Below are 57671 nucleotides of genomic sequence, written 5' to 3'. Positions count from 1 at the left end.
AATCGGCAGGCAGATCCAGAAGCTCAGGCCGTAGTAGTGCGACAGCAGCGCGTAGCTGTAGGCGCCGACGGCGTAGAAGCCGACGTAACCGAGGTCGAGTAGACCGGCCAGACCGACGACGATGTTCAGGCCGAGGCCGAGCATCACGTAGATCAGGATCAGCGTCGCGATGTCCACCGCGCCACGCGAGCCGAAGAACGGCCACACCAGCGCCACCAGAATCAGCGCAATGATGAAATAGCGCTGGGTGGTCGGCAGGGTCAGGAAGTTGCTGGCCTTGGCCGGAATCAGCGGCAAGCCCGGCGAGGATCGCCAGGCCTTGCTGATCTGCTGATTGAACAGCACGCGCAGGAACATCAGTACCGAGCAGATGGCGATGGTCGCCAGCACGGCCGGGCTGGTGTTGTGCACTTCCAGGTTGATGCCGACGATGGTCAGTTTCAAACCGAGTACCGGGTAGGCCACGGCCCACACCAGCAAAGCGCTGAACAGCGCCTGTTTAAGATTCCTAGTCATACTTTCTCAACCTCCGGACGGCCCAGAATGCCGGTCGGACGGAACAACAGCACCAGAACCAACAAGCCGAAAGCCACGACGTCCTTGTACTGGTCGCCGAAGATATCGGCACCAAAGGCTTCCGCCACCCCAAGCACCAGCCCGCCGAGCATGGCGCCGGGGATGCTGCCTATACCGCCCAGTACCGCTGCGGTGAAGGCTTTGAGGCCGACGAGGAAACCGGCGTTCGGGTTGATTACGCCGTACTGCATGCTCAGCAGCACAGCCGCAACGGCCGCCAGCGCGGCACCGATGACGAAGGTCAGGGCAATGATGTTGTTGGTGTTGATGCCGAGCAGGTTGGCCATCTTGATGTCTTCGGCGCAGGCGCGGCAGGCGCGACCCAGGCGAGAGCGGGAGATGAACAGGGTCAGGCCGAGCATGGCGATCAGGGTCACCACGAACACCACGATCTGCATGTAGGAAATCAGCACTTCTTGTGCGCCACCTGGGCCGAAGGCAATGTTGCCCGGAATCAGGTTGGGGATAGCTTTGTCCTTGGAGTCTTGCGCCAGCAGAACGGTGTTCTGCAGGAAGATCGACATACCGATCGCGGAAATCAGCGGGATCAGACGGTTGCTGCCGCGCAACGGGCGGTAGGCAATGCGTTCGATGCTGTAACCGTAGGAACTGGTGACGACGATGCTGGCGATAAACGCTGCGGTCATCAACAGCGGGACACTGTCGAGTCCCATCATGGTCAGCCCGGCGATGGCGATGAACGCCACGTAGGAACCGATCATGTACACCTCGCCGTGGGCGAAGTTGATCATTCCAATGATGCCGTAAACCATCGTGTAGCCGATGGCGATCAGGGCATACATGCTGCCAACGTTCAGGCCGTTAACCAGCTGTTGGAAGAAGTGATAGATGTCAGGCATTACAGCGCTCCTAAAAACCTGATACGCATTTCACTGGTGGAGTCATTTTCCCGCCCGGCCCCGTGGATCTTTATCCACTTCGAATCCGGGTTTTGCCAGCGAACCGCTGATGACGGTTTTGAGATTTTCAGGTGGGGAGACTGGCGGATCACGCCAGCGCGGCCCAATACATTCGTAAAACAAAGCCCACGGCACGCCGTGGGCTTTATTGGCAGTCAGTCAGGCAGCGCCTTACTGAGGCGACACTTCGGTTTTCGGCTTGCCGTTGTGCCACTCGTAGACCACGAATTTGAAGTCTTTCAAGTCGCCCTTGGCGTCGAAACTCAGGTCGCCAGTAGGCGTCTTGAAGGTGCCGGCGTGAATGGCTTCAGCCACTTTCGCCGCGTCTTCGGACTTGGCTGCCTTGATGCCTTCGGCAATCACTTCAACCGCCGAGTAGGAAGGGAACACGAACGGGCCGCTCGGGTCTTCTTTCTTCGCCTTGAAAGCATCGGCCAGGGCAATGTTGGCTGGATCCTGGTCGAAGGATTTCGGCAGGGTCACCAGCAGGCCTTCGGCCGCGTCTTTGGCGATCTGGGTGATCGAGTCGTTACCCACGCCTTCCGGACCCATGAACTTGGCTTTCAGGCCTTTTTCCTGGGCTTGACGCAGGATCAGACCCAGCTCCGGGTGGTAGCCGCCGTAGTAAACGAAGTCGACGTTGGCTTGTTTGAGTTTGGCGATGATCGCCGAGAAGTCTTTGTCGCCGGCGTTGACGCCTTCGAACACGGCAACCTTGGTGCCTTTCTTCTCGAGGGTCGATTTCACGGCGGTGGCGATGCCTTCACCGTACTGCTGTTTGTCGTGCAGCACGCCAACGATTTTCGGTTTGACGTGATCTGCAATGTAGTTACCGGCGGCAGGGCCCTGGGCGCTGTCGAGACCGATGGTGCGGAAGATCATTTTGTAACCACGGGCGGTGATGTCCGGGCTGGTAGCAGCCGGGGTGATCATGATCACGCCTTCGTCTTCGTAGATGTCCGAAGCCGGTTGAGTGGAGCTGGAGCACAGGTGACCAACCACGAACTTGACGCCGTCGTTGACGACCTTGTTCGCGACCGCTACCGCTTGTTTCGGATCGCAGGCATCGTCGTATTCAACGGCTTCGAGCTTCTTGCCGTCGACGCCGCCCTTGGCGTTGATTTGCTCGATGGCCATTTTCGCGCCACTGAACTGCATGTCGCCGTACTGGGCTACAGGACCGGTTTTAGGACCGGCGATACCGATTTTGATGGTGTCAGCTGCGAACGAATGGCTGGCAACCCCGGCCAGAACCATAGCGGCAAACAGTTTGGAAATCTGCTTAGTAGCCTTAGTCATAGTGCTCCACTCTTACTGTTGTAATTTTTTTGAGTTCTGGCGCCGTAGCAGCAGAACCGGGTCAGATATCTTTGCGATACCCTCCGGAAATGCCCCCGGCAACTGTACCGGTACAGTGTAGAGCGCCGGTTGTCAGCCTGGGAAGCGGGCGCCGAGGGGCAAAACTTCGGGGTGTCGCATTTTTGAATGAAAAAGACAGAATTGCGGCGGGGCGTTCGTGGGCATATATCCCAATCAGCAGCATTCCCTGGCGTTCCTGCTCTTTTCGTTCGGTGCAGCCATTTGCAACCGGGTTTTGCTGACGGACCACCGACGTTATTATTCGCGTCGATTTCTTTTCCGGACAGCACCCATGAATCAAGAACCTAGCACCCTCTATGCCAAGCTGCTTGGTGAAACCGCATCTATTACCTGGAAAGAGTTGGAGCCGTTCTTCGCCAAGGGTGCCCTATTGTGGGTCGACCCTGCGCTGGATTTGATCGCCGCTGCCGAGGCCGTGGCGTCGGATGATGGCGAGAAAGTGGCTGCCTGGCTGGCCGAAGACAAGGTCGCCAAGCTCTCTGAAACGCGGGCGCTGGATCTTTTCGAGCGTGATCCGTCGTTGTGGGCGGTGGTGGTTTCGCCGTGGATTATGATCCAGGAAAGGGCAGGTACTTCTGCTGCTGCACCTTGATGGTGCGACCGGTCATCAGCGAAAAGTGTGTAGCGGAGTAGCGTGATGGCACGTTGCCGTAGAGAAACGCCACAGGCGCGGGCGGGCTCACGGTGACGTAAACGTAACGGGAACAGTTTAGTAAGCAGCCTAACGGCTGCTTAATTGTTTCTGGATCTTGGAAAGGCCGAAATCTTCAGGGAATCGGCTGACCCCTTCGCGAGCAAGCTCGCTCCCACAGGGGAACGCATTCCAAATGTGGGAGCGAGCTTGCTCGCGAAGGGGGCGACTCGGTCGTGGATCAGACCGTGAATGATTTGCCGGTATGGTTATTGAGGGAAATAACCTTGGTCTTGCCAATCCGGTGACGGTAAATCTCGCGCAGGTACTTGATCGACTTCTTCACGCAATCACGCGACAAACGAATGTCGTTGATCGAGACAAACTTCTCTTTGTCGTTGATCAACTCGCGGTACTTCTTCTCGTACATCGGTTTTATCGCGTACCAGTTAGTGTCGAGGATCTTCGCCGGGTTCTCGAATTCGTTGAGCAGGTCGTCGATGCGGTCTTCGTCGAACTCTTCGTTGATGATGAAATCGAGGATCGAGTTGTCCAGGGTCTCGTCGAAACGGTACGGGTTCTTCGCGAAGCAGCGCTTGATGAACGCCACGATCAAGGTCAGGAAGTCATCCGACAGGCACGGGCTCTTCGCGATCAACGTGGTCAGCGAGAGGTTGGCCGAGGCGCCGATCACCAGCGCGTAACGCTTGAGCGTGGTGTTGGGGAACAGGCTGTTGAGGTGAGTCTTCAACCGGTTCAGGTCCATGTACGACAGCTTGTAGTCTTTCGGCAACGAGACAATCGAGACCACCGACGAGCAGTTCTTGAAGAAGTGCAGGTCGTGCAGCGCGGCAGCGTCGTAGCCGGAATTCTTGTACTGCTCCAGCGAAGCGCGATAACGCTTGGACTCGATCGGCAACAGACTGATGCCTTCAATCGCCTGGGTCACTTTGTTGAAGTGCGGCAGGTCGATCGAGCGGAAGAACAGGTCGTCAATGTTCAGGCGCTGCGGCTCTTTGTCGAACACCTTGAACTTGTCGCTGCTCGGCGGCGGGGTTTCCGGCACCACCGATTCGGCGTAGGCAATTGCCACCGGGCCAGCCAGACTCATGAACAGGTCGTTGGCGTCGAGGCGAATGGTTTCGCCGATGTCGATGCCGGCGCGGCGGAAGTAGTTCTGGTCGTAGTCCGTGGTGACGGCCTGCGCTGTCAGAATGTTGAAGATCTGCTGCGAGATGTACTGGTTGGCGTGCTTCTCCATCGCATTGACATCAATGTTCTGGATGTTGCCGTCATCGCTTTCTTCGGCGTAACGCATGATGTCGTTGGAGATCAGCATCATCGCGTTCCAAGGGCGGATACGGCCCATGACGCTGGCTTCGCTGCTGTCTTCATTGGCGAAGTTGTAGGAGAAATCCCATTCTTCCGAAAGGTATTTGCACAGCAGGCGACCGGCGTTGATGTGCAGCGCCTCGGACATTTCGCTGCGGTGATCGGAAATATTCGGTAGCACGCAGATGCCGCTGGTGAAGATCGGTTCGAACACGAACGAATGCCCGCTCTTGCCGTCATGCTCATCCATCGGCTTGGTGTCGAACGTCTTGTTCATGTACGAGTGCTGCTGCGCCAGGCCGAATTCCGAGGCCATGCCGGAACCGGTACCGCCGCCGGCACTGAAGATCGAGAAATACAGGCGCGACTGGTTGGCCTTGATGCCGCAGCTGTCGATCAGGTACGAATGGATCATTTTCCAGTCAGGGCTGGAGAAACGCTGGGTGTCCTTGTTGAGGATGATCTTCGCCAGATACTGGCCGAGGATCGGCGCGTTACCGGCGCCACCGGCGTGGACTTCGGACAAGTCCATGATCTTCATTTTGCTGTAGTCGCGCAGGAAGCCGCTTTTCTCGCCCTTGCGCGAGAAACGGATGCGCCCGGCGATGTCCTTGTCGAGGTCGCCGAGCATCACCAGCGGTTCGACCAGGAACACCGGTTTGGTCGATTTGTTCGGGCCGATGCGCAGGTTGTTCTTGATCCACTGGGCCGGGCTGTAGCCCTTGTCGGCCAGTCGGCGATCTGCCGCGCGGTCTTCGTTGTTGAATTCGTTGAGGTAGAACTTGCGCGCGTTGTACACCAGCTCCGCGACATCGAGCGCGATGTTGGAGCCGCAGCGACCGAGGCCGATCAGACACACCGACGGGAATTCCTGATCGTTGTGCTGTTCGTTATCGCCTTCCAGGTGCGGCGGGCGCGGGAACACCAGATCACGCAAACCGTCGAGATTGTCGAGGATGCGGTCGGTATTGGTTTCGGTGAAGTACAGGTATTGCTGAGTCGACAGCGGGCGCGACGGCAGCAATGGCTTCGACGGTGACGGGCTGTTGGCGGCGGGGCTCAAAGTCAGATCGGATACCGCAGTGGCGGGATTGTTTTTAGAAGTCATTGTGCGCCATATACCTGGACTGGGTTGGCTCGCGGGCTTTTGCCTGCGAACCTCACGGAATAAGATCTCGCGTCTTTGTGCGCGAATTGAGCCCGAGCATCAGGTTTTTGGCCTGACTGTCGCTGGGGGGAATCCTTTCCTGATCGTTGATGAATCGGCCATTATTCGGCGATCTTTAATCGAAAAGAGGCAAAATGATGTCAACGCTACCTTCGTTGGGGTTCGCCGGAATCGGTCTGATGGGCCTGCCCATGTGCCGGCGTTTGTTGGCGGCGGGTTATCCGCTGACCGTGTGGAACCGCAACCCGGTCAAGTGCGCGCCATTGGTCGAGGCCGGCGCGCGACAGGTAGCGAGCCCCGCTGAACTGTGCGAACACGCCGACGTGGTGATGCTGTGTCTGGCCGACACGGCGGTGGTTCGCCAGGTGGTTTTTGGTGCTGAAGGTATCGCCGAAGGCGCGAAAAACGGCCAGTTGCTGGTGGACTTTTCCAGCCTTGAGCCGACCGCCACGCGCGAGATGGCCACAGAACTGGCGGAGAAAACCGGCATGGCCTGGCTGGATTCACCGGTGTCCGGCGGCGTGGTCGGTGCCGAGGTGGGCAGTCTGGCAATCATGGTCGGTGGTAACGCTGCGGATCTTGAGCGGGTGCGCTCGGTGTTGCTCAATCTCGGTCAGCGCGTCACGCACATGGGCGGAATTGGCGCAGGGCAGGTGACCAAGGCCTGCAATCAGATGATCGTCGCCTGCAATGCTTTGGTCATCGCTGAAGTGGTGGCACTTGCCGAACAGGCTGGAGTCGACGCGAGCCTGATCGCTGAAGCGCTGGCCGGCGGTTTTGCCGATTCGAAACCGCTGCAGATCCTCGCCCCGCAAATGGCTGACAGCCGTTTCGAACCGATCAAATGGCACGTGCGCACATTGCTCAAGGATCTCGACACCGCCGTCAAATTCTCCCGCGAACAGGGTTCGGCGACGCCGATCAGCGGATTGGCCGCACAACTGATGCGCCTGCATGGGGCGCAAGGCTATTTGGCGCAGGATCCAGCGACACTGGTGCAAATGTACCGCGCGCCAGAATCAGCGGATTGACCGTGTGTGAATGCTTGCGCTGATTGATTTCTTCCAGCACCGGGCGCAACTCGTCCAGCGGCACGGGGCGACTGAGCAGGTAACCCTGGATGAAATCGCAGCCCGAGCGTTCAAGGAATTCGTACTGCTCCAGACTTTCGACGCCTTCGGTCACCACCTGCAAGTGCAGAGTGTGGGCCATGACGATGATCGCCTGGACGATCTCCATGTCGGCGGTCGCCGTGGGAATGTCGAGGATAAACGAGCGGTCGATTTTCAGGGTGTTGAGCGGCAGGCGTTTGAGGTAGGCCAGCGAGGAATAACCGGTGCCGAAATCGTCGATCGACAGTGAGACGCCAAGCGCGCGGATCTGTCTCAGCAATACCAGGGTGTTGGCAATGTTGCCCATCAACGCGTTTTCGGTGACTTCCAGTTCCAGCCGTCCCGGCGCCACCCCGGCGGTGCGTAATGCGCTTTCGATTTCCGTGGCCAGTTCTTCCCGGGCGAGGTTGAGTGGTGAGCAGTTCCAGGCAATTTTCAGTTCTTCGCAACCATGCCGCGAGAGTTCGCCCAGATCCTTGCAGGCCCGGCGCAGCACCCAATTATCCAGCTCGGCAATCAGACCGTTATTTTCAGCGATGGAGATAAAGCGATCCGGGGTCAGCAACCCGTGCAGTGGATGCTGCCAGCGGATCAGTGCTTCAAGCTTGGTGACGCGGCCGGTTTTCAGTTCGAAGATTGGTTGGTAATACAGCGTCAGGCCGTTTTCTTCGCGCAAGGCGTGGCGCAATTCTTCTTCCAGTTGCAGCTCGAAGCTGGCGCGGGTCTTGAGGTTGGAACTGAAAAAATGCAGGCCGTTGCGCCCTGCGCCTTTGGATTGATACAGCGCCAGATCCGCGTGTTTGAGCAATTCTTCGCAGGTGCTGCCATCCTCCGGAAACAGACTGATGCCGATGCTGGTGGTCATCACCATGCGGCGTCCGGCCAGTTCGATCGGCTCCTTCATCTTGAGCATGATGCGCTGGGCCATGTTGCGGGCTTCTTCGCGGTCACGCAGATTGATGAGGATGCAGAACTCGTCGCCGCCGAAACGCGCGACCACGTCTTCATGGCTGCGCACCGAGCCTTTGATGTGCTGGGCGATGACTTTGAGCAGTTCGTCACCGGCGTCATGGCCGAGGCTGTCGTTGATCCGCTTGAAGTGGTCGATGTCGAGAAACATCACCGCGAGCATGCCGCCTTCGCTGGTTTTCTGGCTGAGTTTCTCGGCGAAGATCTGGTTGAAACCGCGCCGGTTGATCAGGTTGGTCAGTGCGTCGTAGTTGGCCGCTTGTTGCAGCGACATGCGCGCCTGATCGAGCTGGCTGAGCAGGGCGTTGACGCGGCGCAGGTCCTCTTCTTTGTTCTGCAGTTTCTTGTCGGCCAGCGCCGCACTGATCGCACTGCCAAGGATCAGCAGGATGATCAGCGCCACGGTCAGGCCCAGTTGCAGATGCCCGTTATCGCCGCCGCTCGCTATCAGGCCTCCCTCGGGAAGAACCAGATCCAGCGCAGCCATGCCGGTGAAATGCATGCTGATGATGCCGGCGCCGAGAATCAGCGCAGCGCCGTACTTGAGCAAATGATGCGCCACGCCGCTGCCTTCGCTCAGATAGCGGGCCACCCACAGCGCGGCGAAACTGGCGCCGATGGCGATCGCCACAGACAGCGCGAACAGTCCTGGCTGATAGTAGGCGGTGGCGCTCGACTTCATCGCCGCCATGCCAACGTAATGCATGCCGGCGATGCCCAGGCCGATGACAAACGCGGTTTTCAAGCAATGCAACGCACTCGGCTGCGCTTCGCTCAAAGTTTGCATGGCCAGCCAAGAGGCGAGCAGGGCGATCAGCAACGAGAAAAGGGTGATGCCAAGGTCGTACTGAATGTCGATCGGTGTCTGGAAAGCCAGCATGCCGATAAAATGCATGGCCCAGATGCCGCCAGCCAGGCAGGTCGCACCGATCCAGCGCCAGCTCCGCCGCGATCCCGGATCTTCGGCATTTACAACGCGCTCAGCCATATCCAGGGTGGCGAAACTGGCTGCGCAGGCGACCAGATACGCAACCATCACCAGGAGAGGGTTGTGACTGCAATCGAGGATGACCTGCCCGCTCTCCGGCAGCTCGGCAACAAACTGCAAACCAAGCCACTCCATAGCATGCCCCGTCTCTGAAGTCGTCCCGAGTGCGCGTTGAACGCAGTTGAATGTCAGGAGTATAGAGGCCGATTTCGGCGTGCAAGCGGTAGTGGCACATTGGCGCTAATGATTTTGGCATTAGCGTCATAGCGATTGGCGCTAAAAGCTTAAGCGATCTGTTCGAAAGGGATTTGCGCCCAATCGGGTTGCAGGGGCGGCAAGCCGAAACGCGCGCGGGCCTTATCGCAATCGACATTCTGCTCGCCGTTTTCCCATGACGACTCGAATTCGCGGCAGGGGCTGGAGCGCAGTTCATAAATCGAGCACTTCACCTCGCTGCCGACTTCACCGACCAACGCCGTGCAACGCGGCGATTTGCAGTCGGTGCCGTTCATCGCCACCCGGCTGGGGCTGATCTGTGTGACCAGTTCATCAGGCACCGTGCCGCCGGAAGATGCGCACTCACCCCAAAAGAAAGACACGCGAAAATGGGAACAGCAGGCACCGCAATTCAGACACGGACTGACTTCAGACATGGGCGAGGGTATCAAAGGGATTGATCGGGAGATCCGGACGGATCCGGCGGCCATTCTAGGCTTTGCCGCAGACTTGGGAAGGGGGGCAGGAAACTATTTTTTTGTGGCAAGGTTTTGCTGCAAAAGCCCCGGTTTTCGGGGGATTTCAGGCTTATCAAGGGCTTACGTTTCGTTACAGTGCCATGGGTCGATATCAGGCAGACGAATGATCACAGACAGCCTTTGCGCGGCTGACTAGATTGCAGGTTCCGGGCTCGGATGCGGTGGCAGTGAAGCCCTATAACAATAAAGAGACGGACCCATGCAGAACTCGACCCAAGCGGCGAATGCCTGGCGCATTCTGTTCCTGCTGTTCCTCGCCAACCTGTTCAACTTTTTCGACCGCACCATTCCGGCGATCATCATCGAGCCGATCCGAATGGAATGGCACCTCAGTGACTTTCAACTGGGCATCGTCGGAACCGCATTCACCATTGTTTACGCGATTGCCGGTCTGCCGCTGGGGCGGATGGCCGATACCGGTTCGCGCAGCAAGCTGATGGGCTGGGGCCTGGCAACGTGGAGTGCGCTGACGGCAGTCAACGGCTTGGTCGGCAGTTTCTGGAGCTTCCTGATCGTGCGCATGGGCATCGGCATCGGTGAAGCCAGTTATGCGCCGGCGGCCAACTCGCTGATCGGTGATTTGTTTCCTGCCCATCGTCGGGCGCGGGCGATGGGCATTTTCATGCTCGGTTTGCCGTTAGGGCTGTTGCTGGCATTCTTCACCATCGGGGCGATGGTCAAGGCATTCGACAGCTGGCGTGCGCCGTTCTTTATTGCCGCAGTACCAGGGCTGATCCTGGCGATTTTCATGTTCTTCATCAAAGAGCCGAAGCGCGGGGCGGCGGAAACCGTGCAGGTTTCGCAAGAAAAGGTCGACAAGCCGATCCGGCGGATTCTCGCAGTGCCGACCTTTCTCTGGCTGGTGATGGCCGGGTTGTGCTTCAACTTTGCCACGTATGCCTGTAACTCGTTTCTGGTGCCGATGCTGCAACGCTATTTCCTCATGCCGTTGCAGGAAGCGGCGGTGGCCACCGGAGTTATCGTTGGCGTGACCGGGCTGGTCGGCTTGACCCTGGGCGGCTGGATTGCCGACAAGATTCACCAGCGTGTGGCCAACGGGCGGCTGCTGTTTGCGGCGTTCAGTCTGATTATCTCGACCTTGTGCACGGCGTGGGCGCTGCATTCCGGGCGGATCGAGATTGGCGTGTTTGTCGCGGTGTTCAGTGTCGGCTGGCTGTTCGCCTACAACTTCTACACCTGCGTTTATACGGCGATTCAGGACGTGGTCGAACCGCGCCTGCGAGCGACGGCGATGGCGTTGTTCTTCGCCGGGTTGTATCTGCTGGGCGGCGGTCTTGGACCGGTGGTGGTAGGGGGCTTGTCGGATCATTTCGCGCATACCGCGATGCTGGCGGCTGGGGCGGAGCAGATGACCGAAGCGTTTAAGGCAGTCGGGCTGCATGATGCGATGTACCTGATTCCGGTGGCGCTGTTTTTGACCATGGTGTTTCTGTTTCTGGCGGCGCGGTGTTTTGTGCGCGATGCGCAGCGGATGAAGGAGGGGTTGGTTGCGGTGGTTGAGCCGCAAGTGGCTGCGGCGACTGCATAACCGCTATCGCGAGCAGGCTCACTCCTACAGGGGAACGCATTCCAACTGTAGGAGTGAGCCTGCTCGCGATAGAGCCATCAGCATCAACTAATAAATAACAGGCAAACAAAAAGGCCCGCATCACTGCAGGCCTTGTTGTTTTCAGCGCTGGAGCAGGGCGGTTTAGCCCGCCACCAACACCCGAATCGCTTCCAGGCGCAACGCCGCTTTACCCAGCATCGCCAGACCCTGCTCACGTTGGGTGCGCAGCGCATCCAGTTCGCTGTCACGTACGGTCGGGTTGACCGCTTGCAACGCGGTCAGGCGCGCCAGTTCTTCGTCGGTGTCGGCGGCCAGACGGCGGCGGGCCTCGGCCACGCGCTCGGCGTGACGCGGGGCGATCTTGTCTTCACCGGCGTTGATCCGTGGCGTCAACTGATCGCGCTGGGCCTGGATGAACTTGTTGGCGCTGGCACGCGGCACGCTTTCCAGCTGGTCGTTCAGGGTTTCGAACGAGACGCGAGCCGACAGGTCGTTGCCGTTGGCGTCGAGCAGGCAGCGCAGGGCGGCCGGCGGCAGGTAACGACCCAGTTGCAGCGAACGCGGCGCGACCACTTCGCTGACGTAGAGCAGTTCCAGCAGCACGGTGCCCGGTTTCAACGCCTTGTTCTTGATCAACGCGACAGCGGTGTTGCCCATCGAACCGGACAGCACCAGATCCATGCCGCCCTGCACCATCGGGTGTTCCCAAGTGATGAACTGCATGTCTTCGCGCGACAGCGCCTGGTTGCGGTCGTAGGTGATGGTCACGCCTTCGTCGTCGCCCAGCGGGAAACTGGCGTCGAGCATTTTTTCGCTCGGCTTGAGGATCAGGGCGTTTTCCGAATGGTCTTCGCTGTCGATGCCGAACGCGTCGAACAGGGTTTCCATGTAGATCGGCAGGGCAAACTGATCGTCTTGCTCAAGGATGGCCTCGACCAGCGCTTCACCTTCGCCCGCACCGCCGGAGTTCAGCTCCAGCAGACGGTCGCGACCGGTGTGCAGTTCGGCTTCGAGACGCTCGCGCTCGGTGCGTGCTTCGTCAATCAGCGCTTGCCACTCGCTGTCGTCGGCTTCTTCGAGTAGCGGCAGCAGGCGCGGGCCGAACTGGTGCTGCAAGGCGTTGCCGGTCGGGCAGGTGTTGAGGAACGCGTTGAGCGCTTCGTGGTACCACTGGAACAGGCGCTCTTGCGGGCTGGTTTCCAGGTACGGCACGTGCAGTTCGATGATGTGTTTCTGGCCGATCCGGTCGAGACGACCGATACGCTGCTCAAGCAAATCCGGGTGCGACGGCAGATCGAACAGCACCAAGTGGTGCGCGAACTGGAAGTTACGACCTTCACTGCCGATTTCCGAGCAGATCAGCACTTGTGCGCCGAACTCTTCGTCGGCGAAGTAGGCGGCGGCGCGGTCACGCTCAAGGATGTTCATGCCTTCGTGGAACACCGTGGCCGGGATGCCGGAACGCACGCGCAAGGCGTCTTCCAGATCCATCGCGGTTTCGGCGTGGGCGCAGATCACCAGCACTTTGGTGCGCTTGAGCATTTTCAGCTGATCGATCAGCCATTCGACGCGCGGGTCGAATTTCCACCAGCGTTCTTCTTCGCTGGCGTCCGGCTGGGCCTGGAAGCTGACCTCCGGGTACAGCTCGGCGTGTTCGCCCAGCGGCAGTTCGAGGTATTCGTCCGGGCATGGCAGCGGGTACGGGTGCAGTTTGCGCTCCGGGAAACCCTGCACGGCGGCGCGGGTATTACGGAACAGCACGCGGCCGGTGCCGTGGCGATCGAGCAGTTCACGCACGAGGCGTGCGCTGGCTTCGGTGTCGCCATCGTTGACCGCGGTCAGCAGGGCTTCGCCTTCGTTGCCGAGGAAACCCTGAATGGTTTTGTGCGCTTTGGCCGAGAGACGGCCCTTGTCGAGCAGTTCCTGAACGGCTTCGGCCACCGGGCGATAGTTCTCGCTCTCGGCGCGGAAGGCAGCCAGGTCATGGAAACGGTTCGGGTCAAGCAGGCGCAGACGGGCGAAGTGGCTGTCCTGGCCGAGTTGTTCCGGGGTGGCGGTGAGCAGCAGCACGCCCGGAATGACTTCGGCGAGTTGCTCGACCAGCGAATATTCCGCGCTGGCTTTCTCTTCGTGCCAGACCAGGTGGTGGGCTTCGTCGACCACCAGCAAATCCCAACCGGCCGCGAACAGTGCGTCCTGGGCCTTCTCGTCGTCGACCAGCCATTCCAGCGCAACCAGCGCCAGTTGGGTGTCTTCGAACGGGTTGGTGGCATCGCTTTCGATGAAACGCTCTTCGTCGAACAGCGCAACTTGCAGGTTGAAGCGGCGGCGCATTTCAACCAGCCACTGGTGCTGGAGGTTTTCCGGGACGAGGATCAGCACGCGGTTGGCGCGGCCCGAGAGCAGTTGGCGATGGATCACCAGACCGGCTTCGATGGTTTTACCCAGACCCACTTCGTCCGCCAGCAATACGCGCGGCGCGATACGGTCGGCGACCTCGCGAGCAATGTGCAATTGGTGCGCGATTGGCTGAGCGCGAACGCCACCCAGGCCCCAAAGCGACGATTGCAGTTGGCGGCTGGTGTGTTCGAGGGTGTTGTAACGCAGCGAGAACCACGCCAGCGGATCGATCTGGCCGGCGAACAGACGGTCGCTGGCCAGACGGAACTGAATGAAGTTCGACAGCTGGGTTTCCGGCAGGGTGACGGCTTCGTTCTGCCCGTTGAGACCGTGATAGACCATCAGCCCGTCGACGTCGTCGACTTGCTGCACGGTCATTTTCCAGCCTTCGAAGTGGGTGATGCTGTCACCCGGCGAGAACCGCACGCGGGTCAGGGGCGCATTCCGTAGCGCGTACTGGCGGGTTTCGCCAGTGGCCGGGTAAAGCACGGTCAACAAGCGGCCGTCCTGTGCCAGAACGGTGCCTAAACCAAGCTCTGCTTCGCTGTCACTGATCCAGCGTTGCCCCGGTTGATACTGCTGCGCCATGCTGCCTGACTCCCACCTTGAAAAAGCGGGCTATCTTAACGGAATGCAGGCTTCAGGGCCAAAGATTACTGGCGTAGGCGCTGCCGTAGGCTGCGATCTTTTGATCTTTGAGAACCCTTGAGGTTTGAGCTGTCTGATGAAGATCGCAGCCTTCGGCAGCTCCTGCACGTGCCAAGTGCGTCACAGATTTTCGACCAGTGGCTCAAGGCGCCTTTGCCGCAGCCGATAGCCTGCAGACAGGAGACCCTTTATATGTTGCCACCGATGCTCCCTCTGAGCGCTGTGCCGATCACTTCCCAGCAGGATCCGATCCGCCAGCGGCCGGACATTCCTCCGGTGGTGCCGGTGCAGGAAAGCTCCAACGAAAGCACGATCGATCTGCAAAAGCGCGATCCGGAAGAGGATCGTCTGCTGGCGCGTGAAGAACAACGCCGTCAGCAGGAGCGTGATCGACGCCGTCGCGAAGCCGACGAAGACCCGGAAGAACACCTGGCGGTGCCCGGTACCGAACTGAATGCCGACAATACCGTGCCGGTGGTGCCGCTGATGGAAGATCAGCCGCGTCAGGGCTTGTGGGTCGATATCGAGATTTGAGTCGCTGTACCGCGTGGGGCGCGCCGGCTGGTCAGCGCGTGTCTGAGGCTGCATTATTGGCGCAGTCCTGCCGGTGATGTGGCAGTTGTGATTCTTTCAAGTGATGTACTGACGCCATGAGCCAAGACGACAAACTGATTGACCTCAGCACTGAGCGCGCCAAGCGTGTGCATGACATTAAAGAGAAGCGCCTGAACGAGGTGCGCCAAGCGTTCGAGCAGGCTATGCCGCTGGGAAAAGCCAAGAAAAAGTCGAAAAACAAGCCGAAAAAGCGTTGATCTCCCCCTGCATCCGTTGATGCAGGTCATTTAATCTCCCTCCTTTATCCCCCTTCGTTGCTGGTATTGATCCCGGTCAATTTGTGCGCCTGTGTGTTTGGTAACTTAGTCCCATCGCAGCAGAGCAGGGGCCAGGAGGCCAGTCATGTTTTTCGATAACGTGGTGTTTGCCGGGGTCCTGACTGTAGGGCTGATGGTTCTGTTTTTTGCAGGGTTTGGATTTTTTATCTGGAAGGATGCGAATAAGCGCAAGAAGTGATTCTTCTGGATTGATGAGCACGCAAGGCATTTTGGGGCGACTTCGGTTGCCCCTTTTTTTTTGTGTCTTGGCGGCCTTTGGGCCGACCATGTTCTTGGGGTTTTGGGTGAATATCCGTTTTTGCGGGTGTTGCTGATTACGGTTCCGCCCTTACGGCGGGTCACCTTTTTCAAACGCCAAAAAGGTAACCCAAAAGGCTTGCTCCTGCGTTCGGCCCTCGCAGGCTCGGGTTCCTTCGCTCCGGGATCGATCCGGGCGCAGCGTCTACGGTTTGCTTCGCTGCACCTCCTTCCGCTGTGTTTGGCTTCGCCAAACGTTCGCTGCGCTCCCACGCCCGGATCAATCCCTCCACTCAGCCTTCCGACGTCGCCCGTGGATCAAGATCAAGAGCAGGCGAGCTGACACTCGGCCTATTGAGTGGTGAAAAGCGGGTGTTCGGCTTTGGGTTTTTGGTGCTCTTGCCACTCACCCCAGCCCTCTCCCTAGGGAGAGAGAGCCGATGGTGGGCCTGTGAAAATTTGCGTTCAACTCGGACTTTCACGTCGGCGTAACTCTACCAAACACCTCGGTCAGTCCCCTCTCCCTCCGGGAGAGGGCTAGGGTGAGGGGTTGTGATCTGGCTTGTGATCTGGCTTGTGATCTGGCTTGTGATCTGGCTTTGGTTTTTGATCTTTTGCCCCATCGGCAGGCCGAGCGTAGGTGTTCATCCGGGGGTAGGCGCGTAGCGCCGTGCGGCGTAGCCGCATACATCGAGAGGAGGTGCAGCGAAGCAAACCGTAGGCGATGCCCCCGGATGGACACCGTAGCGAGGGAACACTGAGCCTCAGCGAAGTGCCGTACGCCAGGGGCAAAGCCTTTTGGTTCCTTTTTGGCGTTTAAAAAAGGGACTCGCTGTAAGAGCGAAACCGCCAGCGGCAGCACCCGCAGCAACGGATATGCCCCCAATCCCAATCCCAATCCCAATCCCAAAACCCCAAACACAAAAAAAGGCGCGATCCTCTCGAATCGCGCCTTTCTCAAGTACCGCTATCTATCAACTACCCAGCGCCTTCGACGCCAGCCAGAACAACCCGGCCGACAGCGCAACCGTCGCCGGCAGGGTCAACACCCAAGCCAACAGAATGGTACGCACCGTGCCACCCTGCAGGCCGCTCTTGTTGGCGACCATGGTGCCCGCCACGCCCGAAGACAGAACGTGAGTGGTCGACACCGGCAGGCTGAAAATATTGGCCATACCGATCAAGCTGGCAGTAGTGATCTGCGCCGACATGCCCTGGGAATAGGTCATGCCCTGCTTGCCGATCTTCTCACCGATGGTCAGCACCACGCGTTTCCAGCCAACCATGGTGCCCAGGCCCAGAGCCAGTGCGACCGCCAGAATCACCCAGAACGGGGCGTATTCGGTGGTGGTGGTCAGGTCTTTGCGCAGCTTGTCGAGGTCAGCCTTTTCACGGGCTTCCAGGCCAGGCAGCTTGCCAACCTTCTTCGCGGTGTCGTCCAGGCAGAGCAGGTAACGACGCACTTCGATGCGGCTGTCGGACGACAGCGAATGGTAGTCCGCTACGCCTTTAAGCGTGTGCAGCAGGGCGCTGATGGTCGGTTCGGTCTGCTGCGGGTTGCAGCGGAATTTCTCCGGCAGGTCGCCTTCCACGCTCTTGCCCAAGGCCAGGAATTCACCCAGCGAATCGGCGTTGCGCTGGTAGAACTGGCTCAGGTGCAGGGTCGCGTCGCGAGTGCGTTCGATCTGATAGGTGGTGCTGTTCAGGTCGAGAACGAACTGCGCAGGCACGATACCGATCAGCACCAGCATGATCAGGCCGATGCCTTTCTGGCCATCGTTGGAGCCGTGCACGAAGCTCACGGCCATCGCCGAGATCACCAGAACCAGACGGTTCCAGAACGGTGGATGCTTCTTGTCGTCGATCTTGCGGCGTTGTTCCGGTGTCTTGTGCATCTTCGACAGCGGACGCCACCACTTCAGGCCGATCAGGATCAGCGCGGCGATCAGGAAGCCGGCCATTGGCGAGAACACCAGCGAGGCGCCGATGTCGATCGCTTTTTGCCAGTTCACGCCGTCGGCCAACGGAATGTCGTTGATCAGGGCGTTGGCCAGGCCGACACCGAGGATCGAGCCGATCAGGGTGTGCGAGCTGGAAGCCGGGATACCGAAGTACCAGGTGCCCAGGTTCCAGGCGATTGCCGCGGCGAGCAACGAGAACACCATCGCCAGGCCATGGCCGGTGTTCACATTGATCAGCAGCTCAACCGGCAGCAAATGGACAATGGCATACGCCACGCCAACGCCGCCCAGCAGCACGCCGAGGAAATTGAACACACCGGAGAAGAAGACCGCCAGGTGGGGCGGCATGGCTTTGGTGTAGATAACAGTGGCTACCGCGTTAGCGGTGTCATGAAATCCATTGATGAACTCGAAGGCGAGGACAAACGTCAGGGCGAGCAAGAGGCTCACAAGCACCCAAGCATCCAGTCCGCTGAATAAATCGATCATGAAGGTTTTCTGACCCGGTCGTAAGGGGGCGCGATTATGCCAGAAAAGACTGGGAATCGATCCCCTCCCTGCTCATCGGTTACACACTTCTTCGATTTAATTTGTTGCAACGCATGAAAACCAAGCGTGCTGCAGGGTTTTTCAAGTGCTTGATTTGCTTGATAAAAATCTTGTTTTGCAAGCGAATTTACCGATGCGCAGACGTCTCAAACGCTTGTCTGAAATATCTGTGAAACCTGTAGGACGCCCGTTCTCAGTCAGTCAGACCGGATGATGGCCGCTGCCCGCGGGTAGCGGGCGCGCAAGGCATCGTCGTTCCACCGCGCTTGTAACCGGTGTGGACGCAAACCTTCAGAGGATCCGAAAAACGTCGCTCAAGGCTCTTCGGCTTTGAGTTCCTTTTCGATCTTTTCGATTTCTTGCTTGAAGACCTGATCCTGAACGGTAGGGCGTTTACGCCATGCTTTGCGTTCCGGTTCGGGCTGAGCGGCGTAGGTGGTGACTTCCCCGCCGTAAACTTCCTTGTAACGTTGTTCCTGGCGCTCAAGTTCCGCGCGCAGTTCGTCTTTCGTCACAGTGCTACCTGTATGAGTTGAGTTAAGTGTCTGGTGAAACGCACTGCAACGAATCGGTTGAACGGAGCCACCGCGAGTTCAACGCCCGGACAGGCATTGGTGTAAACGGTGGGGCGATCAAGACTTCCGTGTTACAGGCGGCTACGGCACCAGATAAAAACTGACGCAGCATCAGTTTCCTGTTTCAGCGAGCGCAGGCGTTGCATGAGTGATTCGCGTCAGGCGCTGGCCGGGCTGTTGGCGATGGACATCGCCGCAGCGGGTGACGACCTCAGCGATTAAAAACGAGGTGCCACTGAGCTGCATTATAGCGGTCGATTCAGGAATGACTATCTTTGCCAAGTTAAAAACGGTTCCGGATGTGTGATTGTTTTGTGACTCGCAACTTTTGTTACTAGTTGAAGTGCGTGTTGGCCCTTATTGGGTGGGTGATCTGTTTTTGGCGCCATTTAGTCGGACAACTAAAGCTGTGATTCTGATAATCGCAAAGTTTGGCTTGCCCTATAAATAGCTAGACGCCATCCCAACAGCTGATTGCGATTATCGGTCGACGGTTCGATAATCGCCCAATCTTGCAGCCCGACGCTTGTGCATTTGTCGGCGAGCCGCTTGTATAGCCCATTGATCCGTGCCGGATAAAAGGACAAGAAATGAACGATCAAATGCGCAACTCCTTCACCTCTGTGGCGCCGCCGATCGTCGCCTCGCCGGCCAAACGTATCCAGGCGCTGACCGGTGATCCGGACTTCATGACTTCGCTGGCTCGTGGTCTGGCGGTGGTGCAGGCGTTTCAGGAGCGCAAGCGCCATCTGACTATCGCCCAAATCAGCCACCGCACCGAGATTCCCCGCGCCGCCGTGCGTCGTTGCCTGCATACGCTGATCAAACTCGGCTACGCCACCACGGACGGTCGCACCTATTCCTTGCTGCCCAAAGTGCTGACACTTGGCCACGCCTATCTGTCGTCGACGCCGTTGGCAGTGTCCGCTCAGCCGTACCTCGACCGCATGAGCGAACAACTGCACGAAGCCTGCAACATGGCCACGCTGGAGGGCGACGACATTCTCTACATCGCGCGCTCGGCGACCACTCAGCGGCTGATTTCGGTGGACCTGTCGGTGGGCGGTCGCCTGCCAGCGTATTGCACGTCGATGGGGCGGATTCTGCTGGCAGCACTTGATGACACCTCGCTGCGTGAATACCTCGATCACGCCGAATTGGTCGCCAAGACCAGCCGCACGATTCACACCCCCGACGCGTTGCTCGAATGCCTGCAGGAAGTGCGGCAGCAAGGCTGGTGCATCGTCGATCAGGAACTGGAACAAGGCCTGCGTTCGATTGCCGTGCCGGTCTACGACGCTTCCGGCCAGGTGGTGGCAGCGCTCAACGTCAGCACCCACGCCGGTCGCGTCAGTCGTACCGAGCTGGAGCAGCGCTTCCTGCCGGGCCTGCTCAGCGCCAGTCGCGACCTCAGTGCGCAGTTGTTTGCCTGATGAAGTGTTCGATAAACGCACAGTGTTGCGTTTATCGAATTGACGCTAAAACCCTCGGATCATTAATGTCGCGGCAGCGTCATCCGGCGCTGATGTGAATGAGCCCGCCGGACTGCCGACTCCCATAATAATGACAAGAGGCAACTCACCATGCGCATGCTCTCCGACTGTCTCCGCCCCATCCGCTGTTGCCGGGTTCACCGCAACGCCTGATCCAGACCTTCTATTCTTGTGACCGTGCCGCTCTCTGGCCGGCCGCCGTTCGACTGCGTTTTTTGCGTGGAATAAAAATAATGAACCAGCCTCAGTCCGCTGTGGGTAACTGCCTCGACGTGCAGACCTTCATCAATGCCCAACCGATCTCGCGCTATCAGTGGCGCGTGGTGATTCTGTGTTTCCTGATTGTCTTTCTCGATGGCCTCGACACCGCCGCGATGGGGTTTATTGCCCCGGCGCTGTCGCAGGATTGGGGCATCGACCGGGCCAGCCTTGGCCCGGTGATGAGTGCCGCGCTGATTGGCATGGTCTTCGGTGCACTCGGCTCTGGCCCTTTGGCTGACCGCTTCGGGCGCAAAGTGGTACTCGTTGGCGCGGTGGTTCTGTTCGGTGCCTTCAGCCTGGCGTCGGCGTACAGCAGCAACGTTGAACAGCTGCTGGTGCTGCGCTTCCTGACCGGTCTGGGACTGGGGGCGGGGATGCCGAACGCCACCACACTGCTCTCGGAATACACCCCGGAGCGCAAGAAATCGCTGCTGGTAACCAGCATGTTCTGCGGTTTCAACCTCGGCATGGCCGGTGGCGGGTTTATTTCCGCCAAGCTGATTCCGGCGTTCGGCTGGCACAGTCTGCTGCTGATCGGCGGGATCCTGCCGTTGATCCTCGCTGTGGTGCTGCTGTTCTGGTTGCCGGAGTCGGCGCGTTATCTGGTGGTGCGCAATCGTGGCACGGACAAAGTGCGCAAGACCCTGGCGCCGATCGACCCGGTCACCGTCGCTCAGGCCTCGAGCTTCAGCGTACCGGAACAGAAAACCGTCAAGGCGCGCAACGTGTTCGCGGTGATCTTCTCCGGCACTTACAGCACCGGCACCTTGCTGCTGTGGCTAACCTACTTCATGGGGCTGGTGATTGTTTATCTGCTGACCAGTTGGTTGCCGACGCTGATGCGTGACAGCGGTGCGAGCATGGAGCAAGCCGCATTTATTGGCGCGTTGTTCCAGTTCGGCGGGGTGTTGAGCGCGGTCGCTGTGGGATGGGCGATGGACCGCTTCAATCCGCACAAGGTCATCGGCATTTTCTACCTGTTGGCCGGGGTGTTTGCCTACGCGGTCGGGCAGAGCCTGGGCAACATTACCTTGCTGGCGACCTTGGTGCTGGTGGCGGGGATGTGCGTGAACGGCGCGCAATCGGCGATGCCGTCGCTGGCGGCGCGGTTTTATCCGACCCAAGGGCGGGCGACCGGGGTCTCGTGGATGCTGGGCATCGGCCGCTTTGGCGCGATTCTCGGGGCGTGGATGGGCGCAACGTTGCTGGGCTTGGGCTGGAATTTCGAGCAGGTGTTGACGGCGTTGGTGATTCCGGCGGCGTTGGCCACCACGGCGGTGGTGATCAAAGGCATGGTCAGTCATGCGGATGCGACCTGAGTTTCATGCGTAGGAATGTTCGTCGAATGTTCCGGCCCCTTCGCGAGCAGGCTCGCTCCCACATTTTGAAATGCATTCCAATGTGGGAGCGAGCCTGCTCGCGAATGAGGTGATAGTTAGGAGAGCAACAATCTGTTCGATAAACGAACACTCAGTCGATTATCGGATTGTTTGGCCATTTCCCCAGGCTTAATCTGCAGTGACTCCGGCGCTGAACCTCGCGCCTTTTTATCACTGGCGATTCATTACAAAAACAGGAGCCCGCTCCATGGCTGAGATCCTTTCGCTGCACGACGCGGTGAAGCAATTCGTCAACGACGGTGACACCGTCGCACTCGAAGGCTTCACTCACCTGATCCCTACGGCAGCGGGTCATGAAATCATTCGTCAGGGCAAGAAAGATCTGACGCTGGTGCGGATGACACCTGACCTGATCTACGACCAACTGATCGGCGCCGGTTGCGCACGCAAACTGATTTTCTCCTGGGGCGGCAACCCGGGCGTCGGTTCGCTGCACCGCCTGCGTGACGCGGTCGAGAAGCAATGGCCGCATGCTCTCGAAATCGAAGAGCACAGCCATGCCGACCTGGCCAATGCCTACGTCGCTGGCGCATCCGGCCTGCCGTTCGCGGTGCTGCGTGCCTATGCCGGTTCCGACCTACCTAAGGTCAATCCACTGATCAAAACCGTGACCTGCCCGTTCACCGGTGAAGTGCTGGCGGCGGTGCCGTCGGTGCGCCCGGACGTGACCGTGATCCACGCCCAGAAAGCCGACCGTCAGGGCAACGTGCTGCTGTGGGGCATCCTCGGTGTACAGAAAGAAGCGGCACTGGCGGCCAAACGCTGCATCGTCACCGTGGAAGAGATTGTCGACAACCTCAACGCGCCGATGAATGCCTGCGTGCTGCCGACCTGGGCCTTGAGCGCAGTCTGCCACGTACCCGGCGGCGCGCACCCGTCCTACGCCCACGGTTACACCGAGCGCGACAATCGTTTCTATCAGGCGTGGGACCCGATTGCCCGTGACCGTGAAACGTTTACTGCGTGGATCAACGAATACATCCATGGCTGCGCTGACTTCAGCGCGTTCCAGGCCAAGTTGGCCGCTGCTTCGGAGGCCAAGTAATGACTTACACCACCAATGAAATGATGACCGTCGCGGCGGCCCGTCGCCTGAAGAACGGCTCGGTGTGCTTCGTCGGTATCGGCCTGCCGTCGAAAGCCGCCAACCTCGCGCGCCTGACTTCTTCGCCGGACGTGGTGCTGATCTATGAATCGGGTCCGATTGGCGCCAAGCCGAGCGTGTTGCCGCTGTCCATTGGTGACGGCGAACTCGCTGAAACCGCTGACACCGTCGTACCGACCGGTGAGATTTTTCGCTATTGGTTGCAGGGCGGACGCATTGACGTTGGTTTCCTCGGTGCTGCGCAGGTCGACCGTTTCGGCAACATCAACACCACCGTGGTTGGCGATTACTTCTCGCCGAAAGTGCGTCTGCCGGGTGCCGGTGGCGCGCCGGAAATTGCCGGTTCGGCGAAAAGCGTATTGATCATCCTTAAACAGTCGGCGCGCTCGTTTGTCGACAAGCTCGACTTCATCACCTCGGTTGGTCACGGCGAAGGCGGCGACTCGCGCAAACGTCTGGGCCTGCCGGGCGCCGGGCCTGTCGGGATCATCACCGACCTGTGCATCATGGAGCCGGAAGAAGGCACCCACGAATTCGTGGTCACCGCGCTGCACCCGGGCGTGACCCGCGAGCAAGTGGTCGCGGCCACCGGTTGGGCGATTCGTTTTGCCGAGCATGTTGAAAACACCGCTGAACCGACTGAAGTCGAACTGACCGCGCTGCGCGATCTCGAAGCGCGTACTGCCGCCGCCCACGGCCAGGCACCGGGAGAAGCATGATGCGTGACGTTTATATCTGCGACGCGATTCGCACCCCGATCGGCCGTTTCGGCGGCGGTTTGTCCGCCGTCCGCGCCGATGACCTGGCCGCTGTGCCGATCAAGGCCCTGATGGAACGCAATCCATCGGTGGACTGGAATGCCATCGACGAAGTCTTCCTCGGTTGCGCCAACCAGGCCGGCGAAGACAACCGCAACGTTGCGCGTATGGCCCTGCTGCTGGCGGGCCTGCCGGAAAGCGTACCGGGCGTGACGCTCAATCGTCTTTGCGCTTCGGGCATGGACGCGATCGGCACCGCATTCCGCGCAATCGCCAGCGGCGAGATGGAGTTGGCAATTGCCGGCGGTGTCGAGTCGATGTCCCGCGCGCCGTTCGTGATGGGCAAGGCGGACGCGGCGTTTTCGCGCAACATGAAGCTGGAAGACACCACCATCGGCTGGCGTTTCATCAACCCGTTGATGAAGGCGCAGTATGGCGTCGATGCGATGCCACAGACCGCTGACAACGTCGCCGACGACTATAAAGTGTCGCGCGCCGATCAGGACGCTTTTGCCCTGCGCAGCCAGCAACGCACTGCTGTCGCGCAGGCTGCTGGTTACTTCGCCGAAGAAATTGTTGAAGTACGGATTGCCCACAAGAAGGGCGAAACCGTAGTCAGCCAGGACGAACATCCTCGTGCCGATACCACGATCGAAGCACTGACCAAGCTGAAGCCAGTCAACGGCCCGGACAAAACCGTCACCGCCGGCAATGCTTCCGGGGTCAACGACGGTGCTGCGGCACTGATTCTGGCTTCCGCCGACGCGGTGAAAAAACATGGCCTGACCGCCCGCGCCAAAGTGCTCGGCATGGCCAGCGCTGGTGTCGCACCTCGGGTGATGGGCATCGGCCCGGTGCCGGCGGTGCGCAAATTGATCGAGCGCCTGGGCGTCGCGGTCAGCGATTTCGACGTTATCGAACTCAACGAAGCGTTTGCCAGCCAGGGTTTGGCGGTGCTGCGCGAACTGGGTCTTGCCGATGACGCTGCGCAGGTCAACCCGAACGGCGGGGCGATTGCCCTTGGTCACCCGTTGGGCATGAGCGGTGCGCGTCTGGTGCTGACCGCACTGCATCAGTTGGAAAAGACCGGTGGCAAGAAAGGTCTGGCGACCATGTGTGTCGGTGTCGGCCAAGGTCTGGCCCTGGCCATCGAACGCGTCTGACGCAAGCCGTGACGAAATAGAACAGAGGAAAGCGACATGTCTGACAAGCCTGGTTACCGTCGTCCGCAGGAAGGCACTCAGCCTGAGTACCTGCACCCGACGTATCAATCCACCAACCTGCGCTCGCCGTCCAAGCCGTTGGTGTTTCTGCCGCACTCGCTGTCGGAAATCACCGGGCCGACCATCGGCGCCGAGCGCGTGGGCGACACCGATAACGACCTGACCGCCCAGCATGCAGGCGAGCCGCAGGGCGAACGCATCATCATTCACGGCCGCGTGCTCGACGAAAACGGTCTGCCGGTGCCGGGGATTCTGGTGGAGATCTGGCAGGCCAACGCTGCCGGCCGCTATAACCACAAGCGCGACCTGCACGACGCGCCGCTGGACCCGAACTTCACCGGTACCGGCCGCACCGTCACCGACGCCGATGGCTGGTATCAGTTCCAGACCATCAAGCCCGGCGCCTACCCTTGGGGTAACCACCACAACGCCTGGCGCCCGGCGCATATCCACTTCTCGCTGTTCGGGCCGAGCATCCTCACGCGTCTGGTCACGCAAATGTATTTCCCGGGCGATCCGCTGCTGGCCTACGACCCGATCTACAACTGCGTGCCGGACACCTCGGCCAAGGAACGCCTGATCGCCAGTTTCGATCTGGAAAAAACCATTCCGTCCTACGCCCTCGGTTATCGCTGGGACATCGTGCTGCGCGGGCGTGAAGCCACGCCGATGGAGAAATAAGATGACGCTGACTGCGACCACGTCCCACACCGTCGGGCCGTACTACCACATCGGCCTGACCTGGCTGAACCGCGAAGACCTCGCCAATGAACAAACCCTCGGCGAGCGCGTGGCGATCACCGGGCAGGTAGTGGACGGTAATGGCGATGTCGTCAACGACGCCATGCTCGAAGTCTGGCAGGCCAACGCTGCCGGCAAATACGACCACCCGGAAGACGAGCAGGACAAACCGCTCGATCCGCACTTTGAAGGTTTTGGCCGGGTGCCGGTGGACGCTGAAGGGCGCTTCCGTTTCACCACGATCAAACCGGGCACGGTTGAGGGCCTGAAAGGTTCGACCCAGGCGCCGCATCTGGTGGTGCTGGTGTTTGCCCGCGGGTTGGTGAAGCACTTGCTGACGCGGATCTACTTTGAGGGCGAGCCGGCCAACGTTGATGATCCATTGCTGGAATGTGTGCCGGCTGAACGTCGTAGTACGTTGCTGGCCAAGCAGGATGCCTCGGGTGTTTACCAGTGGAATGTGATTCTGCAGGGCACCGACGCCGAGACCGTGTTCTTCGATTATTAAAATCAAAAGATCACCGCCTGCGGCAGCTTCTACATGATCGTTCCCACGCTCTGCGTGGGAATGCCGCCATGGACGCTCCGCGTCCACCGTGACGCGGAGCGTCACCGGATGCGTTACCACGCGGAGCGTGGGAACGATCGATGTAGGATGTGGAACGGGACTGTTGCAAAGTATGTCTAGACTCTCACTGTCCCTATCGAGTGAAAAACAATGACAACGACCACCTCCCATTACACCGGCGAAGAGCGCAGCAAGCGCATCTTTGCCATTGTCGGCGCCTCGTCCGGCAACCTCGTCGAATGGTTCGACTTCTACGTCTACGCGTTCTGCGCGATTTATTTCGCCCCGGCGTTCTTCCCCTCCGACAACCCGACGGTGCAACTGGTCAATACCGCTGGCGTGTTCGCCGCCGGCTTCCTGATGCGCCCGATTGGTGGCTGGATTTTCGGCCGGGTCGCCGACAAGCACGGGCGCAAGAATTCGATGCTCATCTCGATTCTGATGATGTGCTTCGGCTCGTTGCTGATCGCCTGCTTGCCAACCTATAAGGACATCGGCGTCTGGGCACCGGTCCTGCTGTTGTTCGCGCGCTTGCTGCAAGGACTGTCGGTCGGCGGCGAGTACGGCACCACCGCCACCTACATGAGCGAAGTTGCCCTCAAGGGCCAGCGCGGATTTTTCGCCTCGTTCCAGTACGTGACGCTGATCGGCGGGCAATTGCTGGCCGTGTCGCTGGTAGTAGTGCTGCAGCAATTTCTCACTGAAGACGATCTACGTGCCTACGGCTGGCGGATTCCGTTTGTGGTCGGTGCGGTGGCGGCGCTGATTTCGCTGTTCCTGCGTCGCAGCTTGAAAGAAACCACCAACAAGGAAACCCGCGCGCACAAAGACGCTGGCAGCATCAGCGCACTGTTCCGCGATCACAAAGCCGCGTTCATCACCGTGCTCGGTTACACCGCCGGTGGTTCGCTGATTTTCTACACCTTCACTACCTACATGCAGAAGTACCTGGTCAACACCGCCGGCATGCACGCCAAGACCGCGAGCTACATCATGACCGGTGCGCTGTTCCTGTATATGTGCATGCAGCCGCTGTTCGGCATGCTTGCCGACAAGATCGGCCGACGTAACTCGATGCTCTGGTTCGGCGCGCTCGGTACGCTGTTCACCGTGCCGATTCTGTTGAGCCTGAAAAGCGTCAGCAGTCCGTTCCTCGCGTTTGTATTGATCACCGTGGCGCTGGCGATTGTCAGTTTCTACACCTCGATCAGCGGCCTGGTAAAAGCCGAAATGTTCCCGCCGGAAGTCCGCGCCCTCGGCGTCGGTCTCGCCTATGCGGTGGCGAACGCGATCTTCGGCGGTTCGGCGGAATTCGTCGCCCTGAGCCTGAAGAACATCGGTATGGAAAACTCCTTCTACTGGTACGTTACGGCCATGATGGCGATCGCCTTCCTGTTCAGTCTGCGCTTGCCGAAACAGGCGGCGTATTTGCACCACGATCTCTAACCCGAAGCGCGCGGGCCGTGATGGCCCGCGCCGGCAAGGACTTTTATGACTCAGCGACCGGGCAATCAATTGTTCGATGCCTATTTCACTGCCCGCGATATGCGTGAGGTGTTCTGCGATCAGGGCCGCGTGCAGGCCATGCTCGACTTCGAAGCCGCGTTGGCCCGGGCCGAGGCGCGGGTCGGGTTGATTCCAGCTTCCGCTGTGGCACCGATTGCGGCGGCATGCAGCGCTGGTCTGTATGACTTCGCGGCGCTGGGCGAGGCGATCGCCACGGCCGGCAATTCGGCGATTCCGCTGGTCAAGGCATTGGGCAAGCAGATTGCTGCCCGCGACGCTGAAGCCGAACGTTATGTGCATTTGGGCGCGACCAGTCAGGACGTGATGGATTCCGGGCTGGTGTTGCAATTGCGTCAGGCGCTTGAGTTGATCGAGAACGATCTCGCGCAACTCGCTGATTCCCTCGCGATCCAGGCGCAACGTCATGCGGCGACGCCGTTGGCCGGGCGCACGTGGCTGCAACATGCGACACCGGTAACCCTCGGCATGAAAATCGCCGGGTGGCTGGGCGCTGTGACTCGCAGCCGTCAGCGCTTGCGTGAACTCAAGCCGCGTTTGCTGGTGCTGCAATTCGGTGGCGCTTCCGGAACCCTCGCCGCGTTGGGCGAACAGGCCTTGCCGATTGCCGAAGCGCTGGCTGAAGAACTGCAACTGACCTTGCCGGAACAGCCGTGGCACACCCAGCGTGATCGCGTGGTCGAGTTCGGCGCGGTGCTGGGTTTGATCGCCGGCAGCCTGGGCAAATTCGGCCGCGACATCAGCCTGTTGATGCAGACTGAAGCGGCTGAGGTGTTCGAGCCATCGGCACCGGGCAAGGGCGGTTCGTCAACCATGCCACACAAGCGCAATCCGATCGGCGCGGCGGTGTTGATCGGCGCAGCGACGCGGGTGCCGGGTCTGGTCTCGACGCTGTTCAGTGCCATGCCGCAGGAGCACGAACGCAGCCTCGGTCTGTGGCATGCCGAATGGGAAACGTTGCCGGAAATCTGCTGCCTCGTTTCCGGTTCGCTGCAACAGGCGCGATTGCTTGCCGACGGTCTGGAAGTCGACGCCGCACGCATGGCCCGCAACCTCGAATTGACTCAGGGGCTGGTGTTGGCCGAAGCCGTCAGCATCGTCCTTGCCCAGCGTGTCGGCCGCGACGCCGCGCATCACCTGCTCGAACAATGCTGCAAACGCGCGCTGGCCGAGCAGCGCCATTTACGCGCCGTGCTCGGTGACGAACCGCAAGTCACCGCCGAGTTGAGCAGCGCTGAACTCGATCAACTTTTGAACCCCGCCCATTACCTCGGCCAGGCGAAAACCTGGGTCGAGCGCGCGGTGGCCGAACACAACGCATTGTCTGACTGAAAGGAGAGGGCTGTGGCTTTCGTTCAACTCGCCGATGGCGAACTGCATTATCAAATCGAGGGCCCGGTCGATGCGCCGGTGCTGGTGCTCTCCAACTCGCTAGGCACTGATCTGCACATGTGGGACGCGCAGATGCCGGCCTTCACCGAGCATTTTCGCGTGCTGCGTTTCGATACCCGTGGCCATGGCCAATCGCTGGTGACACCGGGGCCTTACAGCATTGAGCAACTCGGTCACGACGTGCTCGGCTTGCTGGATGCGCTGCACATCGAGCGTGCGCATTTCTGCGGGCTGTCGATGGGAGGCCTGATCGGTCAGTGGCTGGGGATCAATGCCGGGCATCGGCTGCATAAGCTGATCGTCTGCAACACCGCGGCAAAGATCGGCGATCCGTCGGTGTGGAATCCACGCATCGAAACCGTGCTGCGTGACGGTGCGGCAGCGATGGTGGCCCTGCGTGATGCTTCGATTGCCCGCTGGTTTACCCCGGACTTTTCGGCGGCGCATCCGGCAGCGGCCAAGCAGATTACCGACATGCTCGCGGCGACGTCGCCGCAAGGTTATGCGGCTAACTGCGCAGCGGTGCGTGATGCCGATTTCCGTGAGCAACTGGCGTCGATCAACGTGCCGTTGCTGGTGATCGCCGGCACTGAAGATGCGGTGACGCCGCCGGCCGGTGGGCATTTCATTGAGGAGCATGTACGCGGCGCCGAATACGCCGAGTTCTATGCGGCGCATCTGTCAAACGTGCAGGCTGGCGCGGACTTCAGTGATCGTGTGTTAGCGTTTTTGCAGGCTAAGTGAGGAAGTTTTTGTGGACGAGAAACAACGTTACGACGACGGCATGCAAGTGCGCCGCGCGGTGCTGGGCGATGCCCATGTCGATCGCAGCCTGACCACGCTGACCGAGTTCAACTCGGAGTTTCAGGAGATGATCACCCGCCATGCCTGGGGCGATATCTGGACGCGTCCAGGCTTGCCACGGCACACGCGCAGTTTGATCACTATCGCCATGCTGATCGGCATGAACCGCGAGGGCGAACTGAAACTGCACCTGCGTGCGGCAGCCAATAACGGCGTGAGCCGGGGTGAGATCAAGGAAGTGATCATGCAGAGCGCGATTTACTGCGGGATTCCGGCGGCGAATGCCACTTTCCATCTGGCGGAGTCGGTGTGGGACGAGCTGGGTGTTGAATCCAGGGATTGATGGCGCCAGAAATTACGCCTTCGCGAGCAAGCTCGCTCCCACATTTGGAATGCGTTCCCCTGTAGGAGTGAGCCTGCTCGCGATAGCGATAGTGGCCTCGACAAATCAGACGGTGGCAACAATAAATATCCGCTTGAACGCAAACAACGTATGCCCATCCCCCTCCTGCGGATAATGCTTATGCACCCGCATCAGGTAGTGATAGATAAACCGCGTCTGTTCCGCTGAATCCAGCGCCTGCATCACCGGCCGCAGCGCCGAGACCTTCACCCAGTCATAAATTGGCGATTTGCCGTCAACCACCTGCAACTGCTCGGTCTCCCAGATATCCAGCGACGTGGTCATGGGCGCGAGCAAACGGTAGTAATCCTCCAGTGCCAACAACGGCCGCGCGGCCATGCGCTGGCGCAGTTCAGGTGTGCCCATTGGCGTGCCGCCGGGGCCGCCATTTTCGAGAGTGTCGAGCATCAGCCGATACCACAGCGAATCGCGCCAGTCGGGCATGTGCGCCGCCAGACAGCCGCCCGGGTTGAGATAACCCAGCAGGTGCGGCAACAGCGTTTCATGGCCATCGATAAAGTGCAGCACGGCGGCGGCGAGCAGTAGATCTGCCGGTTGCTCCGGTTGCCAATCGAGCAGATCGCAGTGTTTCCACGATGCCCTGAGCGGCAGACAGCGCGCTTCTGCGAGCATCTGTGCCGAGCTGTCGATCCCCTGCAACTGCGCGCGCGGCCAGCGTTTGGCCAACAACTGCGTGGCAATGCCGGTGCCGCAGCCCAGGTCGTAAATGCGTTGAGGATTTGGCAGGTCAACACGGTCGAGCAACTCATTGACCGGGCGTTGCCTGAGACGGGAAAACTGCTGGTACGCCTTGGCGTCCCAGTCGGGTGTTGCAAGACGAGAGATCATTGAGGTGGTCCTCCAGTGATCGATGGTGTCTTCCGATGACAACCTGGCTCCCAGCTTGAGGACCGACTACGACGACGGAAGCGGAAAGGTGAAGCACCTGACTCCTTCAGGTTTTGTCACTTTATCTGTCGGCCGGCAAAGTGCCACTTCTCCCGACAAGTGGCGCAGATTCAAATGTAGGAGTGAGCCTGCTCGCGATAGCAGTGTGTCAGTCACCTTAAATGTCACTGACACACCGCTATCGCGAGCAGGCTCACTCCTACAGTTTGAAAGCGGTGTTTAGAGGAGGCTGATCGGGTAGCTAACGATGAGGCGGTTCTCGTCGAACTCGTTATTGCTGAAGTCCCGGCGCATGGTCGAGTTGCGCCATCTGACGTTCAGATCCTTCAGCGCGCCGCTCTGCACGGTGTAGCCCAGTTCCGATTCGCGGCCCCATTCCTTGCCGTCGGTGATCGTCCCGGTGTGCACGTTGTCGCCGCTGATATAGCGGTTCATCAGGGTCAGGCCGGGGATGCCCAGCGCGACGAAGTTGTAGTCATGGCGTACTTGCCAGGAACGTTCCTGCGCGTTGTCGTAGCTGGCGTTGTAGCTGTCGTTGGCCAACGTGCCGCCGCTGGTGCCGTTGACGCGCATCCACGCGCTGTCGCCGGTGAGTTTCTGCAGGCCGACGTAGAAGGTGTTGCCGCCGTACTTCGCCGAGAACATCCCCGACCAGGTTTTGTTGTCGAGGTCGCCGGCGCGGGCGCTGCCATCGTCCTTGCCGTAGAAGAAGCCGAGGTTGGCGCCCAGCGTCCAGTCGCCCAGCGGCTGGCTGTGGATCAGATTGACGTATTGCTGGCTGTAGATGTCCTTGAGTTCGGCGTTCCACAGGCCGATCTGTGTGCGGTTTTCGTTGAAAACGTATTCACCGCCCTGAAAGTTGAAGCGATCAGAGGTGAACGCCGCTTTGCCGGTCATCGACATGTCGCTCATGCTGCTGTCATCGCGCGGGCTATTGGCGCGGAACTGGCCGCCGTAGAGGGTCAGGCCGTCGATTTCTTTGGACGTGATCTGCCCGCCACGGAAGGTCTGTGGCAATGAGCGGCCATCGTCCGAACGCAGGATCGGCAGCACCGGCATCCACTCGCCGACCTTCACTTCGGTCTGCGAAAGCTTGGCTTTGAAAGCGACGTTGGTGCGGCCGAAGTTGTCCGCCGGACGACCGTCATGGTCCAGCGGCAACAACTGGGTGCCGCCCGTGCCTTTGCCGCCATCAAGCTTTACCGAATACAGGCCCAGCACGTCCATGCCGAAGCCGATGGTGCCTTGGGTGAAGCCGGACTTGGCGTCGAGGATGAAGCTCTGCGTCCACTCTTCACCCTTGCCCTGAGCCTTGGTCGGGTTGGTGAAGTTACGGTTGATGTAGAAGTTGCGCAGGTTGAGGTTGACCTTGGCGCCCTCGATGAAACCGGCTTCTTCAGCCGCTGCGGGCAGCGCCGCGCCGGCCAGGGCCAGGGCGATCAGGCCGGGAATTGCGTAAGGCGCAGGGGAGGTTGTCATGGGCTCGGGTCTCTCTTGTTTTTTTTAAGGCGAACAGGTGCGCTGACACCGGTTTTCGGGGTGCAGACATGAAAAGTGTTCAGAGGTGAAACGACGGCAATCAGCCGGACGGGGCAGGGCGCGGGAGCATGGTGTCGAACCTGTTGTTATTGGTTTTGTGGAGCGAATGGTGCGGGGGGCGGATGTTTTGATTCAATTGGTAAAAGCGGGTTTTGGGCGATTATCGAACGCAAGATTCAGTTGGGTTTTATGGTGTCTGTGAGGGCCTCTTCGCGAGCAGGCTCGCTCCCACATTTGGAATGCGTTCCCCTGTGGGAGCGAGCTTGCTCGCGAATGGGCCAGCCCAGACAACACACCTTTCTGCCAGGCAACAAAAAGCCCACCAATCGGTGGGCTCCTTGTATTCAGCCGATGATCAGAACAACTTCATCTTCGGTGCTTCTTCTTTCAGCGGTTCGTTCTGCGCGGTTTGCGCATTCCAGCCACCGCCCAAGGCCTTGTACAGGTTGACTGCACTGGTCAGCTGCGCGAGGCGGTCGGTGATCAGCGCTTGTTGCGCGCTGAACAGCTGACGCTGGGCATCGAGGAACGTCAGGTTGCTGTCGACGCCGATGCGGTAGCGACGTTCGGCCAGGCGGTAGTAATCCTGGTTGGCCGCGACGAAGTCACGCTGCGCTTGCAACTGCTCGGTGTAGGTCTGGCGGGCGGCGAGGCCGTCGGCGACTTCCTGGAAGGCCGTTTGAATGGACTTCTCGTAGTTCGCCACGCCAATGTCCTTCTGGATCTTGGCGTAGTCGAGGCTGGCGCGCAGGCTGCCTGCGTTGAAGATCGGCAGGTTGATCTGCGGCTGGAACAACCACGTTCCCGAACCACCCTTGAACAGGCCGGACAGGTCCGGACTCAGGCTGCCCGCGTTGGCGGTCAGGCTGATGCTCGGGAAGAACGCGGCACGGGCTGCGCCAATGTTGGCGTTGGCCGCTTTCAGGTTGTACTCGGCTTGCAGAATGTCCGGACGACGTTGCAGCAGATCCGAAGGCAGACCGGCCGGGACGTCGCTGAGCAGGTCATCGGACAGCGGTTTGGCCGTTTGCAGATTAGCCGGGATACCAGTGCCGAGCAGCAGGGTCAGACTGTTTTCGTCCTGCGCCACCTGGCGGGTGTAACGCGCCAGTTGTGCACGAGCGTTCTCGACCGAGGTGCGCGACTGGGCCAGGTCCAGTGCCGAAGCCACACCGACTTCGTTGCTGCGGCTGGTCAGCTTGTAGCTTTCTTCGAAGGCACCGAGGGTGTCCTGGGTCAGCTTGAGCAGTTCCTTGTCCGCTTGCCAGGTCAGGTAAGCATTGGCGACGCTGGCGACCAGACTGATCTGGGTGCTGCGGCGTGCTTCTTCGGTGGCGAAGTATTGTTGCAGCGCTTGTTCGCTCAGGCTGCGAACGCGACCGAACAGGTCGAGTTCGTAGGCGCTGATGCCGACAGTGGCGGAGTAGGAGCTGGTGATGCTCGACTCGCCGGTCTGCGAGGCACGGGCCGGAACCCGCTGACGGCTGCCGCTGGCATTGGCCGATACCGCCGGGAACAGGTCGGCGCGCTGTATGCGGTATTGAGCCGCATAGGCGTCGATGTTCAGCGCCGCGACGCGCAGGTCGCGGTTGTTTTCCAGGGACACCTGGATCAGCTGTTGCAGAGCCGGGTCGTGGAAAAACTGCTTCCAGCCTTGCTCGGCAGCGGCTTGCGCCGGAGCCTGGGCCGGCGAATAGGCCGGCCCCTGCGGGTACTGACCTGCGACCGGAGCCTCAGGCTGCTGATAATCAGGTATCAGCGAGCAACCGCTCAGCACGAAGGCGGCGACTGCGATGGAGAGTAGCGACTTGCTCATTGGCCAGCCTCTTTAGGAGTTTCAGTCGTTTCATCCTCGTCAGCGATCTTACGCTGGCCGATGGACGAAACCGTAACGAAGAACAGTGGGACCCAGAAGATCGCCAGGATCGTGGCCGTGAGCATACCGCCAATCACGCCGGTACCGATCGCATGTTGACTGCCTGAACCTGCGCCAGTGGAAATCGCCAACGGTACAACACCGAGGACGAAGGCCAGCGAGGTCATGATGATCGGTCGCAGACGCATGCGGCAGGCCTCGATTGCCGCATCACGCAGGCTGCGTCCCTGTTCATGCAGTTCCTTGGCGAACTCGACGATCAGAATGGCGTTTTTAGCCGCCAGACCGATGGTCGTCAACAGCCCCACCTGGAAGTACACGTCGTTGGACAGCCCACGCAGGCTGGTGGCCAGCAGCGCACCGATGATCCCCAGCGGCACCACGAGCATAACCGCGATCGGAATCGACCAGCTCTCGTACAGCGCCGCCAGACACAGGAACACCATCAGCAGCGACAGGGCGTACAGCGCCGGTGCTTGCGAACCCGACAGACGTTCCTCATAGGACAGACCGGTCCAGGAGATACCGACACCGGCCGGCAGCTTCTTGGCAATCGCTTCGACTTCGGCCATCGCTTCACCGGTGGAATAACCCGGCGCCGGAGAGCCGAGCACTTCCATCGCTTCTACGCCGTTGTAACGGGCCAGCTTCGGCGAACCGTAGATCCACTCGCCTTTGGCGAAGGCGGAGAACGGCACCATGCTCCCGGCGTTGTTGCGCACGTACCATTTCTTCAGGTCTTCAGGGCTCATGCGAGCACCGGCCTGACCTTGTACGTAAACCTTCTTCACACGACCACGATCGATGAAGTCGTTGACGTAGCTACTACCGAAGGAGATCGACAGCGTGCTGTTGATGTCGGTGAGGCTCAAGCCAAGGGCCTGGGCTTTCTCGTCGTCGATTTCCAGGTGGTATTGCGGTTCATCGTTGAGGCCGTTCGGACGCACCTGATAGAGCACCTTGCTCTGAGCGGCGAGGCCGAGGAACTGGTTACGTGCTTCCATCAGCTTGTCGTGACCGATACCGGCGCGGTCTTGCAGGAACACGTCGAAACCGGTGGCGTTACCCAACTCCAGTACCGCAGGCGGGGCGAAAGCGAACACCATGGCATCGCGGAAAGTGAAGAAGTGTTGCTGGGCACGTTGGGCCAGGGCAAACACGCTGTTGTCCGCGTTACGCTCATCCCACGGCTTGAGCATGATGAACGCCAGGCCAGAGCTCTGACCGCGACCGGCGAAGTTGAAGCCGTTTACGGTGAACACCGAGGACACTGCGCCTGCTTCTTTATCCAGCAGGTAGCTGCGCATTTCGTCGATCACCACCTGAGTACGCTCGGCACTCGAACCGGCCGGGGTCTGGACTTGGGCGAACAGTACGCCCTGGTCTTCTTCCGGCAGGAACGCGGTTGGAATCCGGGTGAACAGCCAGATCATGCCGACCACGATCAGCAGATAGGCCAGCAGGTACGGTGCTTTGCGCGACAGCATGTTGCCGACACCGCGCTCGTAGCTCTGCACACCGCGATCGAAATTGCGGTTGAACCAGCCAAAGAAACCTTTTTTCGGCGTGCCGTGCTCACCTTTCGGAATCGCCTTGAGCATGGTCGCGCAAAGGGCCGGGGTGAAGATCAGCGCCACCATCACCGACAGGGCCATGGCCGAGACGATGGTGATCGAGAACTGCTTGTAGATCACACCGGTGGAGCCGCTGAAGAACGCCATCGGCAGCAGTACCGCCGACAGCACCAGCGCAATACCGACCAGTGCGCCCTGGATCTGGCCCATGGACTTTTTGGTCGCTTCCTTCGGTGACAAGCCTTCTTCGCTCATCACCCGCTCGACGTTTTCCACCACGACGATGGCGTCGTCCACCAGCAAACCGATGGCCAGCACCATACCGAACATGGTCAGGGTGTTGATGCTGAAACCGAAGGCCGCGAGGATGCCGAACGTACCGAGCAATACCACCGGCACCGTCATCGTGGTGATGACCGTGGCGCGGAAGTTCTGCAGGAACAGGAACATCACCAGGAACACCAGCACGATCGCTTCGACCAGGGTTTCAACCACACCTTTGATCGACTCGGTCACCACCGGAGTGGTGTCGTACGGGAATACCACTTCCATGCCTTGCGGGAAGAACGGCTTGAGGTCGTCAATCGTCTTGCGCAGCGCCTTGGCGGTGTCGAGGGCGTTGGCACCGTTGGCCAGTTTTACCGCCAGACCAGAAGCCGGGCTGCCGTTGAACTGCGCAGAAATGCTGGAGTTTTCACCGCCCAGACCAACGTCAGCGACGTCGCCGACACGCACTTGCGAGCCGTCCTGGTTGACCTTCAGCAGAATCGCCTTGAACTGCTCGGCCGTCTGCAGACGCGTTTTGCCGATGATCGTGGCGTTCAGTTGCTGGCCTGGCAGCGCCGGCAAACCGCCGAGCTGACCGGACGACACCTGGACGTTCTGCGCCGAGATCGCGGTGCTGACATCGCCCGGGGTCAGGTTGTACTTGTTCAACTTGGCCGGGTCGAGCCAGATGCGCATCGCGTACTGGGCACCGAAGACCTGGAAGTCACCGACACCGGCAGTCCGCGAGATCGGGTCCTGCATGTTCGACACGATGTAGTTGGACAAGTCGTCCTTGGTCATGCTGCCGTCACGCGAGACCACGCCGATGACCAAGAGAAAGTTTTTCACTGCCTTGGTCACGCGGATACCTTGTTGCTGCACTTCCTGCGGCAACAGCGGGGTGGCAAGGTTCAGCTTGTTCTGAACCTGTACCTGCGCGGTGTCGGAGTTGGTGCCTTGCTCGAAGGTCGCGGTGATGGTCATGCTGCCGTCGGAGTTACTTTCCGAGGACACATAACGCAGGTTGTCGATACCGTTGAGCTGCTGCTCGATCACCTGGACCACGGTGTCCTGCACGGTTTGCGCCGAAGCGCCCGGGTAGGTCACGGAGATCGCAATGGCCGGCGGCGCAATGCTCGGGTACTGGTTGATCGGCAATTTCAGGATCGAAAGTGCCCCGACCAACATGATCACCAGGGCAATTACCCAGGCGAAAATCGGACGGTCGATGAAGAATTTTGACATGGATTACTCCCCTTTGCCGCCGGCGGCTTTGTCAGCTGCCTGAGCGGGTGCCGGGTTCTTTTTGCCAACGTTGGTCGCTTCGGTCGGATTGACCTGAACACCTGGGCGCACGTATTGCAGCCCTTCGGTGATCAGACGATCGCCAGCCTTCAGGCCATCTTCGATCAGCCACTGGCTGCCGACGGTGCGGCTGGCCTTGAGCTGACGCAGCTCGACCTTGTTGTCGGCGCCGACGACCAGTGCGGTCGGGGTGCCTTTGAGGTCACGGGTCACGCCTTGTTGCGGCGCCAGAATGGCCGCAGCGTTGACACCGGCCTGCAACTGGGCGCGGACGAACATGCCCGGCAGCAGGGTGTGATCCGGGTTCGGGAACACCGCACGCAGAGTCACCGAACCGGTAGTCGGGTCGACCGTGACTTCGGAGAATTCCAGCTTACCGTCGAGCTTGTACTGGCTGCCGTCTTCCAGGGTCAGTTTGACCGCTGCCGAGTTTTCGCCGGACTTCTGCAGACGACCGCTTTCCAGCTCGCGGCGCAATTCCAGCAGTTCAACCGAGGACTGGGTGACGTCGACGTAGATCGGGTCCAGTTGCTGAATCGTCGCCATTGCGTCGGTCTGGCCATTGCTGACCAGTGCACCTTCGGTCACCGAAGAACGGCCGATACGACCGGAGATCGGCGCGTACACCTTGGTGTAACGCACGTTGATCTGCGCGCTCTGCAGCGACGCTTCCGATTCCATGCGGTTGGACACGGCGGTGTCGTATTCCTGGCGGCTCACGGCCTGCTCATCGACCAGTTGCTTGTAGCGGTCAGAGATCGACTTGGTCGAACGCAGGTTGGCTTCGGCGCTTTTCAGGGTCGCTTCATAGACCGACGGATCGATCTGATACAGCTGCTGGCCGGCTTTGACATCGCCGCCTTCCTTGAACAGACGCTTGAGAATGATGCCGTTGACCTGTGGACGCACTTCAGCGATGCGGAACGCACTGGTGCGGCCCGGCAGTTCAGACGTGAGGGTAAAGGCTTGTGGTTGCAGGGTGACGACGCCGACCTGAGGCGGTGGAGCGGCCGGTGCCGCTTCTTCCTTTTTACATCCGCTGAGCAGCGATGCCAGGGCGACGGCAGTGACCAGAGCGGTAACAGCTGGCTTGAATTGCATGAAGATCCTCGGGTCAGGCGCGCGAAAAGCGCACAAGAAGTGTGGAAGGGTAAAAATTGGGTACCGGGTGGATAAGTAGCTTGCTAAGGAATATACTTACGTTCATGGTTGTTTGTAAACACCTTTGCCACGTACCCACCCTGTTACAAAACTCGTCGCAAGGTTTGAAATTGTAGGCCGGGGAGCAGATCCGTGAGAGATCGCCCCCTCTTTATTCAGCGGATATTCAGCCATCCCTGAAACATCCTGTTTGAGGTTTTACTGTCATGGTCCGTCGTACCAAAGAGGAAGCTCAAGAAACCCGTAGCCAGATCCTGGAAGCGGCGGAGAAAGCCTTTTATGAAAGGGGTGTCGCTCGTACGACGCTGGCCGATATCGCGACAATGGCCGGGGTCACACGCGGTGCTATTTACTGGCATTTCAGTAACAAGGCCGATCTGGTCCAGGCCATGCTGGATTCGCTGCGTGAGCCGCTGGATGAATTGGCCAGGGCCAGCGAAAGTGAAGATGAACTTGATCCGTTGGGCTGCATGCGCCAACTGCTGATTCATTTGTTTCATCAAGTTGCGCTGGACCCGAAAACCCGGCGGATCAACGAAATTCTGTTTCATAAGTGCGAGTTCACCGATGAAATGTGCGATTTGCGCCAGCAGCGCCGGGACGTCAGTCTCGATTGCAACGAGCGCATCGCTCTGACGTTGCGTAATGCGGTCAATCGCGGCCAGTTGCCAGAAGATCTCGACACCGTCCGCGCGGCCATCAGTATTCACAGCTATATCGATGGCCTTCTGTATGGATGGCTTCTGGCGCCGGACAGCTTTGAGTTGCATGCCGAGGCCGAGCGTTGGGTCGATACAGGGTTGGACATGCTGCGCCTGAGCCCCAGCCTGCGCAAATGAAACAAAATGCGTAATTGACACCGCTTATGTCAATTGGCCTGCCTTTATATAGCTTCGCAGCGGGGGGAGTTTAAACGTAGCGAGCTACGCATTTTGTAGGGAATTTGTGTCTTCTGTGTGAATGAGTGTGAGCCGCTTGCCCTCACCCTAACCCTCTCCCAGAGGTAGAGGGGACTGACCGAGGTGTTCTTGCGAGATACGCCGACCTGAGATATCAGGTCGAACTCCAGATTTGAAAAGCACAAATATCGGCTCCCTCTCCCTAGGGAGAGGGCTGGGGTGAGGGGCTGCGTACTAAAAAGCGCAATCAATCTTCCGGCGAACACAAAAAAAGCCCCCAACTCTCACAAGTCGGGGGCTTTCGCGTTTCTGGGTGATGCCTTACAGCGCCGGATAGTCGATATAACCGACCGGGCCTTTCGCGTAGAACAACTCCGGACGCGCATCATTCAACGGCGCATCCGCCTTCAAACGAGCCGGCAGATCCGGGTTGGCAATGAACGGCACACCAAATGCCACGGCATCAGCCTTGCCGCTGGCCAGCCACTCATTAGCGCTGTCCTTGGTGAAGCGTTCGTTGGCGATGTAAGGGCCGCCGAACGCTTCTTTCAATTGCGGGCCGAGGCTGTCGGCGCCTTCTTTCTCACGGGAGCAGATGAACGCGATGCCGCGCTTGCCCAGTTCACGTGCGACGTAGGTGAAGGTTTCCGCCAGGTTGTCATCGCCCATGTCATGGGAGTCAGCGCGCGGTGCCAAGTGCACACCAACGCGACCAGCGCCCCAGACTTCGATCGCCGCATCTGTCACTTCCAGCAGCAGACGTGCACGGTTTTCCAGTGAGCCACCGTAGTTGTCGGTGCGCTGGTTGGTGCTGCTTTGCAGGAACTGGTCGAGCAGGTAACCGTTGGCGCCGTGGATTTCCACGCCGTCGAAACCGGCGGCTTTGGCGTTCTCGGCACCGGTGCGGTAAGCGTCGACGATGTCGGCGATTTCAGCGGTTTCCAGTGCACGCGGGGTTGGGTAGTCGGCCAGTGGGCGCACCAGGCTGACGTGACCTTTAGGCTGGATCGCGCTCGGTGCCACCGGCGCTTCACCGTTGAGGTACGACTCGTGGGAGATACGGCCCACGTGCCACAGCTGCAGGAAGATCTTGCCGCCAGCAGCGTGAATCGCTTTGGTCACGTTGGCCCAGCCACGCACTTGATCGTTGGACCAGATGCCCGGGGTGTCAGGATAGCCGACGCCCATTGGCGTTACCGAAGTGGCTTCGCTGAGGATCAGGCCAGCGGACGCGCGTTGTACGTAGTATTCAGCCATCAGCGCGTTCGGTACGCGGCCTTCGTCGGCGCGGCAGCGGGTCAGTGGGGCCATGATGATGCGGTTGGCCAACTCGACGTCGCCGAGTTTGATCGGATCAAAAATAGTTGCCATGTCTACAACCCTCGTAAGTGAAAATTAATCAGTTGGTAGCAGGGGCCAGATCGGCATTGCCGTTCTGGCGGAAAGTAATCAGGGTCACCAGCAAGGCGAGCACTGCCAGTGCGGCGGCTGCGAGCGGCACACTGGTCAGGCCGTAGCCGTGGGCGATGACGCTGCCGCCGACCCAGGCGCCGAGGGCGTTGCCGACGTTGAAGGCACCGATGTTCAGGGTCGAAACCAGGTTCGGTGCGGCTTTGCCGAAGGTCACCACGTTGACTTGCAGCGCCGGCACGGCGGCGAAACACGCGGTGGCCCAGAGGAACAGAGTGATTTCAGTCGGGATCAGCGCAACGCTGGTCCAGGTCAGCACGGTGGAAACCACGGCCATGGCGATGAACACGCCGATCAGCGTGGCGGCCATGCCCTTGTCGGCGAGTTTGCCGCCGATGATGTTGCCGACGGTCAGGCCCAGGCCGATCAGCATCAGCGTCCAGGTCACGCCACGGGGCGACACACCGGTGACTTCGCCGAGCAGCGGGGCGACGTAGGTGAACAGAGTGAAGACGGATGCGGCGAAGAGTGCAGTCATGCTCAGCGACAGCCAGATCCCGGCACCTTTGAGGGCGGCGAGTTCGGCGCGCATGTCGAGTTTTTCTTCGTCACGCTTGGCCGGCAGGAAGCGGATCAGGCCGATCAGTGCGATCACGCCGATGACGGTCACCGCCCAGAAGGTCGAGCGCCAGCCGTATTGCTGACCCAGCGCAGTGCCCAGCGGCACACCGAGGACGTTGGCCAGGGTCAGACCGGTGAACATCAACGCCACCGCCGACGCTCGCTTGTTGGCCGGCACCAGATTGGCCGCCACCACCGAACCGATGCCGAAGAACGCACCGTGGCACAGCGCGGTGATCACACGGGCAAACATCAGCACGTTGTAATCACTGGCAATCGCACACAGCAGGTTGCCGACAATAAAAATGCCCATCAACGCCACCAGCGCCGCTTTACGCGGCAGTTTGGCGGTGGCCATGGCCATGAACGGCGCACCGATGGCCACGCCGAGGGCGTATCCGGTCACCAGCCAACCGGCGCCGGGGATCGACACGCCGAGGTCGGCCGCCACATTGGGCAGCAGGCCCATGATGACGAATTCGGTGGTGCCGATGGCGAAGGCGCTCAAGGCGAGGATGAGTAGCGAGAGGGGCATGCAGGTTTCCTTGTCGGCTGGCTGACGTTAAGGGTCAGAGCTCTTTACTGAGGGTGCTGAGGAACGCCTGGATCACGTCCTCGTTACGTTTGAAAAAGTGCCATTGCCCGGCCTTCTGGCTGCTGATCAGGCCGGCGCGTTGCAACGTTGCGAGGTGTGCCGAAACAGTCGACTGCGACAGGCCGCAGCGCTGATCGATCTGCCCGGCGCAGATGCCGTATTCGTGGTTGTGCAACTGTTCCGGAAATTCGTTCTTCGGGTCTTTCAGCCAGTTGAGGATGTCTCGCCGTACTGGGTGCGCCAGGGCTTTTATTATTTCGTCGAGGTCGAGGTTCATGGCAGGGTGCTCACAATGTGTACAACGCTATATCGCGATGTGGCGAAATATAAATCGTTAGATCGCGATACACCAATATGATTTTGATCTGACGTCAGCATAAATTGGTATATCGCGTTATAACGATACGATGGTGTATGGATTGCTGGTCGCAGTGCTAAGCTGCGCCCATGAACTATCTCGCACATTTACACCTCGGTGGCCAGCGCCCCGGGCAACTGCTCGGCAGTCTGTATGGCGATTTCGTCAAAGGTCGGCTGCAAGGGCAGTTTGCGCCGGAGGTCGAGGCGGCCATTCAACTGCATCGGCGGATTGACGTGTTTACCGATCGTCATCCGTTGGTGGACGTTGCGTTGGGGCGGTTTTCCGATACGAGGCGGCGTTATGCCGGGATCGTCCTCGACGTGTTTTTCGATCATTGCCTGGCCCGGGACTGGCGGTTGTATGCCGATCAGCCGCTGGAGGTTTTCACCGCTGATGTGTATCGGGTGCTGACCCGCGAACGGCAACTGCCCGAGCGATTGGCGAAGATCGCCCCGCACATGGTCGCCAATGACTGGTTGGGTTCGTATCAGGAATTTGAAGTGCTGGAGCAGGTGTTGCGCGGGATCTCGCGGCGGCTGAGCCGGCCGGAAGAGCTGGCGGGGGCGATGGAGGAATTGCGGCGGTTGTATGAGCCGCTGAGTGACGACTTCCGCTTGTTCTACCCACAACTCCAGGACTTCGCACAAAACCCGTCAATGACATAAAACCAATGTGGGAGCGAGCTTGCTCGCGAAGGCGTCGTGTCAGCCAACATCAACTTTGAATGACATACCGCTTTCGCGAGCAAGCTCGCTCCCACAGGGGTGTGTATTTCAGGCAGCGATCAATTCGCCTGCGCGACGCGGTTCGGCCGGTTTCGCCACCTCACCAAACAACGCCTTCTGCACCGCCTGCTGTGCCTCGAATGCCAACGCCGCACGCTCACGCCCCTGACAGGCAATCGGCTTGAGCAGATGCACTTCAACATCGCCGCAATCATTGCTGAACAGGCGCATCAGGTGCGATAGCAGATCATCGTCACCAATAAACGGCGCCAGCGCATCGATCTCGCCATCACGCAGATAACGGATCGCCACCGGTTGCAGCATCACCTCGGAATCAATCGCCGCCGCCAGCAAGCGACCATGAAAGGTACGCAGCGAGCGCCCATCGGTGGTGGTGCCTTCCGGGAACATCAGCAAGGCGTGATCGGTTTGCAGGTGACGGGTCATCTGCTTGCGGATCAACTGGCTGTCGCCCGAGCCGCGACGGATGAACAGGCTGCCAGCCTTCGCCGCCAGCCAACCAGCCACCGGCCAGGTACGCACTTCAGCCTTGGACAGAAACGACAGCGGCGTGAGCATGCCGAGCAGCGGAATGTCGGTCCACGACACATGATTGCTGACCCACAGCATCGGCTGTTTCGGCAGCTCACCGTGAACCGTCACGCGAAAGGGCAGGGCATTGCTCAGGCGCGCCATGAAGAAGCGCGACCAGCGCTGACGCCGTTCCATCGAATGCGCCAGGCCAATCCGTTCAAACACGCCAAAGACAGTGGCCATGGTCAAGCCCAGCGCCACCACCAGCAGCACCCGCGCGATCCGCGCGTACACGCGCAGCCGGCTCATCACACGGCCGCCTTGAAGTGCTTGGCGTAGCGCGGGCAGAGTTCGTCGCGCTTGAGCAGGATGAACACGTCGGCGACCTGGAAGTCTTCGTCCCAGCACGGCTCGCCGCAGATCTTCGCGCCCAGGCGCATGTAGGCCTTGAGCAGCGGCGGCATTTCGGCGATCACGTTGGAAGGAATATCCAGCGTCGGCAGCGGATTTTTCGGCTCGGCGCGCAGGTGTTCGGTGCACAGATAACGTTCACGCAAACGCTGCATGATCGCGTGGGCCTGAATGCCGCCGTCCTGCATCGGAATGCTCGCGCAACCCATCAAGTAGCTGTAACCGCCCTGATTCAATACTTCGGCCAATTCGCCCCACAACACCGCAATGGTGCCGCCGTTGCGATAGGCCGGGTCGACGCAGGTGCGACCGATTTCGAGGATCGGGCCTTGCAGATGCGTCAGGCCGTGCAGGCTGAATTCTTCTTCGCTGTAAAACTTGCCGAGGCTGCTGGCAGCGGTGTGATCGAGCAGACGCGTGGTCGCGACCAAACGGCCGGTGTTCAAGTCACGCACGCCGATGTGGCTGCAGTGAACATCATAATCATCCATGTCCAGACCCAGTTCCGCGCCTTTCAGTTTGGCGTTGAACTCGCCGCTGAAGACGTTGAAGCGCAAGGCCTGGGCTTGCTGCAAGGCCTCGGCGCCGATCAGGCGTTCGGCTTGCAGGCGGCGTTCATTGCCGGTGTCGCTGATGCGGGCGATCTGAGTCATGTGAATCTCCGTACGGGCCTTTAACCCGTCGTGGGTTGCAGCCGATCGACTTTCTTTATGCAGCCGTGTTGTGCAAAGTCAGGCTATGTAGCCCCGGTGTCATCGCCATGAACGTTCGGTGATGCTTATATGACAGCCCACAAGGAGCCTCTTATGCCCTGGCCAGATCTGCTGCACCGCCGTGAACGATTGCCCGCCGTTGCTGACCTGGCCGAGGGTTTTGCGACGTTGTTGCAGCAACTGGGCAACGTCACCCCATTCGAATTGGCGGTCGCGGGCGGGCGGCGGATGGCGACGCCGGGGCTGGCGTTTCTGGTCGGTTATCAGGCGGCATTGCGCATGTTGTGGCCGAGTGCACCGCTGAGCCTCGGTGCGTTGTGTGCGACCGAACAGCGCAGTTTGCGTCCGGCGGACATGCAGACCCGGCTGACGGATTTACGTCTGAGCGGACGCAAGGATTTTGTCACCGCCGGCGATGCGGCGGACTGGTTGCTGATCGCCGCGCGCAGTGAAGAATCCGGTGAATCGCCGCGCCTGAGTCTGGCGGTGGTGTATCCCGGCGAACCCGGCGTGACCGTGGAGAAGCTGCCGGCGCTGCCGTTGATGCCTGACATCAGCCATGGTCGGCTGCAGCTTGATAACGCGTTGTGCGAGTTGTTGGCCGGCGATGGTTGGGACGCTTACGTCAAACCGTTTCGTACGTTGGAAGATGTTTATGTACTCAGCGCGATGACCGCGTGGCTGTTTGGCGTCGGCCAGGACAGTGACTGGCCGCAGGCGCTGCAATTGCGCTTGCTGGCGCTGTTGGCCGGGTGTGCGGAGGCGAGTCGGCAACCGCCGAACAATCCCGCCGGGCATGTGTTGTTGGCTGGGTTGTTTGCGCAGTTTGAGGCGCTGGAGGGGGAAGTGAGTCAAGCGTTGGCTGACGGTCCGGCAGAGTGGGCGCAGATGTGGCAACGCGATCAAGGCGTGATGCAGTTGGCGGCGGGGGCTCGGGCCAAGCGTCTGGCCAAGGCTTTGGCGCAGGCTTGACTGGCCTCTTCGCGAGCAAGCTCGCTCCCACAGTTTGATGGCATTCCAACTGAAGGAACTCGGTCAACTGTGGGAGCGAGCTTGCTCGCGAAGGCGGCCTCAACATCCCCACACATCTGTCATAAACCCCGGCTAGTCTCAGCAGGTTCATTCCCAGAGCCCTCCCAATGCGCAAAGGCCTGTCGCTGTTTCTGCTGCTGATCAGCTTCACCGTTCACGCCGAACAATGGCCGGGTGAAGCATGGCCAATCGGCACGACGATCACCGATACCGGAGCGCTGGAGAATTACGCCTTCCCACCCCGCGATGACAACACCCGCCAAGGCATCCGCACCGACGCACTGCTGATCATCCGCGACGGCCAGATCATCTACGAACGCTACGCCGGCCCGACCGCCGAACAAACCCCGCACCTGACCTGGTCGATCAGCAAAAGCCTGATGGCCACCGTCCTCGGTGTGGCGTACGGCGAAGGCCTGTTCAAACTCGAAGCCCCGGCCGTGCAGTTTTACCCGCCGCTGGAACAACACCCGGCCATCAAAATCGCCGACCTGCTGCACTGGGCCTCCGGTATCGACTGGCAGGAAGATTACGAATACGCGCCACTGAAATCCTCGGTGGTGGCGATGCTCTACACCCGCGGCCGTCGCGACATGGCCGCGTTCACCGCCGATCACGATGCTTACGCCGAACCGGGGCAGGCCTTCCGTTATTCCAGCGGCGACAGCAACCTGCTCGCGGCGGCGTTGAAAAATATCGTCGGCCCGCAGCGTTATCCGGATTATCCGTGGACGGCGTTGTTCGAACCGTTGGGCATCCGCCACGCCGTGTGGGAGACCGATGCCAACGGCACGTTTGTCGCTTCCTCTTATGCCTACCTGACCGCGCGGGATCTGGCGCGGGTCGGTTTGCTGATGGCTTGTGACGGGCGCTGGCATGATCGGCAGTTATTGCCCAAGGAGTGGGTGGCGTTCAGCCGCACTCCCTTCGCCGGTTACAAAGCCCATCAGGACGAAGCCGTGCCCGGCGGCCAATGGTGGCTCAATCGTCCAGCCGATGGCGCTGAATCGCCATGGCCCGCTGCACCGCCCGACACGTTTGCCGCCCTAGGGCATTGGGGCCAGGCGCTCTACGTGATCCCCAGTGAAAAACTGCTGATCGTGCGTTACGCCGATGACCGCGACGGCAGCTACAGCCATAACGAACTGCTCAAACACGTGCTGAAGGCGGTGCGGCCATGAAGCGCTTATTCCTGTTAATGCTGGTCCTGCTGCTCGGCTGGATCGTCTACGAGCGCGAAAACCTGTGGGCCTTCCCCGACATCATCAGCGCCTACACCGCCAAGGAATACTGTTCCTGTCGTTATGTGATGAATAACGATGCCGAGTATTGCCGTGGCTATGTAAAACAATGGCTGCCGACCAGCGCATTCACCGATGACAGCACCAACAAAACCATCACGGTCAGCGGCATGGGCCGCAGTAATCGCGCCCAGTGGTTGAGCGAACGGCAAGGCTGTCGCCTTAATCCCTGAAAACACCCGATGGTTTTTTGTGGGAGCGAGCCTGCTCGCGAATGCAATAGCAGGCGCACCTTCTCTGTTGAGACAGATGACGTCTTCGCGAGCAGGCTCGCTCCCACCGGGTGTGATCTTCAGTTTGCAATAACGGTCTGGGCGGTTAAGGTTCGTGCAGGTTTATCGGCCCTACGAGTGTTCAATGTTCAACCGCTCTCTCTGTGCAACCCTGTCCAGTCTGCTGCTCGCCAGCGTCGCATTGCCGGCGCAGGCCAATTGGTATCTGGACGGCGAGTCGTCGCGGCTGTCGTTTGTCAGCACGAAAAACACCCATATTTCCGAAGTGCAACGCTTTCTGGTGCTGCACGGCAAGGTCGACCCCAACGGTCGCGCCGAAGTCGAAGTCGAGATGGATTCGATCAACAGTGGCATCCCGCTGCGTGACGAGCGCATGCGCAAGGAGCTGTTCCAGATCGAGCAATTCCCCGAAGCGACCATCACCACCCAGATCGACCTGCGCCCAATCAACGATCTGGCCCCCGGTGCGCAGCTGGAATTGCGTCTGCCGCTGACCGTCAACCTGCACGGCAAGCAACACGAATACCCCGCTGAGCTGCTGGCGACGCGCCTCGATGACCGGCGTTTTCAAGTGGTCACCCTGGAGCCGCTGGTGATCAACGCCGAGGATTTCGATCTCGTGCCGGGGCTGGAAAGCCTGCGCAAACTTGCCGACCTGTCGGCCATCAGTCTGTCGGTACCGGTGGGTGCGGTGCTGATTTTCACGGCGCGCTGACATGCGCGGTGCGGTGTTTCCGTGGCGCGATGGCAACCGCTTCGAACTGTTGATCGATGGCCCGCAATTCTTCCCGCGCATGCTTGAGCAGATTGCTGGCGCGCAGGAGCAGATCGAACTCGAGTTGTATCTGGTCGAGGCCGGCGCCTGTGCCGAAACCATCGTGCAAGCGCTGGTGCTGGCCGCCGAGCGTGGCGTGCGCGTGCGTTGCCTGTTCGATGATTACGGCAGCCTCGCCTTTACGCTCAACCTGCGCCAGCGCCTGACGCACGCCGGGGTCGAACTGCGTTTCTACAATCGGCTGAACTGGCGGCGCTGGGTCGGCAATTTCTATCGTGATCATCGCAAGTTGCTGCTGGTCGATCAGCGTCTGGCGGTGGTTGGCGGCACCGGTGTCACCGATGAGTTCTGGACGCCGGGCCATGACACCAGCGAATGGCACGAAGTGATGGTCGAGATCAGCGGCCCGCTGGTGATCGACTGGCAATTGCTGTTTGATCGTCAGTGGATCGCCAATCGCTATCGCCGCGCCTGGCGCCCGGCCGCGCATTTCGGCTTGCCACGGTTACCACGGGTGCCGGACAAGGGCGAGGGCATGGGCCGCGTGGCGTATGCCGACGCCCGCCAGCACCGCGATATTCTGCAGTCGCTGTTCCGCGCTTTGAACAGTGGGCAAAAACGCATCTGGATGGCCACACCGTATTTCCTGCCGACCTGGAAAATCCGCCGCTCCCTGCGTAAGGCAGCGGCGCGCGGAGTCGATGTGCGGCTACTGCTGACCGGGCCGCGCACCGATCACCCGTCGGTGCGTTACGCCGGGCATCGCTACTACCCGCGACTGCTCAAGGCTGGCGTGCAGATCTTCGAATATCAGCCGTGCTTTCTGCATTTGAAAATGGTGCTGGTGGATGATTGGGTGAGCATTGGCTCGTGCAATTTCGATCACTGGAACTTGCGTTTCAATCTGGAGGCGAATCTGGAGGCGCTGGACCCGTCGTTGACGGCAGCGGTGCAGGCGAGTTTTCTGAAGGACTTCGGGCTGAGTCAGCAGGTGAGTCTGGAAGAATGGCAGCGCCGGCCGTTGTGGCGGCGGGTGAAGCAGCGGGTGTGGGGCTGGGTGGATCGGGTGGTGGTCAACATTCTCGACCGCCGCGGATAACCGCTCACCTGATGATCGTTCCCACGCTCTGCGTGGGAATGCAGCCCGTGACGCTCCGCGTCACTGGACGCGGAGCGTCCCTTGAGGCATTCCCACGCGGAGCGTGGGAACGATCAGCCGAGCAAAAACCGGTTACAGCAATTCAAAGCTCTGCTGCGTCACGCCCTGGGAATCCAGGCCGATCTGCACGTTGAACTTGCCAGGCTCCGCCGCGTACTTGAGCTGGGCGTTGTAGAACTTCAGGTCATCCTCGCTGATGGTGAAGTGCACGACTTTCTGTTCGCCGGCCTTGAGCATGATTTTCTGGAAGTTCTTCAGTTCTTTCACCGGGCGGATCATCGAGCCGGTGACGTCCTGAATGTACAACTGCACCACGGTTTCGCCGTCACGCTTGCCGGTGTTCTTGACCATGACGCTGGCGTCGAGTTTGCCGGTGGCGTTCAGGGTGGTCGACGACAGCGCCATGTCGCTGAGGGCGAATTGGGTGTAGCTCAGGCCATAACCGAACGGGAACAGCGGCCCGGTCGTGTCATCGAAATACTGCGAGGTGTAGTTGCCCGGTTTGCCCGGCGTGAACGGCCGGCCAATGCTCAGGTGGTTGTAGTAGGTCGGGATCTGGCCCACGGAGCGCGGGAAGGTCACCGGCAGTTTGCCCGACGGGTTGTAGTCGCCGAACAGCACGTCGGCGATGGCGTTGCCGCCCTCGGTGCCGCTGAACCAGGTTTCCAGAATCGCGTCAGCCGACTGGTTCTCTTCGAGAAGGGTCAGTGGGCGGCCGTTCATCAGCACCAGTACCAGCGGTTTGCCGGTGGCTTTCAGCGCGCGGATCAGCTCACGCTGGTTTTCCGGAATGTTCAGGTCGGTACGGCTGGAGGATTCGTGGGACATGCCACGGGATTCACCGACTGCCGCGACGATCACGTCAGCGTCCTTGGCGGCTTTCACCGCTTCGTCGATCAGCACGTTGGCCGGACGCGGATCGTCGACCACTTCCGGCGCATCGAAGTTGAGGAAGTTCAGGTAGTCGAGGACCTTCTTGTCGCTGGTGATGTTGGCGCCACGGGCGTAGATCAGGTTCGCCTTGTCACCGATCACCGAGCTCATGCCATCGAACAGGGTCACCGATTGCGCAGGCTTACCCGCTGCGGCCCAGCTGCCCATCATGTCGATCGGTGCTTTGGCCAACGGACCGACCAGTGCGACTTTCGCGTCTTTCTTCAGCGGCAGGGTTTCGTTCTGGTTCTTCAACAAAACCAAGCTGCGACGCGCCACTTCACGGGCCTCGGCACGGTGCAGACGGCTTTCGGCGTAGGTGTCGGCCGGATCGTCTTCAGCCTTGCCAATGCGCAGGTACGGGTCTTTGAACAGGCCCATGTCGTACTTGGCCGCGAGCACTTCACGCACGGCGTTGTCGATGTCTTTCTGTTCGATCTCGCCGGACTTGAGCAGCCCCGGCAGTTCTTTGCCGTACAGGGTGTCGTTCATGCTCATGTCGATACCGGCCTTGATCGCCAGCTTCGCCGCTTCACGACCGTCGCGGGCGACGCCGTGCTTGATCAGTTCAAAAATCGCGCCGTGGTCGCTGACCGCCAAGCCCTTGAAGCCCCAGTCTTTGCGCAGCAGATCATTCATCAGCCAGGTGTTGGCCGTGGCCGGAATGCCGTTGATCGAGTTCAACGCGACCATCACACCGCCGGCGCCGGCATCAATCGCGGCGCGGTACGGCGGCAGGTAATCCTGGTACATCTTCACCGGGCTCATGTCGACGGTGTTGTAGTCGCGACCGCCCTCGACCGCGCCGTACAGGGCGAAGTGCTTGACGCTGGCCATGATGCTGTCGGCCGCGCTCGGGGTGGCGCCCTGATAGGCGCGCACCATGACGCCGGCAATGCGTGAAGTCAGGTAGGTGTCTTCACCGAAGCCTTCGGAGCTGCGGCCCCAGCGCGGGTCGCGAGAGATGTCGACCATCGGCGCGAAGGTGATGTCGAGACTGTCGGCGGCGGCTTCCTTGGCGGCAACGCGCCCGGACTGACCGATGGCGTCCATGTCCCAGCTCGAAGCGAGGGCCAGTGGAATCGGGAAAATCGTACGGTGACCGTGGATCACGTCGTACGCGAAAAACATCGGAATCTTCAGGCGACTGCGCATGGCAGCATCCTGCATCGGCCGGTTTTCCGGACGGGTGATCGAGTTGAACGTGCCGCCGATGTTGCCGGCGGCGATTTCTTTACGGATCAGCTCTCGGGGCATTTCCGGGCCGATGCTGATCAGGCGCAACTGGCCGATCTTCTCGTCGAGGGTCATTTGCTTCATCAGGTTGCTGATGAACGCGTCCTTGTTTTCCAGGGGTACCGGGGTCGTGGCGGCCAATACTTGATGACTGGCCAGGCTGACGAACAGACCCAGCAAACACAGCTTCTTCATGAATAGTTTTCTCAAGGGCCCAAGCGGCAATGCAACGCCGGCCAGCCAAAATTTAGGGAGCGACTATTGTTGTTCGGGTACAGGCTCAAAGAAACAGAGCCAAAAAACGGCAGCCGACACTTGGCCGCATGATCACGCAGGGCACTTTTTAGCCCATTGCCCCGTCGTAATCCAGCGACGCGGTCGATTATGCCCCAACAGCCCGCTGAGAATGTTTCGCGCTCGGTTTTTATAATGATATGTGCCAAGGAGCATCACTGCGATGAATGTAAGCCCAACCAATCGCTCGCGTTTGCAGGTCGCCACACTGCTGGTGCTGGCCACGCTGTTGACCGCGTGCGGCATCAACAATATCCCGACCCTCGACGAACAGGCCAAAGCTGCGTGGGGCCAGGTGCAGAACCAGTACCAGCGCCGCGCCGACCTGATCCCCAACCTGGTGGAAACGGTGAAGGGTTATGCCAAGCATGAAGAGGAAACCCTCACGGCAGTGATTGAAGCGCGGGCGAAAGCGACCTCGATTCAGGTCGACGCCAGCACCCTCGACAATCCCGAGAAACTTAAGCAATTCCAGCAGGCGCAGGATCAACTGACCGGTGCATTGAGCCGCTTGATGGTGGTCTCAGAGCGCTATCCGGACCTGAAGGCCAACCAGAACTTCCTCGCCCTGCAATCGCAGCTGGAAGGCACGGAAAACCGCATTGCCGTGGCTCGCCGCGATTTCATTCTGGCGGTGCAGAAATACAACACCGAGATTCGCACCTTCCCCGGTCGCCTCTGGCACAGCGTGATGTACAGCGATCTGCCGATCCGCGAAACCTTCGAAGCCACCACGCCCGGCGCGGAAAAGGCCCCGGAAGTGAAATTCTGATTCGAGGTTGTCCATGCGTGTGTTGAAAATGGGCCTGGTGCTGATGCTGTGGCTGTTCGCCGTCAGCGCCCGGGCCGAGTTGATGTTCCCGGCGCTGAGCGGGCGGGTGGTGGACGAAGCGCAGATGCTCGAGCCGTCGGTGCGCACGCAACTGACCCAGCAGTTGCAGGCCCACGAACAGGCGACCGGCGAGCAGTTGGTCGTGGTCACGCTGCCGGATCTGCAAGGCACGACCATCGAGGACTTTGGCGTTCAACTCGGGCGTCATTGGGCGATTGGTCAAAAGGACAAGAACAACGGCGCGCTGCTGATCGTTGCCCGTGACGAGCGCAAACTGCGCATCGAAGTCGGTTATGGCCTGGAGGATCGGCTGACCGATGCGCAGACTTCAGTGATCATCCATCAAGTCATCACGCCCGCGTTCAAGAGCGGCAATTTCAGCAAAGGCATCAGCGACGGCGTGGCGGCGATGCTGGTGGTACTGGGTGGCAATCCGCTCGATGAACCGTCGACGGTGTATGAATCCACCGGTGATCCGTCCGATGATTTCATCTCGCGGCATCCGGCATTGTTTGTGTTTTTGGTGATGTTGTTCATCCTGACGGTGTTTGTCTGCCAGATGCTCGGTATCCTGCCTGCCGGCCGGGGCGGCTCTGGAGGAGGGGGCGGCTTCGGCGGTGGTGGCGGATTTGGCGGCGGCGGTGGAGGTGGAGGCTTCAGCGGCGGCGGGGGCAGTTTCGGCGGCGGTGGTTCGTCCGGCGGCTGGTGATATCAGAAGAATAATGAGCAGGCACTTTTCAACATGGCACTACTGACCGAACACGAACAACGCAAAGTCGCCGAGGCGATTGCCCGGGTCGAGCGCGACACCGACGCCGAACTGGTGACGGTGCTAGCCGCGCGCGCCGATGACTACGCGTACATCCCGCTGCTGTGGGCGAGCCTGTTGGCACTGGTGGTGCCGGGCGTCGTGCACTATCTGACCGGCTGGCTGACCCTGCGCAGTCTGCTGCTGGTGCAGTGGGGGGCGTTTATCGTGCTATGTCTGCTGTTTCGTTTGCCGAAAATCACCACTCATTTGGTCCCGCGTCGTGTACGGCACTGGCGCGCGTCGAACTTGGCGCGGCGGCAGTTTCTCGAGCAGAACCTGCATCACACGGTGGGCAGCACGGGAGTGCTGATTTTTGTGTGTGAAGCTGAGCGTTATGTGGAGATTCTGGTGGATGAGGGGATTTCCAAGCGGCTGGATAACAAGAGTTGGGATGCGATTGTCGCGGCGTTTACCGAGCAGGTCAGGCAGGGGCGCACGCTGGAGGGATTTGTGACGTGTATCGAGGCGTGTGGGGAATTGCTGAAAGTGCATGTGCCGGTGACGCAGGTGAGGAATGAGTTGCCGAATCGGTTGGTGGTGTTGGCCTGATAGCCTAAAAGCCAAAGCCCCTCACCCCAGCCCTCTCCCGGAGGGAGAGGGGGCCGACCGAGGTGTTCGGCGCTCGACATCGACCTGAAAAACCGTGTCGATTATGGGTTCAAGGCAAATCGTTCAAGTCGGTGTATCTCGTCAATATCCCCCAATCAGTCCCCTCTCCCTCCGGGAGAGGGCTAGGGTGAGGGTGCTTCTAACAACCGTTGGGTAAATAAGAGCGTGTCCCCAACCCCCATCCCCCCTAAAATACCCGCCATTCCCGATTCCGCCCGTCCGAGGCCGCTTTTTCATGTCCGTTACTGCCCCGTCCATCAAGCCTGCGCCCGATCACCACGCCCAGTTCATCGAGCTGCTGCAAGCCAGCCTCGAACAGAACGGCTTCATCAAACTGGTGCTGGCCAAATACGTCGGCGAAGAAGTGGATCTGCAGCGAGTCATCATCAAACCGGTGACGGTCAAGGCGCAGCCGAATCTGTCGTTCGTCTATCGCTACAAAACCCGCGACATCACCAAAAACCTGCCCTTGGCTGACGGCGTGGCGGCGATTGTCGAGCTGTTGCCGGTCTCTTTCAAAAATGCGCATTTACTCGCAGTCACTGATGAAGCCCAGCTCGAATACAGCAAAAAGGGCAAGAGCTCGCTGTTCAAGAGCAAACCTCAGCAATTGCGCGAAGCACCGTCCGCTGAGCACAACCGCGAGAAAAACCGCTTCCTCGAGTTGAGCCGACCGTTCCTCAAGGATCTGGGCGTAACCAATGCGCAACATGAGCTGATCCCGGCGATGTCACGCAAGTGGAAGCAGATCAACAAGTTCATCGAAGTGTTCAGCCATGCCCTGACCTCGTCGCCGCTGGCGCTGGACAAACCGGTGCGGGTGGCAGATTTCGGTTCGGGCAAGGGCTATCTGACGTTCGCCATTCACGATTACCTGCGCAACACCTTGAAGGCCGAGGGCGAGGTCACCGGCGTCGAGTTGCGTGAGGAAATGGTCAACCTGTGCAACGCCGCTGCTGCGAAACTCGATCACCCGGGGCTGGTGTTCAAGTGCGGTGACGTGCGCAGCGTGGCGCCGAGCGAGCTGGACGTGATGATCGCCCTGCATGCCTGCGACATCGCTACCGATTACGCGATCCACACCGGCATCCGTTCCGGCGCGTCGATCATCATGTGCTCGCCGTGCTGCCACAAACAGATCCGCCTGCAGATCCAGAGCCCAGCGTTGCTCAAGCCGATGCTGCAATATGGTTTGCACCTGGGGCAGCAGGCGGAAATGGTCACCGACAGCTTGCGCGCGCTGTTCCTTGAAGCCTGCGGTTACGAGACCAAGGTGTTCGAGTTCATCTCGCTGGAACACACCAACAAGAACAAAATGATTCTGGCGGTGAAGCGCGCCGAACCGGTGGACCCGGCGCAGTTGTTGGTGAAGATCGAAGAGTTGAAGGCCTTCTACAACATCAGCGAGCACTGCCTGGAAACCCTGCTGCGCGCTGACGGCTACCTCGCCTGACACAAAACCCTGTGGGAGCGAGCTTGCTCGCGAAGGGGCCATAACAGCCAACATCATCGTTGACTGTCAATCCGCCTTCGCGAGCAGGCTCGCTCCCACATGGGGTTTGATGGCGGTCTTGCGACCGAGCATGACAGTCGCAATCACGCCACACGCAAACACCCAGGTAATCGGCTCGACATGTTCACCAAAGAACAGCGCCGAAAACGCGATGGTGAAGAAAATCTGCAATAACTGGATCTGACTGACCCGGGCGATCCCGCCCATGGCCAGCCCTGCGTACCACGCGAAAAATCCGAGAAACTGCGAAAACAGCGCCACATACCCGAACGCCCACCAGGCCTTGGCCGACACCGCGCCCTGATGTTGCAGGGCCAGATACAGCACCGGCCCGATCAACAACGGCGTCGACAGCACCAGCGCCCAGCAGATCACCTGCCAGCCGCCCATCTCCTTGGCTAATCGACCGCCCTCGGCGTAACCCAAACCACCGACCGCAATCGCGCCGAGCATCAACAGATCACCCGCCTGAATACTGCCGGCACCGGTGTATAGCGCATAACCGAGCACCAACGCACTGCCCAACGCCGCGCAGGCCCAGAAGGCCTTTGACGGACGTTCGTGGGACAACCACGCGGCGTACAGCGCCACGCACAAAGGTTGCAGCCCGTTGACCAGCGCACCGTGGGACGCCGGCAATGTCTGCATGGCCCACGCCGACAACACCGGAAAACCCAGAATCACCCCGGCGATCACCAGGCTCAGGCCTTTGACTTGCTGCCACGTCGGCCATTTCTCGCGCCGCCACAAAAGCAGCAGCGCCGCCGGAATTGCCGCGAACAACGCGCGGCCCAAACCGTTGAGCAATGGATGCAGTTCCTGCACCACGATGCGGGTGAAGGGCAGGGTAAGGCTGAAGATCACCACGCCGAGCAGGCCGAGGGCCATGCCGGTGTTTTCGCGCGAGGACATGATGAGGGACCAGAATCGTAGGGCATTGGAAGGTGTCGTCATCTAGCCATAATCTGCGAATTTCGGGGTGTTACAGCTAGGCACGGACTTAGGCGTACAGTTTCAGGGCCCCTTCGCGAGCAAGCTCGCTCCCACAGGAGAATGCATTCCAAATGTGGGAGCGAGCTTGCTCGCGAAGAACGATGACACGGTCTGAGGTAGTAGCCGGTTGTTACCCGAGCCTCCGGATAAGGTCTACCTTGAATACTCCCAAGCATGTCCTCCAGAGGAGTCCTCCCCATGGCCGCGAAAAAGATCCTGATGCTGGTCGGCGATTACGTCGAAGACTACGAAGTGATGGTGCCGTTCCAGGCCCTGCAAATGGTTGGTCACACCGTCCACGCCGTGTGCCCGGACAAGGTTGCCGGTAAAACCGTGCGCACTGCGATCCATGACTTTGAAGGCGATCAGACCTACAGCGAAAAGCCCGGTCACCTGTTCGCGCTCAACTTCGATTTCGCCAAGGTCAGCGAGGCCGATTACGACGCGCTGCTGATCCCCGGTGGTCGTGCCCCGGAATACTTGCGCCTCAACGAAAAAGTCCTCGATCTGGTGCGCGCCTTCGACAAGGCCGGCAAACCGATTGCCGCCGTCTGTCACGGCGCGCAATTGCTTGCGGCGGCGGGTGTACTTGAAGGCCGCGAATGCAGCGCCTATCCGGCCTGCGCGCCGGAAGTGCGACTGGCGGGCGGTACGTACATCGATATCCCGGTGACGGACGGCCACGTTCAAGGCAATCTGGCCACAGCCCCGGCA

General features: G+C 59.9%; 50 protein-coding genes (2 of these 50 only partly in view). 29 read left to right on the top strand and 21 right to left on the bottom strand.

The window, feature by feature from the left end; all coding sequences use genetic code 11:
- The 3 genes from BMY54_RS23945 to BMY54_RS23930 form a co-directional block, all read right to left on the bottom strand.
- On the bottom strand, nt 1-516 hold the beginning of the coding sequence (locus BMY54_RS23945) for a high-affinity branched-chain amino acid ABC transporter permease LivM (RefSeq protein WP_093438700.1). The gene continues 741 nt to the left of window position 1, outside the view; only the first 516 of its 1257 coding nucleotides appear in the window; it begins with the start codon at nt 514-516; its stop codon lies off the left edge, out of view.
- Nucleotides 513-1436 (bottom strand): high-affinity branched-chain amino acid ABC transporter permease LivH, encoded by a 924-nt coding sequence (gene livH / locus BMY54_RS23940; protein ID WP_007918526.1) that lies wholly within the window; start codon nt 1434-1436, stop codon nt 513-515. Before livH ends, BMY54_RS23945 begins: the two co-directional genes overlap by 4 nt.
- Before the next feature lie 231 nt (nt 1437-1667).
- Complete coding sequence (locus tag BMY54_RS23930; protein ID WP_093438696.1) at nt 1668-2795, bottom strand: branched-chain amino acid ABC transporter substrate-binding protein; 1128 nt, start codon at nt 2793-2795, stop codon at nt 1668-1670.
- Between the two features lie 352 nt (nt 2796-3147).
- Here BMY54_RS23930 and BMY54_RS23925 point away from each other — a divergent pair, with 352 nt between their 5' ends.
- Nucleotides 3148-3468, top strand: a complete 321-nt coding sequence (locus tag BMY54_RS23925) for a DUF2288 domain-containing protein (RefSeq protein WP_093438691.1) — start codon at nt 3148-3150, stop codon at nt 3466-3468.
- A 280-nt stretch (nt 3469-3748) separates the two neighbouring features.
- On the opposite strand, the gene BMY54_RS23920 is transcribed toward BMY54_RS23925, so the two are convergent.
- Complete coding sequence (locus BMY54_RS23920; RefSeq protein ID WP_093438686.1) at nt 3749-5947, bottom strand: hypothetical protein; 2199 nt, start codon at nt 5945-5947, stop codon at nt 3749-3751.
- A 194-nt stretch (nt 5948-6141) separates the two neighbouring features.
- Between BMY54_RS23920 and BMY54_RS23915 the strand changes: the two genes are divergently transcribed.
- Nucleotides 6142-7038 (top strand): NAD(P)-dependent oxidoreductase, encoded by an 897-nt coding sequence (locus tag BMY54_RS23915; RefSeq protein WP_175559656.1) that lies wholly within the window; start codon nt 6142-6144, stop codon nt 7036-7038.
- Here the strand turns inward: BMY54_RS23915 and BMY54_RS23910 are convergent.
- Together BMY54_RS23910 and BMY54_RS23905 are read right to left on the bottom strand one after the other, a co-directional pair.
- Nucleotides 6929-9211 (bottom strand): putative bifunctional diguanylate cyclase/phosphodiesterase, encoded by a 2283-nt coding sequence (locus BMY54_RS23910; protein WP_093438682.1) that lies wholly within the window; start codon nt 9209-9211, stop codon nt 6929-6931. The genes BMY54_RS23915 and BMY54_RS23910 overlap by 110 nt on opposite strands.
- Before the next feature lie 149 nt (nt 9212-9360).
- The gene (locus BMY54_RS23905) at nt 9361-9729 is read right to left on the bottom strand and encodes a YkgJ family cysteine cluster protein (RefSeq protein WP_034155003.1); all 369 of its coding nucleotides are present in this window, start codon (nt 9727-9729) and stop codon (nt 9361-9363) included.
- A 301-nt stretch (nt 9730-10030) separates the two neighbouring features.
- Between BMY54_RS23905 and BMY54_RS23900 the strand changes: the two genes are divergently transcribed.
- The gene (locus BMY54_RS23900) at nt 10031-11380 is read left to right on the top strand and encodes a spinster family MFS transporter (RefSeq protein WP_093438678.1); all 1350 of its coding nucleotides are present in this window, start codon (nt 10031-10033) and stop codon (nt 11378-11380) included.
- Between the two features lie 162 nt (nt 11381-11542).
- Here BMY54_RS23900 and rapA read toward each other — a convergent pair whose 3' ends face one another.
- Nucleotides 11543-14389 (bottom strand): RNA polymerase-associated protein RapA, encoded by a 2847-nt coding sequence (gene rapA, locus BMY54_RS23895; RefSeq protein ID WP_093438673.1) that lies wholly within the window; start codon nt 14387-14389, stop codon nt 11543-11545.
- 252 nt (nt 14390-14641) lie between these two features.
- On the opposite strand from rapA, the gene BMY54_RS23890 reads away from it, so the two are divergent.
- The 3 genes from BMY54_RS23890 (at nt 14642) to ccoM (ending at nt 15520) form a co-directional block, all read left to right on the top strand.
- Complete coding sequence (locus tag BMY54_RS23890) at nt 14642-14983, top strand: hypothetical protein (protein ID WP_003222394.1); 342 nt, start codon at nt 14642-14644, stop codon at nt 14981-14983.
- 116 nt (nt 14984-15099) lie between these two features.
- The gene (locus BMY54_RS30675) at nt 15100-15261 is read left to right on the top strand and encodes a hypothetical protein (protein WP_007918490.1); all 162 of its coding nucleotides are present in this window, start codon (nt 15100-15102) and stop codon (nt 15259-15261) included.
- A gap of 145 nt (nt 15262-15406) precedes the next feature.
- Nucleotides 15407-15520 (top strand): cytochrome c oxidase subunit CcoM, encoded by a 114-nt coding sequence (ccoM, locus tag BMY54_RS31155; protein WP_003222396.1) that lies wholly within the window; start codon nt 15407-15409, stop codon nt 15518-15520.
- Nucleotides 15521-16553: 1033 nt separating this feature from the next.
- On the opposite strand, the gene BMY54_RS23880 is transcribed toward ccoM, so the two are convergent.
- Together BMY54_RS23880 and BMY54_RS23875 are read right to left on the bottom strand one after the other, a co-directional pair.
- A complete protein-coding gene (locus BMY54_RS23880) occupies nt 16554-18029 on the bottom strand; it encodes an inorganic phosphate transporter (protein WP_064119763.1) in 1476 nt (491 codons plus the stop codon).
- A 374-nt stretch (nt 18030-18403) separates the two neighbouring features.
- Complete coding sequence (locus tag BMY54_RS23875) at nt 18404-18604, bottom strand: hypothetical protein (RefSeq protein ID WP_008080067.1); 201 nt, start codon at nt 18602-18604, stop codon at nt 18404-18406.
- Nucleotides 18605-19254: 650 nt separating this feature from the next.
- Between BMY54_RS23875 and pcaR the strand changes: the two genes are divergently transcribed.
- The 11 genes from pcaR (at nt 19255) to pcaC (ending at nt 30276) form a co-directional block, all read left to right on the top strand.
- Nucleotides 19255-20097: a pca regulon transcriptional regulator PcaR gene (gene pcaR, locus BMY54_RS23870; protein WP_007917109.1), complete on the top strand. Its 843-nt coding sequence runs from the start codon at nt 19255-19257 to the stop codon at nt 20095-20097.
- A 293-nt stretch (nt 20098-20390) separates the two neighbouring features.
- Complete coding sequence (locus BMY54_RS23865; RefSeq protein ID WP_093438668.1) at nt 20391-21737, top strand: 4-hydroxybenzoate transporter PcaK; 1347 nt, start codon at nt 20391-20393, stop codon at nt 21735-21737.
- Between the two features lie 268 nt (nt 21738-22005).
- The gene (locus BMY54_RS23860; RefSeq protein ID WP_077571457.1) at nt 22006-22863 is read left to right on the top strand and encodes a CoA transferase subunit A; all 858 of its coding nucleotides are present in this window, start codon (nt 22006-22008) and stop codon (nt 22861-22863) included.
- On the top strand, nt 22863-23642 hold the full coding sequence (locus BMY54_RS23855; RefSeq protein WP_064393051.1) for a CoA-transferase subunit beta: 780 nt from the start codon (nt 22863-22865) through the stop codon (nt 23640-23642). Before BMY54_RS23860 ends, BMY54_RS23855 begins: the two co-directional genes overlap by 1 nt.
- Entirely contained in the window at nt 23639-24844 is a 1206-nt protein-coding gene (pcaF, locus tag BMY54_RS23850) for a 3-oxoadipyl-CoA thiolase (RefSeq protein ID WP_175559655.1), read from the top strand. The genes BMY54_RS23855 and pcaF overlap by 4 nt, the downstream gene beginning before the upstream one ends.
- A 36-nt stretch (nt 24845-24880) precedes the next feature.
- On the top strand, nt 24881-25585 hold the full coding sequence (gene pcaH, locus BMY54_RS23845) for a protocatechuate 3,4-dioxygenase subunit beta (RefSeq protein WP_093438659.1): 705 nt from the start codon (nt 24881-24883) through the stop codon (nt 25583-25585).
- 1 nt (nt 25586) lies between these two features.
- On the top strand, nt 25587-26153 hold the full coding sequence (gene pcaG, locus BMY54_RS23840; RefSeq protein ID WP_093438654.1) for a protocatechuate 3,4-dioxygenase subunit alpha: 567 nt from the start codon (nt 25587-25589) through the stop codon (nt 26151-26153).
- A gap of 210 nt (nt 26154-26363) precedes the next feature.
- On the top strand, nt 26364-27659 hold the full coding sequence (locus tag BMY54_RS23835; RefSeq protein WP_034153075.1) for an MFS family transporter: 1296 nt from the start codon (nt 26364-26366) through the stop codon (nt 27657-27659).
- A gap of 45 nt (nt 27660-27704) precedes the next feature.
- Nucleotides 27705-29069: a 3-carboxy-cis,cis-muconate cycloisomerase gene (locus BMY54_RS23830; RefSeq protein ID WP_093438650.1), complete on the top strand. Its 1365-nt coding sequence runs from the start codon at nt 27705-27707 to the stop codon at nt 29067-29069.
- 12 nt (nt 29070-29081) lie between these two features.
- Nucleotides 29082-29873, top strand: coding sequence for a 3-oxoadipate enol-lactonase (gene pcaD / locus BMY54_RS23825; RefSeq protein ID WP_093438646.1), 792 nt, complete (start codon nt 29082-29084; stop codon nt 29871-29873).
- 10 nt (nt 29874-29883) lie between these two features.
- A complete protein-coding gene (gene pcaC, locus BMY54_RS23820) occupies nt 29884-30276 on the top strand; it encodes a 4-carboxymuconolactone decarboxylase (protein ID WP_007957838.1) in 393 nt (130 codons plus the stop codon).
- A 105-nt stretch (nt 30277-30381) separates the two neighbouring features.
- Here the strand turns inward: pcaC and BMY54_RS23815 are convergent, their stop codons facing one another.
- The 5 genes from BMY54_RS23815 to BMY54_RS23795 form a co-directional block, all read right to left on the bottom strand.
- Nucleotides 30382-31185 (bottom strand): methyltransferase domain-containing protein, encoded by an 804-nt coding sequence (locus BMY54_RS23815; RefSeq protein WP_093438642.1) that lies wholly within the window; start codon nt 31183-31185, stop codon nt 30382-30384.
- A gap of 279 nt (nt 31186-31464) precedes the next feature.
- On the bottom strand, nt 31465-32724 hold the full coding sequence (locus tag BMY54_RS23810; RefSeq protein ID WP_093438637.1) for an OprD family porin: 1260 nt from the start codon (nt 32722-32724) through the stop codon (nt 31465-31467).
- Between the two features lie 415 nt (nt 32725-33139).
- Nucleotides 33140-34600, bottom strand: coding sequence for an efflux RND transporter outer membrane subunit EmhC (emhC, locus tag BMY54_RS23805; RefSeq protein WP_093438633.1), 1461 nt, complete (start codon nt 34598-34600; stop codon nt 33140-33142).
- Nucleotides 34597-37746: an efflux RND transporter permease subunit EmhB gene (emhB, locus tag BMY54_RS23800; protein ID WP_093438629.1), complete on the bottom strand. Its 3150-nt coding sequence runs from the start codon at nt 37744-37746 to the stop codon at nt 34597-34599. Before emhB ends, emhC begins: the two co-directional genes overlap by 4 nt.
- Nucleotides 37747-37749: 3 nt before the next feature.
- Nucleotides 37750-38907: an efflux RND transporter periplasmic adaptor subunit gene (locus BMY54_RS23795; protein ID WP_093438624.1), complete on the bottom strand. Its 1158-nt coding sequence runs from the start codon at nt 38905-38907 to the stop codon at nt 37750-37752.
- Between the two features lie 266 nt (nt 38908-39173).
- On the opposite strand from BMY54_RS23795, the gene emhR reads away from it, so the two are divergent.
- Entirely contained in the window at nt 39174-39806 is a 633-nt protein-coding gene (gene emhR / locus BMY54_RS23790; protein ID WP_093438619.1) for an efflux system transcriptional repressor EmhR, read from the top strand.
- A 381-nt stretch (nt 39807-40187) separates the two neighbouring features.
- Here emhR and BMY54_RS23785 read toward each other — a convergent pair whose 3' ends face one another.
- From BMY54_RS23785 to BMY54_RS23775, 3 genes are read right to left on the bottom strand one after another with little or no spacing between them, the layout of a single operon-like run.
- The gene (locus BMY54_RS23785) at nt 40188-41237 is read right to left on the bottom strand and encodes an alkene reductase (RefSeq protein ID WP_093438614.1); all 1050 of its coding nucleotides are present in this window, start codon (nt 41235-41237) and stop codon (nt 40188-40190) included.
- Between the two features lie 28 nt (nt 41238-41265).
- Nucleotides 41266-42432 (bottom strand): MFS transporter, encoded by a 1167-nt coding sequence (locus BMY54_RS23780; protein ID WP_007917078.1) that lies wholly within the window; start codon nt 42430-42432, stop codon nt 41266-41268.
- Between the two features lie 34 nt (nt 42433-42466).
- The gene (locus BMY54_RS23775; RefSeq protein ID WP_007917068.1) at nt 42467-42769 is read right to left on the bottom strand and encodes an ArsR/SmtB family transcription factor; all 303 of its coding nucleotides are present in this window, start codon (nt 42767-42769) and stop codon (nt 42467-42469) included.
- Nucleotides 42770-42939: 170 nt separating this feature from the next.
- Between BMY54_RS23775 and BMY54_RS23770 the strand changes: the two genes are divergently transcribed.
- On the top strand, nt 42940-43518 hold the full coding sequence (locus BMY54_RS23770) for an acyl carrier protein phosphodiesterase (protein WP_093438609.1): 579 nt from the start codon (nt 42940-42942) through the stop codon (nt 43516-43518).
- Between the two features lie 108 nt (nt 43519-43626).
- Here the strand turns inward: BMY54_RS23770 and BMY54_RS23765 are convergent, their stop codons facing one another.
- Together BMY54_RS23765 and olsB are read right to left on the bottom strand one after the other, a co-directional pair.
- A complete protein-coding gene (locus BMY54_RS23765; RefSeq protein ID WP_093438604.1) occupies nt 43627-44421 on the bottom strand; it encodes a lysophospholipid acyltransferase family protein in 795 nt (264 codons plus the stop codon).
- Complete coding sequence (gene olsB, locus BMY54_RS23760; RefSeq protein ID WP_093438600.1) at nt 44421-45176, bottom strand: L-ornithine N(alpha)-acyltransferase; 756 nt, start codon at nt 45174-45176, stop codon at nt 44421-44423. Before olsB ends, BMY54_RS23765 begins: the two co-directional genes overlap by 1 nt.
- A 153-nt stretch (nt 45177-45329) precedes the next feature.
- Here olsB and BMY54_RS23755 point away from each other — a divergent pair, with 153 nt between their 5' ends.
- The 5 genes from BMY54_RS23755 (at nt 45330) to BMY54_RS23735 (ending at nt 49676) form a co-directional block, all read left to right on the top strand.
- Nucleotides 45330-46208 carry an acyl-CoA dehydrogenase middle domain-containing protein gene (locus BMY54_RS23755; RefSeq protein ID WP_093438595.1) on the top strand — a complete coding sequence of 293 codons (879 nt, stop codon included), beginning with the start codon at nt 45330-45332 and terminating at the stop codon, nt 46206-46208.
- Nucleotides 46209-46375: 167 nt separating this feature from the next.
- On the top strand, nt 46376-47449 hold the full coding sequence (locus BMY54_RS23750; protein WP_093438590.1) for a serine hydrolase domain-containing protein: 1074 nt from the start codon (nt 46376-46378) through the stop codon (nt 47447-47449).
- Nucleotides 47446-47742: an amidase gene (locus BMY54_RS23745; RefSeq protein ID WP_093438586.1), complete on the top strand. Its 297-nt coding sequence runs from the start codon at nt 47446-47448 to the stop codon at nt 47740-47742. The genes BMY54_RS23750 and BMY54_RS23745 overlap by 4 nt, the downstream gene beginning before the upstream one ends.
- A gap of 184 nt (nt 47743-47926) precedes the next feature.
- Nucleotides 47927-48517, top strand: a complete 591-nt coding sequence (locus tag BMY54_RS23740; RefSeq protein WP_093438581.1) for a YceI family protein — start codon at nt 47927-47929, stop codon at nt 48515-48517.
- Nucleotide 48518: 1 nt separating this feature from the next.
- Entirely contained in the window at nt 48519-49676 is a 1158-nt protein-coding gene (locus tag BMY54_RS23735; protein ID WP_093438576.1) for a phospholipase D-like domain-containing protein, read from the top strand.
- A 132-nt stretch (nt 49677-49808) separates the two neighbouring features.
- On the opposite strand, the gene bglX is transcribed toward BMY54_RS23735, so the two are convergent.
- Nucleotides 49809-52100 carry a beta-glucosidase BglX gene (gene bglX / locus BMY54_RS23730; protein WP_093438571.1) on the bottom strand — a complete coding sequence of 764 codons (2292 nt, stop codon included), beginning with the start codon at nt 52098-52100 and terminating at the stop codon, nt 49809-49811.
- Between the two features lie 262 nt (nt 52101-52362).
- Between bglX and BMY54_RS23725 the strand changes: the two genes are divergently transcribed.
- The 4 genes from BMY54_RS23725 to BMY54_RS23710 all read left to right on the top strand — a co-directional run bounded on the left by BMY54_RS23725 (nt 52363) and on the right by BMY54_RS23710 (nt 55904).
- Nucleotides 52363-52971: a LemA family protein gene (locus BMY54_RS23725; RefSeq protein ID WP_093438567.1), complete on the top strand. Its 609-nt coding sequence runs from the start codon at nt 52363-52365 to the stop codon at nt 52969-52971.
- Nucleotides 52972-52984: 13 nt separating this feature from the next.
- Complete coding sequence (locus tag BMY54_RS23720; RefSeq protein ID WP_093438562.1) at nt 52985-53740, top strand: TPM domain-containing protein; 756 nt, start codon at nt 52985-52987, stop codon at nt 53738-53740.
- Nucleotides 53741-53773: 33 nt separating this feature from the next.
- Entirely contained in the window at nt 53774-54391 is a 618-nt protein-coding gene (locus BMY54_RS23715) for a TPM domain-containing protein (RefSeq protein WP_093438557.1), read from the top strand.
- 295 nt (nt 54392-54686) lie between these two features.
- Nucleotides 54687-55904 (top strand): class I SAM-dependent methyltransferase, encoded by a 1218-nt coding sequence (locus tag BMY54_RS23710; RefSeq protein ID WP_093438552.1) that lies wholly within the window; start codon nt 54687-54689, stop codon nt 55902-55904.
- Between the two features lie 66 nt (nt 55905-55970).
- On the opposite strand, the gene BMY54_RS23705 is transcribed toward BMY54_RS23710, so the two are convergent.
- The gene (locus BMY54_RS23705; RefSeq protein WP_093438548.1) at nt 55971-56876 is read right to left on the bottom strand and encodes a DMT family transporter; all 906 of its coding nucleotides are present in this window, start codon (nt 56874-56876) and stop codon (nt 55971-55973) included.
- Nucleotides 56877-57155: 279 nt separating this feature from the next.
- Here BMY54_RS23705 and BMY54_RS23700 point away from each other — a divergent pair, with 279 nt between their 5' ends.
- On the top strand, nt 57156-57671 hold the 5' portion of the coding sequence (locus BMY54_RS23700) for a DJ-1/PfpI family protein (protein ID WP_093438544.1). Its footprint extends 66 nt past the window's final position; 516 of the gene's 582 nt are visible here — the first part of the coding sequence; the start codon lies at nt 57156-57158; its stop codon lies off the right edge, out of view.

The organism is Pseudomonas sp. ok266 (genome assembly GCF_900110195.1).
Taxonomy (GTDB): Bacteria; Pseudomonadota; Gammaproteobacteria; order Pseudomonadales; family Pseudomonadaceae; genus Aquipseudomonas; species Aquipseudomonas neuropathica.
Note: the sequence above shows the minus strand (reverse complement) of the source record. Positions and strands in the feature narration are given on the sequence as shown.

Bases quoted from the DNA above. Each gene is read 5' to 3' on its own strand.
- livH (WP_007918526.1), bottom strand. From the start codon at position 1,436: ATGCCTGACATCTATCACTTCTTCCAACAGCTGGTTAACGGCCTGAAC.
- BMY54_RS23930 (WP_093438696.1), bottom strand. From the start codon at position 2,795: ATGACTAAGGCTACTAAGCAGATTTCCAAACTGTTTGCCGCTATGGTT.
- BMY54_RS23925 (WP_093438691.1), top strand. From the start codon at position 3,148: ATGAATCAAGAACCTAGCACCCTCTATGCCAAGCTGCTTGGTGAAACC.
- BMY54_RS23920 (WP_093438686.1), bottom strand. From the start codon at position 5,947: ATGACTTCTAAAAACAATCCCGCCACTGCGGTATCCGATCTGACTTTG.
- BMY54_RS23915 (WP_175559656.1), top strand. From the start codon at position 6,142: ATGATGTCAACGCTACCTTCGTTGGGGTTCGCCGGAATCGGTCTGATG.
- BMY54_RS23910 (WP_093438682.1), bottom strand. From the start codon at position 9,211: ATGGAGTGGCTTGGTTTGCAGTTTGTTGCCGAGCTGCCGGAGAGCGGG.
- BMY54_RS23905 (WP_034155003.1), bottom strand. From the start codon at position 9,729: ATGTCTGAAGTCAGTCCGTGTCTGAATTGCGGTGCCTGCTGTTCCCAT.
- BMY54_RS23900 (WP_093438678.1), top strand. From the start codon at position 10,031: ATGCAGAACTCGACCCAAGCGGCGAATGCCTGGCGCATTCTGTTCCTG.
- rapA (WP_093438673.1), bottom strand. From the start codon at position 14,389: ATGGCGCAGCAGTATCAACCGGGGCAACGCTGGATCAGTGACAGCGAA.
- BMY54_RS23890 (WP_003222394.1), top strand. From the start codon at position 14,642: ATGTTGCCACCGATGCTCCCTCTGAGCGCTGTGCCGATCACTTCCCAG.
- BMY54_RS30675 (WP_007918490.1), top strand. From the start codon at position 15,100: ATGAGCCAAGACGACAAACTGATTGACCTCAGCACTGAGCGCGCCAAG.
- ccoM (WP_003222396.1), top strand. From the start codon at position 15,407: ATGTTTTTCGATAACGTGGTGTTTGCCGGGGTCCTGACTGTAGGGCTG.
- BMY54_RS23880 (WP_064119763.1), bottom strand. From the start codon at position 18,029: ATGATCGATTTATTCAGCGGACTGGATGCTTGGGTGCTTGTGAGCCTC.
- pcaR (WP_007917109.1), top strand. From the start codon at position 19,255: ATGAACGATCAAATGCGCAACTCCTTCACCTCTGTGGCGCCGCCGATC.
- BMY54_RS23865 (WP_093438668.1), top strand. From the start codon at position 20,391: ATGAACCAGCCTCAGTCCGCTGTGGGTAACTGCCTCGACGTGCAGACC.
- BMY54_RS23860 (WP_077571457.1), top strand. From the start codon at position 22,006: ATGGCTGAGATCCTTTCGCTGCACGACGCGGTGAAGCAATTCGTCAAC.
- BMY54_RS23855 (WP_064393051.1), top strand. From the start codon at position 22,863: ATGACTTACACCACCAATGAAATGATGACCGTCGCGGCGGCCCGTCGC.
- pcaF (WP_175559655.1), top strand. From the start codon at position 23,639: ATGATGCGTGACGTTTATATCTGCGACGCGATTCGCACCCCGATCGGC.
- pcaH (WP_093438659.1), top strand. From the start codon at position 24,881: ATGTCTGACAAGCCTGGTTACCGTCGTCCGCAGGAAGGCACTCAGCCT.
- pcaG (WP_093438654.1), top strand. From the start codon at position 25,587: ATGACGCTGACTGCGACCACGTCCCACACCGTCGGGCCGTACTACCAC.
- BMY54_RS23835 (WP_034153075.1), top strand. From the start codon at position 26,364: ATGACAACGACCACCTCCCATTACACCGGCGAAGAGCGCAGCAAGCGC.
- BMY54_RS23830 (WP_093438650.1), top strand. From the start codon at position 27,705: ATGACTCAGCGACCGGGCAATCAATTGTTCGATGCCTATTTCACTGCC.
- BMY54_RS23815 (WP_093438642.1), bottom strand. From the start codon at position 31,185: ATGATCTCTCGTCTTGCAACACCCGACTGGGACGCCAAGGCGTACCAG.
- BMY54_RS23810 (WP_093438637.1), bottom strand. From the start codon at position 32,724: ATGACAACCTCCCCTGCGCCTTACGCAATTCCCGGCCTGATCGCCCTG.
- emhC (WP_093438633.1), bottom strand. From the start codon at position 34,600: ATGAGCAAGTCGCTACTCTCCATCGCAGTCGCCGCCTTCGTGCTGAGC.
- emhB (WP_093438629.1), bottom strand. From the start codon at position 37,746: ATGTCAAAATTCTTCATCGACCGTCCGATTTTCGCCTGGGTAATTGCC.
- BMY54_RS23795 (WP_093438624.1), bottom strand. From the start codon at position 38,907: ATGCAATTCAAGCCAGCTGTTACCGCTCTGGTCACTGCCGTCGCCCTG.
- emhR (WP_093438619.1), top strand. From the start codon at position 39,174: ATGGTCCGTCGTACCAAAGAGGAAGCTCAAGAAACCCGTAGCCAGATC.
- BMY54_RS23785 (WP_093438614.1), bottom strand. From the start codon at position 41,237: ATGGCAACTATTTTTGATCCGATCAAACTCGGCGACGTCGAGTTGGCC.
- BMY54_RS23780 (WP_007917078.1), bottom strand. From the start codon at position 42,432: ATGCCCCTCTCGCTACTCATCCTCGCCTTGAGCGCCTTCGCCATCGGC.
- BMY54_RS23775 (WP_007917068.1), bottom strand. From the start codon at position 42,769: ATGAACCTCGACCTCGACGAAATAATAAAAGCCCTGGCGCACCCAGTA.
- BMY54_RS23770 (WP_093438609.1), top strand. From the start codon at position 42,940: ATGAACTATCTCGCACATTTACACCTCGGTGGCCAGCGCCCCGGGCAA.
- BMY54_RS23765 (WP_093438604.1), bottom strand. From the start codon at position 44,421: ATGAGCCGGCTGCGCGTGTACGCGCGGATCGCGCGGGTGCTGCTGGTG.
- olsB (WP_093438600.1), bottom strand. From the start codon at position 45,176: ATGACTCAGATCGCCCGCATCAGCGACACCGGCAATGAACGCCGCCTG.
- BMY54_RS23755 (WP_093438595.1), top strand. From the start codon at position 45,330: ATGCCCTGGCCAGATCTGCTGCACCGCCGTGAACGATTGCCCGCCGTT.
- BMY54_RS23750 (WP_093438590.1), top strand. From the start codon at position 46,376: ATGCGCAAAGGCCTGTCGCTGTTTCTGCTGCTGATCAGCTTCACCGTT.
- BMY54_RS23745 (WP_093438586.1), top strand. From the start codon at position 47,446: ATGAAGCGCTTATTCCTGTTAATGCTGGTCCTGCTGCTCGGCTGGATC.
- BMY54_RS23740 (WP_093438581.1), top strand. From the start codon at position 47,927: ATGTTCAACCGCTCTCTCTGTGCAACCCTGTCCAGTCTGCTGCTCGCC.
- BMY54_RS23735 (WP_093438576.1), top strand. From the start codon at position 48,519: ATGCGCGGTGCGGTGTTTCCGTGGCGCGATGGCAACCGCTTCGAACTG.
- bglX (WP_093438571.1), bottom strand. From the start codon at position 52,100: ATGAAGAAGCTGTGTTTGCTGGGTCTGTTCGTCAGCCTGGCCAGTCAT.
- BMY54_RS23725 (WP_093438567.1), top strand. From the start codon at position 52,363: ATGAATGTAAGCCCAACCAATCGCTCGCGTTTGCAGGTCGCCACACTG.
- BMY54_RS23720 (WP_093438562.1), top strand. From the start codon at position 52,985: ATGCGTGTGTTGAAAATGGGCCTGGTGCTGATGCTGTGGCTGTTCGCC.
- BMY54_RS23715 (WP_093438557.1), top strand. From the start codon at position 53,774: ATGGCACTACTGACCGAACACGAACAACGCAAAGTCGCCGAGGCGATT.
- BMY54_RS23710 (WP_093438552.1), top strand. From the start codon at position 54,687: ATGTCCGTTACTGCCCCGTCCATCAAGCCTGCGCCCGATCACCACGCC.
- BMY54_RS23705 (WP_093438548.1), bottom strand. From the start codon at position 56,876: ATGTCCTCGCGCGAAAACACCGGCATGGCCCTCGGCCTGCTCGGCGTG.